49 protein-coding genes and 1 pseudogene (1 of these 50 running past the window's edge) are annotated in these 56,489 nt (G+C 64.6%); 14 read left to right on the forward strand and 36 right to left on the reverse strand.

Annotation, left to right across the window (positions count from 1 at the left end; translation table 11 throughout):
• Positions 1-96: 96 nt before the first annotated feature.
• A complete protein-coding gene (locus tag AB9K35_RS05935; RefSeq protein WP_369924870.1) occupies positions 97-1,086 on the forward strand; it encodes a pyridoxal phosphate-dependent aminotransferase in 990 nt (329 codons plus the stop codon).
• Positions 1,087-1,133: 47 nt separating this feature from the next.
• Here AB9K35_RS05935 and AB9K35_RS05940 read toward each other — a convergent pair whose 3' ends face one another.
• From AB9K35_RS05940 to AB9K35_RS05965, 6 genes are all read right to left on the reverse strand, one after another.
• Positions 1,134-1,535, reverse strand: a complete 402-nt coding sequence (locus AB9K35_RS05940; protein ID WP_222455968.1) for a Rid family hydrolase — start codon at positions 1,533-1,535, stop codon at positions 1,134-1,136.
• A gap of 46 nt (positions 1,536-1,581) precedes the next feature.
• Positions 1,582-2,637 (reverse strand): D-TA family PLP-dependent enzyme, encoded by a 1,056-nt coding sequence (locus AB9K35_RS05945; RefSeq protein ID WP_369924871.1) that lies wholly within the window; start codon positions 2,635-2,637, stop codon positions 1,582-1,584.
• Positions 2,634-4,103, reverse strand: coding sequence for a M81 family metallopeptidase (locus AB9K35_RS05950; protein WP_369924872.1), 1,470 nt, complete (start codon positions 4,101-4,103; stop codon positions 2,634-2,636). The genes AB9K35_RS05945 and AB9K35_RS05950 overlap by 4 nt, the downstream gene beginning before the upstream one ends.
• 91 nt (positions 4,104-4,194) lie before the next feature.
• A complete protein-coding gene (locus tag AB9K35_RS05955) occupies positions 4,195-5,232 on the reverse strand; it encodes a DctP family TRAP transporter solute-binding subunit (protein WP_369924873.1) in 1,038 nt (345 codons plus the stop codon).
• Between the two features lie 34 nt (positions 5,233-5,266).
• Positions 5,267-6,550: a TRAP transporter large permease gene (locus AB9K35_RS05960; RefSeq protein WP_369924874.1), complete on the reverse strand. Its 1,284-nt coding sequence runs from the start codon at positions 6,548-6,550 to the stop codon at positions 5,267-5,269.
• Positions 6,547-7,068 carry a TRAP transporter small permease gene (locus AB9K35_RS05965; RefSeq protein ID WP_369924875.1) on the reverse strand — a complete coding sequence of 174 codons (522 nt, stop codon included), beginning with the start codon at positions 7,066-7,068 and terminating at the stop codon, positions 6,547-6,549. Before AB9K35_RS05965 ends, AB9K35_RS05960 begins: the two co-directional genes overlap by 4 nt.
• Positions 7,069-7,257: 189 nt before the next feature.
• Here AB9K35_RS05965 and AB9K35_RS05970 point away from each other — a divergent pair, with 189 nt between their 5' ends.
• Positions 7,258-8,190, forward strand: coding sequence for a MurR/RpiR family transcriptional regulator (locus tag AB9K35_RS05970; protein ID WP_369924876.1), 933 nt, complete (start codon positions 7,258-7,260; stop codon positions 8,188-8,190).
• A gap of 21 nt (positions 8,191-8,211) precedes the next feature.
• Here the strand turns inward: AB9K35_RS05970 and AB9K35_RS05975 are convergent, their stop codons facing one another.
• Genes AB9K35_RS05975 through AB9K35_RS06000 form a run of 6 tightly spaced genes read right to left on the reverse strand, consistent with a single transcriptional unit; the run spans position 8,212 to position 14,025 of the window.
• Entirely contained in the window at positions 8,212-8,682 is a 471-nt protein-coding gene (locus tag AB9K35_RS05975; RefSeq protein WP_222455975.1) for a hypothetical protein, read from the reverse strand.
• Positions 8,672-9,241, reverse strand: coding sequence for a histidine phosphatase family protein (locus tag AB9K35_RS05980; RefSeq protein WP_369924877.1), 570 nt, complete (start codon positions 9,239-9,241; stop codon positions 8,672-8,674). The genes AB9K35_RS05975 and AB9K35_RS05980 overlap by 11 nt, the downstream gene beginning before the upstream one ends.
• Entirely contained in the window at positions 9,238-10,308 is a 1,071-nt protein-coding gene (locus AB9K35_RS05985; RefSeq protein WP_369924879.1) for an MBL fold metallo-hydrolase, read from the reverse strand. Before AB9K35_RS05985 ends, AB9K35_RS05980 begins: the two co-directional genes overlap by 4 nt.
• 14 nt (positions 10,309-10,322) lie before the next feature.
• Entirely contained in the window at positions 10,323-11,366 is a 1,044-nt protein-coding gene (locus tag AB9K35_RS05990; protein ID WP_369924880.1) for an ABC transporter ATP-binding protein, read from the reverse strand.
• Entirely contained in the window at positions 11,354-13,060 is a 1,707-nt protein-coding gene (locus tag AB9K35_RS05995; RefSeq protein ID WP_369924881.1) for an ABC transporter permease, read from the reverse strand. Before AB9K35_RS05995 ends, AB9K35_RS05990 begins: the two co-directional genes overlap by 13 nt.
• Positions 13,057-14,025, reverse strand: a complete 969-nt coding sequence (locus tag AB9K35_RS06000; RefSeq protein ID WP_369924882.1) for an ABC transporter substrate-binding protein — start codon at positions 14,023-14,025, stop codon at positions 13,057-13,059. The genes AB9K35_RS05995 and AB9K35_RS06000 overlap by 4 nt, the downstream gene beginning before the upstream one ends.
• 165 nt (positions 14,026-14,190) lie before the next feature.
• On the opposite strand from AB9K35_RS06000, the gene AB9K35_RS06005 reads away from it, so the two are divergent.
• On the forward strand, positions 14,191-15,003 hold the full coding sequence (locus tag AB9K35_RS06005; protein WP_369924883.1) for a DeoR/GlpR family DNA-binding transcription regulator: 813 nt from the start codon (positions 14,191-14,193) through the stop codon (positions 15,001-15,003).
• A 225-nt stretch (positions 15,004-15,228) separates the two neighbouring features.
• On the opposite strand, the gene AB9K35_RS06010 is transcribed toward AB9K35_RS06005, so the two are convergent.
• The 7 genes from AB9K35_RS06010 to AB9K35_RS06040 all read right to left on the reverse strand — a co-directional run bounded on the left by AB9K35_RS06010 (position 15,229) and on the right by AB9K35_RS06040 (position 21,034).
• Positions 15,229-16,710 (reverse strand): sodium:solute symporter, encoded by a 1,482-nt coding sequence (locus AB9K35_RS06010; protein ID WP_369924885.1) that lies wholly within the window; start codon positions 16,708-16,710, stop codon positions 15,229-15,231.
• Positions 16,707-16,892 carry a hypothetical protein gene (locus AB9K35_RS06015; RefSeq protein WP_222455983.1) on the reverse strand — a complete coding sequence of 62 codons (186 nt, stop codon included), beginning with the start codon at positions 16,890-16,892 and terminating at the stop codon, positions 16,707-16,709. Before AB9K35_RS06015 ends, AB9K35_RS06010 begins: the two co-directional genes overlap by 4 nt.
• Positions 16,893-17,008: 116 nt before the next feature.
• The gene (locus AB9K35_RS06020) at positions 17,009-17,632 is read right to left on the reverse strand and encodes an isochorismatase family protein (RefSeq protein ID WP_281708275.1); all 624 of its coding nucleotides are present in this window, start codon (positions 17,630-17,632) and stop codon (positions 17,009-17,011) included.
• A 21-nt stretch (positions 17,633-17,653) separates the two neighbouring features.
• On the reverse strand, positions 17,654-18,685 hold the full coding sequence (locus tag AB9K35_RS06025) for a 2,5-dihydroxypyridine 5,6-dioxygenase (protein WP_222455985.1): 1,032 nt from the start codon (positions 18,683-18,685) through the stop codon (positions 17,654-17,656).
• A gap of 26 nt (positions 18,686-18,711) precedes the next feature.
• A complete protein-coding gene (locus AB9K35_RS06030; protein ID WP_369924886.1) occupies positions 18,712-19,494 on the reverse strand; it encodes an alpha/beta fold hydrolase in 783 nt (260 codons plus the stop codon).
• Positions 19,495-19,505: 11 nt separating this feature from the next.
• On the reverse strand, positions 19,506-20,207 hold the full coding sequence (locus AB9K35_RS06035; protein WP_369924913.1) for an Asp/Glu racemase: 702 nt from the start codon (positions 20,205-20,207) through the stop codon (positions 19,506-19,508).
• 362 nt (positions 20,208-20,569) lie between these two features.
• Entirely contained in the window at positions 20,570-21,034 is a 465-nt protein-coding gene (locus tag AB9K35_RS06040) for a MarR family winged helix-turn-helix transcriptional regulator (protein ID WP_222455987.1), read from the reverse strand.
• A gap of 286 nt (positions 21,035-21,320) precedes the next feature.
• Here AB9K35_RS06040 and AB9K35_RS06045 point away from each other — a divergent pair, with 286 nt between their 5' ends.
• The 5 genes from AB9K35_RS06045 to AB9K35_RS06065 all read left to right on the forward strand — a co-directional run bounded on the left by AB9K35_RS06045 (position 21,321) and on the right by AB9K35_RS06065 (position 31,235).
• The gene (locus AB9K35_RS06045; RefSeq protein ID WP_369924887.1) at positions 21,321-21,863 is read left to right on the forward strand and encodes a (2Fe-2S)-binding protein; all 543 of its coding nucleotides are present in this window, start codon (positions 21,321-21,323) and stop codon (positions 21,861-21,863) included.
• Positions 21,860-25,276: a molybdopterin cofactor-binding domain-containing protein gene (locus AB9K35_RS06050; protein ID WP_369924889.1), complete on the forward strand. Its 3,417-nt coding sequence runs from the start codon at positions 21,860-21,862 to the stop codon at positions 25,274-25,276. The genes AB9K35_RS06045 and AB9K35_RS06050 overlap by 4 nt, the downstream gene beginning before the upstream one ends.
• 182 nt (positions 25,277-25,458) lie before the next feature.
• Positions 25,459-26,601 carry an FAD-dependent monooxygenase gene (locus AB9K35_RS06055; protein WP_369924890.1) on the forward strand — a complete coding sequence of 381 codons (1,143 nt, stop codon included), beginning with the start codon at positions 25,459-25,461 and terminating at the stop codon, positions 26,599-26,601.
• 532 nt (positions 26,602-27,133) lie between these two features.
• The gene (locus AB9K35_RS06060) at positions 27,134-28,174 is read left to right on the forward strand and encodes an efflux RND transporter periplasmic adaptor subunit (protein ID WP_369924891.1); all 1,041 of its coding nucleotides are present in this window, start codon (positions 27,134-27,136) and stop codon (positions 28,172-28,174) included.
• Between the two features lie 10 nt (positions 28,175-28,184).
• Complete coding sequence (locus AB9K35_RS06065) at positions 28,185-31,235, forward strand: efflux RND transporter permease subunit (protein ID WP_369924892.1); 3,051 nt, start codon at positions 28,185-28,187, stop codon at positions 31,233-31,235.
• A 176-nt stretch (positions 31,236-31,411) separates the two neighbouring features.
• Here the strand turns inward: AB9K35_RS06065 and guaD are convergent, their stop codons facing one another.
• From guaD to xdhA, 5 genes and pseudogenes are all read right to left on the reverse strand, one after another.
• Positions 31,412-32,716, reverse strand: a complete 1,305-nt coding sequence (gene guaD, locus AB9K35_RS06070; protein ID WP_369924893.1) for a guanine deaminase — start codon at positions 32,714-32,716, stop codon at positions 31,412-31,414.
• Positions 32,717-33,378: 662 nt separating this feature from the next.
• Positions 33,379-33,459: pseudogene (locus tag AB9K35_RS06075) on the reverse strand (hypothetical protein); the annotation flags it as partial.
• Positions 33,460-34,399: 940 nt separating this feature from the next.
• A complete protein-coding gene (xdhC, locus tag AB9K35_RS06080; RefSeq protein WP_369924894.1) occupies positions 34,400-35,293 on the reverse strand; it encodes a xanthine dehydrogenase accessory protein XdhC in 894 nt (297 codons plus the stop codon).
• A gap of 3 nt (positions 35,294-35,296) precedes the next feature.
• Positions 35,297-37,615, reverse strand: coding sequence for a xanthine dehydrogenase molybdopterin binding subunit (gene xdhB, locus AB9K35_RS06085; protein ID WP_369924895.1), 2,319 nt, complete (start codon positions 37,613-37,615; stop codon positions 35,297-35,299).
• Positions 37,616-37,627: 12 nt separating this feature from the next.
• The gene (xdhA, locus tag AB9K35_RS06090; protein ID WP_369924896.1) at positions 37,628-39,091 is read right to left on the reverse strand and encodes a xanthine dehydrogenase small subunit; all 1,464 of its coding nucleotides are present in this window, start codon (positions 39,089-39,091) and stop codon (positions 37,628-37,630) included.
• 219 nt (positions 39,092-39,310) lie between these two features.
• Here xdhA and AB9K35_RS06095 point away from each other — a divergent pair, with 219 nt between their 5' ends.
• On the forward strand, positions 39,311-40,228 hold the full coding sequence (locus AB9K35_RS06095; protein WP_222455998.1) for a LysR family transcriptional regulator: 918 nt from the start codon (positions 39,311-39,313) through the stop codon (positions 40,226-40,228).
• Between the two features lie 49 nt (positions 40,229-40,277).
• Here the strand turns inward: AB9K35_RS06095 and AB9K35_RS06100 are convergent, their stop codons facing one another.
• Both AB9K35_RS06100 and AB9K35_RS06105 read right to left on the reverse strand, forming a co-directional pair.
• Positions 40,278-40,481 (reverse strand): hypothetical protein, encoded by a 204-nt coding sequence (locus AB9K35_RS06100; RefSeq protein ID WP_222455999.1) that lies wholly within the window; start codon positions 40,479-40,481, stop codon positions 40,278-40,280.
• Between the two features lie 262 nt (positions 40,482-40,743).
• Positions 40,744-42,003: a urate hydroxylase PuuD gene (locus tag AB9K35_RS06105; RefSeq protein ID WP_369924897.1), complete on the reverse strand. Its 1,260-nt coding sequence runs from the start codon at positions 42,001-42,003 to the stop codon at positions 40,744-40,746.
• Between the two features lie 105 nt (positions 42,004-42,108).
• Between AB9K35_RS06105 and AB9K35_RS06110 the strand changes: the two genes are divergently transcribed.
• Entirely contained in the window at positions 42,109-43,017 is a 909-nt protein-coding gene (locus AB9K35_RS06110; RefSeq protein WP_222456001.1) for a LysR family transcriptional regulator, read from the forward strand.
• A 78-nt stretch (positions 43,018-43,095) separates the two neighbouring features.
• On the opposite strand, the gene uraH is transcribed toward AB9K35_RS06110, so the two are convergent.
• Positions 43,096-43,452 carry a hydroxyisourate hydrolase gene (uraH, locus tag AB9K35_RS06115; RefSeq protein ID WP_369924898.1) on the reverse strand — a complete coding sequence of 119 codons (357 nt, stop codon included), beginning with the start codon at positions 43,450-43,452 and terminating at the stop codon, positions 43,096-43,098.
• Between the two features lie 151 nt (positions 43,453-43,603).
• On the opposite strand from uraH, the gene puuE reads away from it, so the two are divergent.
• The 3 genes from puuE to AB9K35_RS06130 all read left to right on the forward strand — a co-directional run bounded on the left by puuE (position 43,604) and on the right by AB9K35_RS06130 (position 47,025).
• Positions 43,604-45,019 carry an allantoinase PuuE gene (gene puuE / locus AB9K35_RS06120; RefSeq protein ID WP_369924899.1) on the forward strand — a complete coding sequence of 472 codons (1,416 nt, stop codon included), beginning with the start codon at positions 43,604-43,606 and terminating at the stop codon, positions 45,017-45,019.
• Entirely contained in the window at positions 45,016-45,507 is a 492-nt protein-coding gene (locus AB9K35_RS06125; RefSeq protein WP_369924900.1) for an ureidoglycolate lyase, read from the forward strand. Before puuE ends, AB9K35_RS06125 begins: the two co-directional genes overlap by 4 nt.
• Positions 45,508-45,588: 81 nt before the next feature.
• Entirely contained in the window at positions 45,589-47,025 is a 1,437-nt protein-coding gene (locus AB9K35_RS06130) for a nucleobase:cation symporter-2 family protein (RefSeq protein ID WP_222456005.1), read from the forward strand.
• Between the two features lie 67 nt (positions 47,026-47,092).
• Here the strand turns inward: AB9K35_RS06130 and AB9K35_RS06135 are convergent, their stop codons facing one another.
• The 5 genes from AB9K35_RS06135 to bhcA form a co-directional block, all read right to left on the reverse strand.
• Entirely contained in the window at positions 47,093-47,605 is a 513-nt protein-coding gene (locus AB9K35_RS06135) for an AmiS/UreI family transporter (protein ID WP_369924901.1), read from the reverse strand.
• 95 nt (positions 47,606-47,700) lie between these two features.
• Complete coding sequence (gene bhcD / locus AB9K35_RS06140; protein ID WP_369924902.1) at positions 47,701-48,666, reverse strand: iminosuccinate reductase BhcD; 966 nt, start codon at positions 48,664-48,666, stop codon at positions 47,701-47,703.
• A gap of 129 nt (positions 48,667-48,795) precedes the next feature.
• On the reverse strand, positions 48,796-49,959 hold the full coding sequence (bhcC, locus tag AB9K35_RS06145; protein ID WP_369924903.1) for a 3-hydroxy-D-aspartate aldolase BhcC: 1,164 nt from the start codon (positions 49,957-49,959) through the stop codon (positions 48,796-48,798).
• Positions 49,960-49,975: 16 nt separating this feature from the next.
• Positions 49,976-50,944 (reverse strand): beta-hydroxyaspartate dehydratase BhcB, encoded by a 969-nt coding sequence (bhcB, locus tag AB9K35_RS06150; protein ID WP_369924904.1) that lies wholly within the window; start codon positions 50,942-50,944, stop codon positions 49,976-49,978.
• A complete protein-coding gene (gene bhcA / locus AB9K35_RS06155; RefSeq protein WP_369924905.1) occupies positions 50,944-52,134 on the reverse strand; it encodes an L-aspartate--glyoxylate aminotransferase BhcA in 1,191 nt (396 codons plus the stop codon). The genes bhcB and bhcA overlap by 1 nt, the downstream gene beginning before the upstream one ends.
• Before the next feature lie 198 nt (positions 52,135-52,332).
• On the opposite strand from bhcA, the gene bhcR reads away from it, so the two are divergent.
• Entirely contained in the window at positions 52,333-53,148 is an 816-nt protein-coding gene (gene bhcR, locus AB9K35_RS06160) for an HTH-type transcriptional regulator BhcR (RefSeq protein WP_369924906.1), read from the forward strand.
• A gap of 88 nt (positions 53,149-53,236) precedes the next feature.
• On the opposite strand, the gene AB9K35_RS06165 is transcribed toward bhcR, so the two are convergent.
• The 4 genes from AB9K35_RS06165 to modA form a co-directional block, all read right to left on the reverse strand.
• A complete protein-coding gene (locus tag AB9K35_RS06165; protein ID WP_369924907.1) occupies positions 53,237-54,067 on the reverse strand; it encodes a bifunctional allantoicase/(S)-ureidoglycine aminohydrolase in 831 nt (276 codons plus the stop codon).
• A gap of 118 nt (positions 54,068-54,185) precedes the next feature.
• Entirely contained in the window at positions 54,186-55,271 is a 1,086-nt protein-coding gene (gene modC / locus AB9K35_RS06170) for a molybdenum ABC transporter ATP-binding protein (RefSeq protein WP_369924908.1), read from the reverse strand.
• Positions 55,272-55,964, reverse strand: coding sequence for a molybdate ABC transporter permease subunit (gene modB / locus AB9K35_RS06175; RefSeq protein WP_369924914.1), 693 nt, complete (start codon positions 55,962-55,964; stop codon positions 55,272-55,274).
• An 8-nt stretch (positions 55,965-55,972) separates the two neighbouring features.
• Positions 55,973-56,489, reverse strand: the 3' portion of a protein-coding gene (gene modA / locus AB9K35_RS06180) for a molybdate ABC transporter substrate-binding protein (RefSeq protein ID WP_369924909.1). The gene runs 284 nt beyond the window's last position; only the last 517 of its 801 coding nucleotides appear in the window; its start codon lies off the right edge, out of view — the gene reads right to left on this strand; the stop codon is at positions 55,973-55,975.

Below are 56,489 nucleotides of genomic sequence, written 5' to 3' on the forward strand. Positions count from 1 at the left end.
TAGCCGGTCTCCTCAGCGGTGTGGTCTACGCAAAACCACTGTTGAGACCTGAGACCCGGTTATGGCCACCCGCTGCGCGGTTTGAGGGCTGCGCGCGTGGCCATAACCTCTCAGCGGCCAATCTTCCCGACGTGCTACGGGCTGGACTACGGCCCGGAGGAGATCATCGCGGGCACCGGCGCCAAGGAGATCTTGTTCGATGCCTTCATGGCCAGCCTTGATCCCGGCGACGAGGTGATCATTCCGACGCCTTACTGGACCTCTTACGCCGATATCATCCGCATTGCGGGCGGCGAGCCGGTGCTGGTGCCCTGCGGCGATGACACCGGCTTCCGGCTGACGGCGGAGAAGCTGGAGGCGGCGATCACGCCGCGCACCCGCTGGCTGCTGCTGAATTCGCCCTCGAACCCGGCGGGGGCGGGCTATGGCGCGGCGGATTACCGGCCGCTGCTGGAGGTGCTGCTGCGCCATCCGGAGGTCTGGCTGATGGCGGATGACATGTATGAGCATATCACCTACGGCGGTTTTGAGTTCGTCACCCCGGCGCAGCTGGAGCCGCGGCTGAAGGAGCGGATCCTGACCGTGAACGGCGTCTCCAAGGCCTATGCGATGACCGGCTGGCGGCTGGGCTATGCGGGCGGGCCGCGTGATCTGATCGCGGCGATGAAGGTGGTGCAGTCGCAGTCGACCTCGCATCCCTCGTCGATCAGCCAGGCGGCGGGAGTGGCGGCGCTGACCGGCCCGCAGGATGTGCTGGCGCAGCGGCGGGCCAGTTTCCAGGCGCGGCGCGATCTGGTGGTGGAGGCGCTGAACGGTATGGAGGGTATCAGCTGCCCGGTGCCGGAGGGGGCATTCTATACATTCGCAAACTGTGCAGGCGTGTTGGGCAAGCGCACGCCGGAGGGCAGGGTGCTGGAAACGGACGCGGATTTCTGCGCCTATCTGCTGGAGCAGCACCATGTGGCGGTGGTGCCGGGGCGGGCCTTTGGCATTTCGCCCTATTTCCGGATCTCCTACGCCACATCCGAGGCCGAGCTGCGCCAGGCGCTGGACCGGATCGCAACCGCGGTTGCGGCGCTGGCCTGAGCCGGAGCGGCCCCGCGGCGAGGCAGGGCCGACTGGTCTGCGCGGGATCAATCCAGCGGCTTGTAGACCACGGCGTCGATCTCGACCTTGGCGTCGACCATGATTTGCGAGCGCACGGTGGAGCGCGCCGGGCCGCCGTTGGGGAAATAGCTGGCATAGACCCGGTTGAAGGTCCAGAAGTCGCGCGGATCGTCGAGCCAGACGCCGACCTTGGCGATGTCGTCGAGGGTGCAGTCGGCCAGTGCCAGGGCGGCTTTCAGGTTTTCCATGGTGCGACGGGTCTGGCTTTCGATGCCGCCGGGCTCAATCTCGCCGTTTTCCTTCATCGCGACCTGGCCGGAGATATAGACGAAATCGCCGGCCCGCACGGCGGGGGCGAAGGGCAGGGGCTGGCCGCCTGCGCCGGTGCGATCGTCGCCGTAGCGGATGACTTTCTTTTCGCTGCTCATGTTCAGAGTTCCTTTTGTTATGATGGGTGTGTTCGGGTGGGTGGGGTCACCAGACCTGGCCACGGGCGGCGACCGGGCAGGGGCCAAGGTGCTCGCTGCCGCGGATCAGCTGCACCTCGTCCAGCATGTTGGTGACCACGCAGACGTGGTTCGGGATGATGCGCAGGCGGTCGCCGACCTGCAGGTTGATGGCATTGGCGGTCAGCACGCCGTGCTCCTCGGAGAGGCCCGCGATATGGATGTCTGGGCGGCCCAGCACATGGCCGTGGCCGTCCAGACCCAACAGGTCGGAGGTCAGCACCTTGCTGCCGGCATCGATCACCGCGCGGCCTTCGCTGGGCACCGAAATCACCGTGACCAGCACGCTGAGGGCACAGTCGTCCCAGCTGCAGGTGCCACGGGCCTGGAGCGAGCGGTCGTTGAAGACATAGGTGCCGATGCGGTATTCGGTGGCGATGCCGACCTCTTGCGCCTGCCACATGCCGGGGGAGCCGCCGTTGGAGACGGTCGGCACCTCCAGCCCGGCGGCTTCGATCAAGGATTTGGCCTCAACCAGCCAGCGCTGCACCTCAGCCTCGGCGCCGGCGGGCGGGTAGGTCATCACGCCGCCGAAGGCGAGGCCGGGCTGCTGGCTGATGTATTGCGCCAGGTCGCGGGCGGCGTCGGGCGTTGCAACGCCGCAGCGGGCGGCGCCGGTGTCGCATTCCACCAGCACTGTCAGCGCATTGGGGCTGTCGGCAAAGGCGCGGGACAACCCGTCGACGGTGGCGCTGTTGTCGGCGACCACGGTCAGGCGCACGCGCTCGGCCAATGCGCGCAGGCGGGCCAGTTTGGTGTCGCCGAGGATGTTGAAGGTGATCAGCACGTCATCAATGCCGCCCTCGGCGATCATCGCCTCGGCTTCGCTGACCTTCTGGCAGGTGATGCCAATGGCACCGGCGTCGAGCTGGCGTTTGGCGATCATCGGCAGCTTGTGGGTCTTGATATGCGGGCGCAGCTTCAGCCCGTGCTGGTCGCAATGGGCCTGGAAGCGGTCGATGTTGGCCTCGGCAATGTCGAGATCCACCAGCACGGCGGGGGTGTCGATCTGCGGGAAGGTCATGCGTGTTTTGCCTCCTTGAAGGGTTCCGCGACGATCGGCCAAAGGGGGCGCGTCAGGCGGGTGTAGCGGGTCTCGGCCGGGTTGTTGGGGTAGGGGCCATCCACCGCGGCATAGAGAATATCGGCGGCGACGGGGGCGAAGGCGCCGTGAAAGTGGTTGGTGGATTTCACCGCAACCACCTGTTTTGCCGCGATATCTATGCCGAGGTTGGTGAAGAGATCGGGGGAAAAGGTCTGCGCGCGGTTGGAGTTCAGCACCACTGCGATGCCGTTCACGTCGATCACCGCGCAGTCGCCCAGCGGCACGATGGAGGCGCCGAAGCTTTGCACCGCATCCTTGGCGACGCGCAGGACGGTGACGGTGGCGTCGATGGGATCACCGGCATGGGCCGAGGTCTTGCCGCCGAAGCGCAGGTCCAGCTCCGCGCCTTCGCCGGCGGCGTGGCACAGGCGTACCGCCATCGGGTCCCAGATGGTGCCAAGCGCCATCGAGGTGACGCCCATGTCCAGCGCGGCGCGCAGCAGGATGGTGGAATCGCCGGCCACGCCACCGCCGGGATTGTCCCAGACATCGGCCACCACGACCGGGCCGGTCTCCGCCATGCAGGCCTGTTCCAGCGCCTGTGTCACGGTCAGGAATTCGGGTTTGGTGGTGCCGCGGAAGGAATGCAGCTCCAGCCCCAGTTCGCGCGCGAGCGCATCGCCCGCAGACTGGTTGCCGTCGGTGATGACGATGGTCCTGGCGCCGAGATCGGGGGAATCGCCCGCCATGAAGCCGTGGATGGCGGATATCGACAGCGCGGTGCCGTCTGCCTCCAGCGCGCACATCTTGTCGACGAAGCCGCGCATCGGGTGGCGGCTGGTGGGCAGCACTTCCATCATGCGGACGTCAAACACGGACAGTTTGGGGTCGATCTCGCCACGGGCGGCGCGCAGGGTCAGGTCCACGCAGGCCTCGCCGGTCTCGACGAAATCGGTGTGGGGGAATTCCTTGAACACGGTGATGATGTCCGCGTTTGCCACGCGTTTTTCGCTGAGGTGGCTGTGCGGGTCAAAGGTAACGCCGATGCGCACGTCCGGCCCGGCGATCTGGCGCACGGATTCGATCAGCACGCCTTCGCAATCAATACAACCGTCGGCGATCATGGCGCCGTGCAGCCCCAGCACCACCGCGTCCACCGGCAGGGCGGCGCGCAGCTGCTCCAGCACCTCGTCACGCAGCCGCGCCCAGGTGCGGGCGTTGACCAAGCCGCCGGGCTCGGCCCAGGTGGCGGTGCCCTCGATCAGTTCGACCTCGCCTGCGGCGGCGCGCTTGCGCAGGGCGGGGAAGACGGCGCTGCACAGGGTCGGGGTCTCGGGGTGGTCGCCGGGGGCGGCGTAGAAGCTTTGTGCAAAGTCCGAGAAATCGGTCCGCAGCGGCGAGAACGTGTTGGTTTCAGTGGCAATCGAGGCGCAGAAGACCCGCATGGTTCGGTCCTTTGGTCGGGGGATTCGGGCAGGCGCAAAAGGACGCCTGCCCAAGGTGCTCGGCCCGCAAACGCGCGGGCCGGCGCAGAGGTCAGTCGAGGTAGGCGGAGGCGTTGGCCGCGGCGACCTGTTCCTTGAACTTGGCCAGCAGCTCACCGGCGCGGGCGTCCATGTTCTCGGCCACATGGGCCTCGAACGCGGGCTGGGCGGCAGCGGCCATGGCGGCGCGCTGCTCGGCAGTCAGGGCGGTGACCTTGATCTTGTCCATCAGCCCGCCAAGGCCGCGGTCAGAGGCCTCGATCACGCGGGACAAACCGCGGCTGGCGGTGACGCAGTTCTCGGCGGCGGTGTGCAGGGTGGCCTGCTCGGCCTCGCTCAGACCTTCATAGAAGGCGCGGTTGATCATGAAGGTATAGGGCGAGAACAGGTGGTTGGTCAGGGTCAGGTGTTCCTGCACCTCGGCGAAGTTCGCGAAGGAGATGATCGGAACCGGGTTCATCTGGCCGTCGATCACGCCGGTCTGCAGGCCGGAGTAGACCTCACCCCAGGACAGGGGATAGGCCTCGGCGCCCAGCGACTGCATGATTTTCTGATGCGAGGGCAGGGTCATGGTGCGGATGCGGATGCCCTCGAAATCTTCGAGATTGGCAATCGGGCGCTTGGAGTTGGTGACCGCAAAGAAACCGCCGGTGTCCGGGAAGCCCAGCACCACAACATCACCCAGCTCTGCCTCGATGTCGGCGGCGAGCTCCTTGCCGAAGGGGCCGTCGAGGACCTCATAGGTGGAGGCGTTGCCGTTGAAGGCAAAGGGCAGGTTTAAGACGTCGATGCGCGGGTAGTAGCTGGCCAGCGCGCCGGTGGAGGTCAGCGTGGCCTGGATGATGCCGTCGCGCACCTGCTGCACATGTTCCGCAGCCGAGCCGAGCTGGTTGGAGCCGAAGACCTCAACCGTGACCGAGCCGTTGGTGTCGGCGGTGACGATGTTGGAGAACACGGCGGTGCAGGCGTGGGCGGGGTTTTCAAACGGGTCGGTCTTGTTGTCGTGGCCGAATTTGATGACGCCGCCCGCCGATGCGGTGGTTGCTGTCAGCGTTGCCGCGACGGTCAGGCCCTTGATGAGAGTGTTCATGGTTTCCTCCTTGTTGGATTTGATTTGGTTTTGGTTATTGGGCGAAGCCGAGCATCCGGGGCAGCAGCAGGGCCGCGTCCTCCCAGAAGGCAAAGACAAACAGGATGGCGACCTCGGCCAGCAGGAAGGGCATCAGCTTCATCGAGATGCGCTCGAGCTTTTCGCCGGTGACGGATGACAGCACGAAGAGGCAGGCGCCCACCGGGGGTGTCATCAGCGAGATGTTCAGCGCCAGCACAAAGATGATGCCTGCGTGGATCGGCTCCAGCCCGACCTGTTCGGTCAACGGCACCAGCACCGGCGCGAGGATGATCAGGATGGCGGTGATGTCCATCACCATGCCGACGATCAGCAGCAATCCGATGATGATGGCGACCACCGCATAGCGGTTGTCCGACAGGCCCAGCACGGTTTCCGCGATCAGCTGCGGGATGCGCTCGAAACTCATCCACCAGCCGAGGATGCCGGCAAAGGCGATGATGACAAAGATCACCCCGGTGATGCGCGCGGTGCGAACCAGCATGCCGTAGAAGCCCCGCAGGGTCAGGGTGCGGTAGACGAAGACGCCGATGAAGATGGCGTAGGCGACGGCGATGGAGGCGGCCTCGGTCGGGGTGACGATGCCGCCCAGGATGCCGCCGAGGATGATGATGGGCATGGCGAGCGCGGTGAGGGAGGACAGGAAGGTGTCCCAGATTTCGCGGGGGGTGGCGCCGCGGATGGCCTTGGGCAGGTTCTCGCGCTTGCCGCCGATGGCGATGACGCCCATGCAGACCAGGCAGATCACCAGACCGGGCAGGATGCCTGCCGCGAACAGCCCGGCAATCGACACGCCCATCAGCGAGCCATAGACCACCATCAGGCCCGAGGGCGGGATGGTCGGCCCGATGATCGACCCGGCGGCGGTGACCGCACAGGCGTAGTCGCGTTTGTAGCCTTCCTTGACCATCGCGGGCACCAACGTGCGGCCAAAGGCGGCGGCGTCGGCGGTGGCGGATCCGGTCAGCCCGGCAAAGAACACCGAGGCCAGCATGTTGGTATGCGCCAGCCCACCGCGGAAGCGCCCGACCAACACCTGCGCCAGCTTTACCAGTCGCCCTGTGATGCCGATGTCGTTCATGATCTCGCCCGCCAGGATGAAGAAGGGCATCGCGAGGAAGGGGAAGATGTTCAGCCCGTTGAAGATCTTGCTGGGGCCGATGGCAAGGAAGCTGGTGCCGCCCATGTCGATCAGGCCGACAACGCCGGCGAGGCCGATGGCAAATCCGATCGGCATGCCGAACAGGATGAGGACAACAAATGCGATCGCGGCGATCATGGTGTTTCCTCCTCGAGGCGGTCGTTGAAGGGCGGGTTGTCGATGTGGCTGCCCATGTCGCGCATCAGCACCAGCGCCAGCTGCACCGCGGCCAGCGCGGCAGAGACCGGGATGGCGGCGTAAAAGGGCGCAAGGCTGACGCCGAAGATCATCGCCTGCCGCGGTGCGCCACTGGCGGCAAAGCCGATGCCGAACCACAGCACGTAGAGAAACAGCGCCAGTGCCAGGAGATCCATGCAGATCAGCGCCGCCCGGCGCAGCCCCGTCGGCAACGCCAGCACAAAGGCGGTCAGCCCGATGTGGTCGCGCCGCGCAATGCCGGAGGACACCGCCAGCATTGCCGCCCAGATCATCAGGTAGCGGGCCAGAACCTCGGGCCAGGGCAGCTGCCAGTGGAAATAATAGCGGTCAATCACCCCCAGCCAGACATCCAGCACCAGCGCCAGCATCAGGGCGGCGACGATGGCTTCGACGGTTGAGTTGATTTTGACGCTGTCGGTTTCGGCCCATTTCCGCATCGCTCACCTCCCCTGAGCTTTCTTGTACTTTAAGTACATTTAACTCAGGTTGGCGGCATGAAATCAACATAATTTTGTTACTCAGGTACGTATTTTCGACAAATGCCTGAAAAACCATCTTAGATTTTTGTCGGTTTGACCCGAAAATGTATCTGAGTTACGTTTCTCGGCGTAACCAAGGAGACCGCCGTGACCGACGAAACCATTGCTTTTACCGCTGACGGGCTGCCTCCGAAGAAGGGTATTTCGGGCACAGCGGACGTGATTTCCTCGCTGCGCCGCCATGACGGACAGCTGCCGACGCAGGAGCAGAAGGTGGCCGATTTCGTCAAGGCGCATCTGGAGCAGATCAGCGCCATGACCATCGCCGAGCTGGCGGGGCAGTGCGATGTCAGCACCCCGACGGTGATCCGCTTCTGCCGGACGCTCGGCTGCGACGGGTTTCGCGAGTTCAAGCTGCGGCTGGCGCAGAACCTTGCGGTCAGCCAGCAATATCTGACCGCCAAGCCGCTGCCCGAACAGGTGCGCGGCGATACGGCGATCGATCAGATCCTCGGCGCGCTATATGCCTCGGCCAGCGCCATGCAGCAGCAGATCGATGCAGAGGCGATGGAGCTCGCAAAGGCAGCCCTGCTGGAGACCCGGCATCTGGTTTTCGCGGGCATTGGCGGCGGCTCTTCCAATGTGGCGCAGGAGGCGGCGAACCGGTTCTTCCGGCTGGGAATCCCGGCGGTGTCGACCAGCGACAGCTACATCCTGCAGATGCGCGCGGCGACGCTGAAGGCGGGGGATGTGCTGTTCCTGATCTCGGCCAGCGGCGAGGCGGATGCCATCGTCGGTGCGGCAGAGATTGCCGGCGGCTATGGTGCGACGACCATCTGCATCACCAAGCCGGGCACCCGGCTGGCCCATGCCTGCACGGTGCCGATCCTGCTGGACCTGCCGGAGGACCGGGACATCCACAAGCCCACCGCCTCGCGTTATATCCACATGATCGTGGTCGATGCGCTGGCGATGGCGGTGGCGCAGGCGATGGATGAAACCACCGAGAACCTGCGCCGCATCCGCGCGTCGCTCACCGCTTATCACGGGCGCACGGGGCCGCAGCCGCTGGGCGACTGAGGCCGCGCGCGCTGGAGCTGCTCAGAACGCGCCGGGGGCGCATTGCAGGCAGACCAGCCCTTCGCTGCGCCAGAAATCAACCACGCTGGCGCGGTCGTCAAAGACGATCCAGGGATCGAACCCGTCGAGCCGCATCTGCTGCAGCAGGTCGCGCTTCACGTCCGGGTCGCTCAGCTCGTCGGCATCGCCGGGGCGCAGATAGATACCATCAAAGGGCAGATCGTTCGCCTCCAGCCAGGCCACGGTCTGCGCCACCCAGCCTGCGGGGCGGCCTGAACACAGCACGATCTGCTCGCCGCCGGCCTTTAGCTGCCGCAGCACCCGGGCCACCGGCGCGATCACCGCGGTTTCCGCCATGGCGTCGTGGAAGGCGTCCCAGTGTTTTTCCGGCCCGTGCACCAGCGGGCCGAGCCGCTCGGCGTCGAATTCGGCCAGCGTGCCGTCGATGTCGAAGACGGCGCAGGGGCGGCGGGCGGGGGTGTCAAAGCTCATCAATCTCTTCCTTGTGGGTCAGGGGGGTGCCGCAGGGGAGCGGACGGTAATGGATGGCGCGCGCGTTGGGGGCACGCTGTCCGACGTCCGGCTGGCCGGTCAGCAGGCGGGTCGCGCGGATGACGCCGGAGTGGCAGACGATCACCGGGAGGGCAGGGTCTGCCTGCCGGATGCAATCAGACAGCGCGGCATGGACGCGCCCGATCATCTCAGCCCAGCCCTCGCCGTCGTCTGGCGTGTCCTCGCGCCGGGGCAGTTCGGCCAGGGGGCGGCCTTCGAAGATGCCCCAGTCGCGTTCGCGCAGACCGTCCAGCACGGTTGCAGGACGTCCGGGAAAGCCAAGCGTCGCGGTTTCGCGGGCCCGGGCCATTGGGCTGGTGAACAGGGCCAGTGGCTTGGGCCAGTCGCGGTCCGCGAGGGCGCGGGCCTGCTCGCGGCCTGCCTCCGTCAGCGCCACATCCAGACGCCCGGCGATGAGGCCCGCGCGGTTGGCCGTGGTCTCGCCGTGGCGGATCAGGCAGAAGGCGCGGGCGGGCAGGGCTGGCAGCGGCCCGGTCACAGCGCCACCGTTTCATGCAGGAACACCTGGGCGTCAAAGCCCGGTTCCACCAGGTAGTCCTCGGGCAGGGTGCAGAAAGCGGGGGCAAAGCGTTTGGCGCCGAGGCGGCGGATCATCGCGATCTGGTCCGGCAGCGGCGGATGCACGTTCCAGCGGCAGAAATGCCCGCCCTCGACCGCCTCGATGCCGCGGGCATGGGCGGTCATGTGGCCGGTGAAGATCACATGCGCATCGCGCCCCAACCGGCCGCTTTCGCGCCAGGCGCGCACATAGGCCCAGGCCGCGCCGCCGTCGGCGTTGGGGGTGTCGCAGATCAGAAAGCGGGCCGCGTCCAGCGGGCCGCGCTCCAGGAGCGGCGCGATCTCCTGCGCGCCGGGGGCAACGCCGCCGGAGGCGAGGGCAGCGCGCAGGGCGGCGGCGCATTCGGGGTCCAGCAGCACCGCCTCGGGTCCGAAGCGGCGCATCAGGTGCAGCGCCAGTTCGCCTGCGCGGCCCGAGGGCGGCACCGGCAGCAGGATCTGGCCCTCCAGCCGGTCGATCAGCGCGTCAAGATCGGCCAGCCGCTGCGCCTGCGGCACCGGGTTCAGGTGGTAGGAGCAGTCGATGATCGCGGTCTCGGCGGGCGGCGGCGCGTCAAAGGCGAACCAGGCCGATTCCTCTGACCAGTCGCCGGAATAGAACAGCCCGCCGCCGAGGTCGAAGTGGAACCACACGCCGCCAAGCGCATGGCCGTTGCGCCCGGTGGTGAGGCGCACGCCGTCCAGCAGGATCTCGCCCTGTTCCGGCAACTCCTGCACCCGGGCCGAGGGCGGCAGCGCCTGCGCGGTGCGGCGGGTGGCATAGATCGGCAGGCCGGCCTCCACCGCGTAAGCGGCGCCGCCGATGTGGTCGATATGGTCATGGGTGACAAAGACCGCATCGGCGCCCTCCAGCCAGGCGGGGTCGAAATTGGCGTTGGCCTCGGGCCCGAAGCCGCAGTCCAAGAGCCAGCGGCGGCGACCGGTGTCGAGGCGCATCGCGGCCGGGCCCTTGTCTCCGATGCCGGAGAGAACGGTGATGGTGCTCATGTGGTGTCTCCGGATCAGGCGGCGGCGAAGGCCCAGGGCGGCGTCAGGGTCAGCCCGATCTGGCTGCCGGGGGCGTAGCGGGTCAGGCTCTGGGCGACCAGCGCGTCGCCGGTGGTGGCGACCAGATCCAGCCGGTAGCGGCCGCCGAGATAGGTGGCGCGGGCGACCTGGGCGCGGATGTCGCCGGTTTCCGCAATGGCGAGGTTTTCCGGCCTGAGGCAGGCCAGTGTCGGGCTGGGGCTGTCGGTTTTTACCGGCAGGCGGGTGCCCAGCAGGCTGGCCTCGCAGCTGGTGCCGCTGTGCTGGGGGCCGGACAGCGGCACCACGGTTCCATCGCCGATGAACTCGGCCACAAAGCGGCTGCGGGGACGGGCATAGAGTGCCTCGGGCGTGTCGAGCTGCACGATCCGACCCTCGTTCATCACCGCGATGCGGTCGGCCATCGCCATTGCCTCGGCCTGGTCGTGGGTGACATAGACCATCGTCGCGCTGGTGCGCTGGTGGAAATCGCAGAACACTTCCTGCATCGAGGCGCGCAGGGCGACGTCGAGATTGGCCAGCGGCTCATCCAGCAGCACGGCGGTCGGGTCCGAGACCAGGCAGCGCGCCAGCGCCACCCGCTGCCGCTGGCCGCCCGACAGATCCGAGGGCATGCGGTCGGCGTAAGGTTGCAGCGCGGTGGCTGCCAGCGCGGCGTCGATGCGGGCTTCGCGTTCGGCCCTTGGCAGTTTGCGGATCTCCAGCGGGTAGCCGACGTTGCGGCGCACGGTCATATGCGGCCACAGGGCGTAGGACTGGAACACGAAGCCGATGTTGCGGTCCTCCGGTGCGGCGTGGCGGCCGGTGGCGGCATTGGCCACTTCCTGCGCGCCGATGTGAATGCTGCCTTCGCTCGGCTGCTCGAAGCCGGCGAGCAGCCGCAACAGAGTGGACTTGCCGCAGCCGGAAGGGCCGAGAAGGGCGAGGAACTCGCCGTTTTCCACCGTGGTGGAGACGGATTGCAGCGCAGCGGTCTTGCCGAAATGCTTGGCAAGACCGGTGAGGGTCAGCTCTGCCATGGGACAACTCCTTTGGGCAGGTGGCGGGAGGTCAGCTGGATCACCGCCATCAGGAACATGACGACCAGCACGATGGTCATGGCCACGGCCGAGGCCATAACCGTCTCGCCGCTGTCGTCGAGGTTGAAGATCACCACGCCCAGCGTCTCGGTGCCCGAGGACCACAGGAGCGCCGAGACGGTGAGCTCGTTGAAGGCGGTAAGGAACACCAGGATCGCGCCGGCCGCGGCGGCAGGGGCCGAGAGCGGCAGGACGATGTCGCGCAGCCGCCGCCACAATGGTGCGCCGACGGCGCGGGCGGCCTCGTCCATGGCGGGATCGAGCTGGCGCAGGCTCGACTGCACCGGGCGGAACATCACCGCGAGGAAACGCGCAAGATAGGCAAGGAAGATGATCCAGATGGTGCCGTAGAGCGTGGCCTCCGTGAACGGCAGGTTGATCAGCAGGAGGATCATCGCGATCGCCAGCACCACGCCGGGCAGCGCATAGGGCAGGTCCAGCAGGCTGTCGAACAGCTGCCCCGCGCGGGTCTTGTGCCGTTCCATCAGCCAGGCCAGCGGCAGGCACAGGGCCATCAGCAGCGCCGCTGCTCCGGCCGACAGCAGGAAGGAGTTCACGAAGGCGCGTCGGATGGCAGGCTGGCGGAACAGCGCCTCGTGCCAGCCGTCCAGCGACAGGGTGTCGAGCCGCAGGGGCACACCGTAGGCCGGCACCAGGGAGGTCGCCAGCAGACCCGCCATCGGCAGCACCAGGATGGCGGCGATCACCAGCCACAGCGCGATCTCGACCGGCAGCCGGGCGCGGCCCAAGGGGATCATCAGCGCGCGGCCACCGGAGCCGGTCAGGTGCAACCGCTGGCGGCGCTGGAAGAAGCGCTGCAGCAGGATGCCCGCGATGGCGACGGCGCCGATCAGCATGGCCAGCACTGCAACCTCGGCCAGCACCGCGGTGCCAAGTCCGGCCAGCCGCTGGTAGATCAGCGTCGGCAGGGTGGCATAGCCTGCCGGAATGCCCAGCATCGCCGGGATGCCGAAATTGCCGAGCGCGGTGACAAAGGTGATCGCGATGCCGCCCAGCAGGCTGGGCAGGGTCAGCGGCAGCACCACCTGCCACCAGATCCGCAGCCCGCGGGCGCCGGAAATGCGCGCGGCCTCAACCGCGTCCTGCGGGATCGCGCGCAGCCCGGCGCGCAGGGTCAGAAAGATGATGGAGGTGTGCTGGATGCCGAGCAGCAGGATGATGCCGCCGGGGGAATACAGGGGCTGCGGCGCGCCGAGCGGCGGTGCGAGGCCAAGGGTCTTGAGGAACACCGACGACGGGCCCATCACCTGGGTCCAGGACAGGGCGGTGATCTGCGGCGGGATCATCATCGGGATCATCAGGCAGAACACCAGCGCCGCCTTGCGCCGCAGGTCGGTGAGCGCCACCAGAAAGGCAAAGACGCCGCCGATCAGCACGGAAATCAAGGTTCCCAGCCCCGCCGTCACCAGCGAATGCCACAGCGCCGAGCGGGTGGCGGGCTTGGCCAGAACCTCGGCCAGAAATCCGGGATTGAGGCCGCCGCCAGCGGTCAGCCCCTCGTGGAACAGCCGGGCGACCGGCGCCAGGGTGACCAGGATGGCCAGCCCCAGAACCAGCGTCAGCAGCCGGCCCTCGGACCGGCTGCTGCTGGGATATGCGATCGCGCGTGTCATTCGGCGCCGAAGAGCTCTGCGAATTTCGCCTTGTTCGCGTCGGCGTCCTGCAGCGCCTGCGCCGGGTCAAAGGCCATCAGCTTGATCGCTTCGCGGGCCGGGAAGCCCTCGGGCACGCCCATGCCGTTGCGGGCCGGGATGTAACCCATGTCCAGCACCAGCTGCTGGCCCTGCTGCGACAGCACGAAATCGACGAATTTCTGTGCCGCATCCACGTTCTTGGCGGTCTCGAGGATCGCCACCGGTTCTGTGACATAGGAGACGCCTTCCTCGGGGAAGACGAATTCCACCGGCGAGCCGTCAGCCTTGTTGCGGATGGCGAGGAAGTCGACGACCACGCCATAGGGCTTCTCGCCGGAGGCGACCGCCTTGAAGGTGCCACCGTTGCCGCCCTGGGCGCGGGCCTCGTTGGTGGCGAGATCGCCGTAGTAGTCCCAGCCCAGCTTGTCGTCGCCGGTCAGGGTCGCGAGGTGGATCAGTGCTGCGCCGGAGTAGAGCGGCGAGGGCATTGCCAGCTGGCCCTTCAGCGACGGATCGGCCAGATCGCCCCAGGAGGTCGGCTGGCTGGCGGCGCCGGTGTTGTAGACGATGCCGGTGGTGATCAGCTTGGTCGAGTGATAGTAGCCATCGGCGCTATAGAGCGCCGGGTCATAGGCCTGTGCCTCGGGCGACTGGTAGGCCTTGAGGTGGCCGGCCTGCGCCATGCCTTCCAGCGTCACGGTGTCTGCGATCAGCAGCACGTCGGGCTGCGGGTTGCCGGCCTCGATCTCGGCAGTGAGCCGGGCCATCAGCTTGGTGGTGCCGTCGCGCACCCAGTCGACCTCGATGCCCGGGTGGGCGGCCATGAAGGCGTCGACGGTTTTTTGCGCGTCGGCGTTGGGCTGCGAGGTATAAAGAGTCAAAGTGTCGGCCAGGGGCGCCGTAGCGACCAGAGCCAGCGTGGCGGCAGACAGAAGGGTTTTCATCGGAAATCTCCGGTTTTGGCTTTCGTACGAAAGTGTGCGTGCCGCCGTTATTCCCCGAGTCTGAAAAGGTTTTGTGACAGTTTCCCAACAATATTATTATCTTGCCCGCCTGGACTATGGCCTGCTACCCGAGGGGGCGGCAGGTTTATTTTCAAAGGAAAGCGGATGCGCAAGGAGGACATGACCCGGCGACGCGATGCCATCATCGCGCTGTTGTGCGAGGCGGAAGAACTGTCTGCAGCCGCGCTTGCGGCGCGATTGGGCGTTTCGGTGCAGACGATCCGCAGTGATCTGCGTCAGTTGGATGAGGCTGCATTGGTGCAGCGGCGCAACGGGGGGGTGCGGCTGCGCCAGCCCTCGGAAAATATCGGGTATGCGCCCAGGGCCAGCTTGGCGCGGGCAGAAAAGCAGCAGATCGCCATGGCGGTGCGCGACCTTGTCCCCAATGGTGCCCGGATCGCGCTTGGCACCGGCACCACGGTGGAAACCTGTGCGCGCATGCTGGCGGCCAGCCGTGCAGATTTGTTCATCGCCACCAACAGCATACATGCCGCGATTGCCTTGCAGGCAGCGGAGGGGGCTGAAGTGGTGCTTTCCGGTGGCACGCTGCGTCTTCGTGATCTTGACGTGATCGGCGCGGCATCGGTGACGTTTTTCAGCAGCTTCCTTGTCGATCTCGCGGTCTTCAGTTGTGGAGGGCTATCACCCTGCGGTGCGGTTCTGGACTACAACACCGAGGAAGTCGCGGCCCGCTCAGCCATCGCCGCCTGCGCGCGGCGCACGGTTTTGGTCATGGATGCCAGCAAGCTCGGCAAGGCATTGCCGTGTCGCAAAGGCATGGTGTGGGAGTATGACGTTGTCGTGACCGGGGCGGACCTGCCTGAAGAGGTTCAGCAGCAGTGCCGGGCGTCGGGGTGCGAAGTGATCCGCGTGGGACCAGACCGAGCGGCGACAAACAGCGATGCGGAGCATGTATGATTGTTCGGTTGGAATGAGGTCTGTTCCTCGTGACTATTGGAGAGTGCGTGCCATCAGGCCTCTACAGCGCAGAATTACAATTATGTTAAATATTTTAACGGCAGCCCAGCGGTTATGCGGTTCACTTTCTCAGAAGCGTTAGGAAGATTTCCCTTTCCCTGATGCGAAGCATCCCCAGCACCTATGATGCCGGGGATGCAGATCGACTTTGACGAACGGCTTGGCTCAACCAGCCTTCACCGGTGCTGCCGGAACGGCGGTCGACCTTGACGAAACAAAGCCTTCGGTCACCTCGTCACTGGGGCGCGTCAGAAGGCTGACACCGACGAACAGCAGCGTCGACACCGGCAGGCCCAGAATGCCCGCGTTGTAGCCGAACAGCTTGTTGCCGGTCAGATACATCACGATCACGAACAGCCCGCCACCCGCAATCGAGACCAGCGCACCGGCGGCCGTGCCGCGCTTCCAGAAGAAGGCGCCGACAATGGCGGGCACGGTCACCACCAGCCCGGCCGAGGCGGCAACCGACAGGATCGAAATCAGGCTCAGCTCCAGCGCGGCAAAACCGAGGGCAAGAACGGAGATCACCGGGATCACCAGCTTGCCGATCCACAGCTGGCGGTGATCGGACTGGTCGCCGCTGACATTGCCGTAAACATCGCGCGCCAGCATCGATGACAGCGTCAGCAGGATTGAATCGATGGTGGACACGGCCGCGGCCAGAATACCGACCATCACGATCACCCCCAGCACCGGCGGCACGAAATCAGACGCCAGCAGCACCGAGGTCGCGAGATCCGCGCGCTCCAGTTCCGGGAAGGCGACGAAGGCCGAGAACCCCCAGATTACCGACACCAGCGTGTAGATCAGGCCAAAGCACAGGAAGATCAGCAGCATCCGGCGCAGCGCGGCCTTGGATTCCGGCATGAACAGGCGCTGGCTGACCTGCGGGTTGGAGATCGAGAAGAAGAACCACGGAATGGTCAGCCCGATGAAGGTCTGCAGGCTGAACAATCCCGGACCCGGCACCGTCAGCATCTCGGGTTTGCGTTCGGCGACGGTTTCGAACATGCCGGTGAAGCCGCCCAGTTCGCTGACGACCAGGATGGCCACGATGGAGGAGGCAACGATCATCACCAGCGCCTGCAGGCTGTCGGTCCACATGACCGAACGGATGCCCGCCACGTAGGAGAAGAAGATCGCCAGCGCGGTTGCAATCAGCAGCCCGGTGCCAAAGGAAATCGCGCCGTCCGACATGCCGGACACCAGATAGCCCACACCAGAGAGCTGCACTGCGGAATACGGGATCAGGAAGATGCAGCTGACGATTGCCGCCGCGATCGCAACCCAGCGGCTGCCGTAGCGCGCGCCCAGCATCTCCGACGGGGTGACGAACCCGTATTTCTTGCCCGCCGCCCAGAAGCGCGGACCGAAGATGGCGACCAGCGACACGCCGGCGAAATAGACGATCTCGAACCCCAGCGCGCCGACGCCGCCCTTGTAGGTGAGCCCGGCCAGCCCGACCATCATGAAGGCGGAATAGGTGGTGGCCGAATAGCTGAGTGCCGAGACCACGCCGCCCATGCTGCGGCCGCCCAGAAAGTAATCCGACATTGTCGTGGATTTGCCCGCCCGCGACAGGATAGCGACGATGATGGAGATCACCACATAGGCGGCGATGCCGTACCAGATGAAAGACTGGCTCATTCCTCGTCCTCCGTGAAAGAGGCGGTGGCCAGCGCGTTCAGCACGATGATGGCCACCCCCGCAAGGGTCCAGAAAAGAAAGGCACCGGTCCAGCTCGGCGTGTCGCCAAGCAGGCCGTAAGGCACGGCGTAACAGGCCAGAATGACCAGCCCCACCAGCCACAGGGATACTGTACGTAGCATTGATCTGCGCTCCCGTTGGATCGTTGAGTTATGTTAGAGGATGCTTTGCTGCACCGCTTGTTGTTTGGGTCTGCCGCATCCGGCCTGCGGGCGCTGACGCCCGCAGATGACACGGCTCAGGCCAGGCTGTCGAGCCAGTCCTCGATATCGGCGGCGTCGGTGACGTCCGCGTATTTCTGGTTCATGTCGTAAAGGTTCGCGTCATGTGGTGCTTGCGCCCTGTCTGCGCAGCAGTCCCGCGGTACCAGAACGTTGAAGCCGGATTGCACCGCATCGACCACGGTGGCGCGCACACAGCCAGAAGTGGTCGCGCCGGTGACGATCACCGTATCCACCCCTGCTCCGGTTAGTAGGCCCGCCAGATTGGTGCCGTGAAAAGCAGAAGCGCCGTGTTTGACAATCACCGGATCTGCCGCCGCGATACCCGTGGCGGCGTCGATTTCCACCAGGCGGCTGCCCGCGGCAAGGGCCGCCATTCCGGCGGCCTTTTTCAGCCAGGGCAGCGCTTCACGCTCCCAAGGCTGAAAGGCGATGGTGGTATAGATCACCGGCAGACCCATGGCGCGTGCCTTGTCCGTCAGCCGTCGGGTCGCGGCAATCTGCGCGGACATGTCAGCGGCGGTCGGGTATTGCGTGTCAGTGAACCCGTAGGAGAAATCCACCACCACGATGGCGGGCCGGGTGCCGCGCGGCACCCTCTGGCCAAAGCCCGCATCCGAATAGACCTGTTCCTGAGACATGCTGCCCCCTCCCCCGCGGCCTCAGCCGCGCTCCATCTGCATTTCCTTCACCACCAGATCGCCGTCGATCACGATCGGCTCGTCATCCAGGAACAGCGAACAGCCGCGCATCGGGATGTCGAGGTGGCAGGCGGTGTCGTTCGGTCCGCCCAGCTCGTTGTTGGGGCCGGTCGAGAACATCACGTTGCCGTAAAAGCTGCGCGGCTCCATCCCCATGCCGCCGGGGAATTCGCCCGGGGTCATACCGTGCCATTTGGCATTGGGGTTCATGCCCCATCCGACATGACTCATCCCCATGCCGCGCGGATCATTGAAGGCCTGCATGTAGGACTTCACCAGTTCCGCATCCAGCCCGCCGCGGATGTCGGTGATCCAGCCCTTCTCGATGGTGTAGGTGATCGGGTCGCGCACATACATGTTCTGCGGCAGCAGCACGTCGCCCGGCGCCACCACGATGGTGCCGTCCACGCCGTCATCGTCGCCGCCGGTAAAGACAAAGCCCGAGGGCCAGTGGTCCCAGCGGCCCGGCGTGTCGGTGCAGGCATATTCGGCCACGGTCTCATAGGTATTGAGCTTGTAGGTCACGTCGGTGCCATGCGGCGAGGTGATCCGCATCACCTTTGCGCGCGACAGGTAGTCCGCACCGATCTCTACCTTCTCGCGCAGTTCCTGGCTGGGCAGCATCCGCGCCAGCAGCTCCGGCGGCTCCACCGCAGTCAGCACGCGGGTTCCGGCCGCCTGGATCGCCATCTGCTCGGGGCTGAACAGCAGGAAGATGCAGTCGATCAGCATGTCGCAATTCTTCAGCGCCTCCACCGCATCGGGCATGGCTGCCAAACCGGTCTCGCCCACCGCCCAGGCCCCGGCGACCGGCGGCGCGGGCAGGCGCATGTGGTACATGTTGGCGCCGAGGATCCTTCCTGCCGCCATGAAGGCATCGGCATAATCCAAGCGCTCGTTGCCCTGTGTCAGCACGACCAGGCGCTCGTCCTTCTGCACGCCGGACATTTTCAGCTGATGTACGCAGATTTCGGTAAAGCTCTGATGGTCCATCACGTTTCTCCCTGAAGTCGTGTTTGTTATGCGGTGAAGTCGAGAACGGCGGCGAGGAACCCTTCGAGATCGTCCCAAGGGATCATGTGGCCTGCGCCGGGTACGATGCGCTGTTCGATCTTCGGGTTCAGCTCTGCCACCTCGGCCTGGTCATCTGCATCCACAACCGTCGCGCCCCCGGCGATCACCAGCCGTGCGGGCTTGCCGATCTTGGGGATGTCCTGGTGGATGTCGTCGGTGTGGAAGCCGTCAAAGGCGGTGCGGATCGCGCCCCAGTGACAGGTGTGCAGCCATTCGGCGCGCAAGGCCAGTTGCTCCTCGGTCCAGGTCGGGCAATAGGCGCGCATATCCTCCGCCGAGCAGCCCTGTGCCGCCATCACGATGCTGTCGCCATACCACGGCCATTTCGACGGGTAGGCGCGGCGCATCGGGCCGCTCATCGGCGGGTCGACCAGGATATACCCGGCAAAAGGCGCCGCATCGCGGGCGTTGGCGCGGATCGCGATCCGAGCGCCCATCGAATGGCCCATGACCACGGGGTTGTTCATCTGCCGCGCCAGCGCGATTGCGTCATCGGCCAGCGCATCCAGCGTGTAGTCGAGGTCTCCGGTTTCCGACAGCCCACGCCCGCGCACGTCCAGCACGTGAACGTCGAACCGTTCTGCCAGCCGCTCGGCGACAAAGCCCCAGGTGATCGCGGGGGAAGTAATGCCCGGAATGACGAGGAGTTCCGGCGCGCCCTCGGGGCCCGCATAGCGGATCAGGTGCTGGCGGATGCCATTTGCGTGGACGTTGTATCCGAGTGCCATGTGCGCCTCCCTCAATACGCGCCGGACAGCAGGGTGCCGCCGCCGGGAACGCGGGTGTCGAGCTTCAGCGCCTTCAGCATCTGCCATGTGGTGGCGATGGCCGCGGTCAGCACCGGCTTGCCCACTTGTGCCTCGACGGTGGACACCGCCGGCAGCGAGGGCATCTGCACGCAGGCCGACAGCACCACGGCATCAACATCGCTGGTGTCCATTTCGGACACGATGCCGGGCAGGTTCATCGGGTCATGCGCCGCCACGGCGAGGTTGTCGGAAATCTCCAGTGCGCGCCAAGTCACCACCTCGATGCCCTCGTTGCGGATGTATTCCACCACCATTTCGGTCAGTGGCTTCATATAGGGGGCGACCACCGCGATTTTCTTGGCGCCGATGGCCTGGACGCCTTCGACCAACGCACCGGCAGAGGTCACCACCGGGGCGGCGGCGTCATTCGACTTGGTCACGCCGTGCAGGCGTTCCTGCGACACGCGGTGATAGCCGTGGCCCATCGACATGATCGCCACCAGGCAGGCGTAGCCCATCACGTCGACCTTGGCGTCCGACAGTTCCAGCGCACAGCGGTCGCTGTCGGCATCCATCTTTGCCAGTTCTTCCTTGGTCACATGCTTCATCCGCATCCGCGAGGAGTGGAAGGTGAACCGCTCCGGCGCGATGGCCTCCCGCGCCCGCAGCAGCGCCGGGATTTCGGTCTCCATCGTGATGTTGGAACTGGGGACGATCTGGCCGATCCGATAGGGTTTCATGTCCTGCACCTGTTTGTGTACGAATTATTTCATGTGTAGGATTTTGTTCGTACAGAAACAAGTTTAAAAAATGCAACTTTTGCAAACTTGCATTATTTCAATGGTTTAGTTGTTGCATGGGTGAGTAGAGGACGCGAAATACGCTTGAAAGCTACGCTGACACATCTGATTATTGGACGCGCATTGCGTCCTAAACCTGCCGCGCGAATGCAGGCGCGAATCGCGACAGGGCTCAGGGTCGAACCCCGGCCGAATTACCGAATCTCGCAGATGCTATTTGTGACTTCAGCCGCACGCCAGCCGTGCGCGGAGGGTCAGCAGAGCTTTGCCAGCAGCCGCAAGAACGTTTCGCTCTCGCGTTTGGTCAATGGCGCCAGTGTCGCTTCCGAGATGCCCATCACCACTGGCAGCGCCTCCTGGATGAGGGCGCGGCCCTTCTCAGTCGAGCGCAGCATGTAGCGGCGCTTGTCTTCAGTATCGCGTTCAGTGGTCACCAGCCCCTGGGCTTGCAGCCGCGAGACCACGCCCTTGGTGGTCGCCGCGTCCATTGCAACCAGACGACCCAGCGCGTTCTGCGAAATTGGGCCCGTCACCTGCACCAGGCGGAACAGCATCGAAAACTGGGTCGCTGTCAGCCCGCCGATCATCCGCTCCGTGAAAATCGTCTGGTGCCGCTGATAGGCCTTGCGCAGCAAGAAGCCCACCTGCTCGTCCAGCACGTATTCCGTCGCGGTCTGCGCTGTTTTACCGGAGGTCTCTTCGTGGTGGCGCGGCGGCATTTGCAGGCACTCCAATGTTATCTGTCTGCTTCACCGTTTACATGGCTGCGCCACGGAGGCAACCTTGCGACAAGGGTCTGGGCTTTGTTCGGAGAGATTTCTTCGCGTTTTCAGACTGTTTGCGTGCCCACATTTTAGACATTCCCTTAACGTGGCGGGCCAATGCCGGGAAAATGCAGTGGTCGACCATTGCGCTACGCCGAAAAACTTGTTTGTATACACCCAAAAATACCAAGGGCGCAGCGGTCCACAGGACATGCTGCACACGACAAGGGAGGCTCTCTGCATGGCGGAGACGGCAAAAACACTGCATCTGCAGGTCAATGGCACGGGGCACGACCTGTCGGTCGACCCGCACCGCACGCTGCTTGACATCCTGCGCAGCGAATTGGGCCTGAAGGGGCCGAAATACGGCTGCGGCATGGCCCAGTGCGGCGCCTGTACGGTTCTGGTGGACGATGCCCCGGCGCGGGCCTGCGTCATGCGCGCGGGGCAGGTCAGAGGTCGCGAAGTTACGACATTGGAGGGGCTCGCGGATCGTGAAACCGGCGCCCTGCACCCGGTTCAGGCGGGCTTCGTGGCTGAGGAAGGCGCGCAATGCGGCTACTGTCTGAACGGCATGGTGATGAGTGCAGTGGCGCTGCTGAGGCAGGAGCCGCAGCCGGATGCGGCGCGCATCCGGGCAGCATTGACCCATAACCTTTGTCGCTGCGGTACCCATAAGGAAATCATCGCGTCGGTGCAGCACGCGGCGCGGCTGATGGCCGCCGCCAAGGCACAGCCCGCCACTGCGCCCGTACCCAAGACCGCAAAGGCGCACCCCGCATGACCGACCTCCCCTTTGGCAGCCTGTCGATCCACCGCGAGACGGAGGCCGGGCGCGAAATCTTCGTCACCTTCGACAGCAGTGGCGTGCTGACCGCCTTTAACGGGCACGTGGATCTGGGTACTGGCATCCAGACCGCCCTGGCTCAGATCGTCGCCGAAGAGGCCGGACTGCCGCTCAGCCGCGTGCAGGTCGTCCTCGGGGACACCAACCGCACCCCCGACCAGGGGCCGACCATCGCCTCGGAAACCATCCAGGTGACCGCTGTTCCCCTGCGCGCGGCTGCTGCCCAACTGCGCCAGGAGCTTACCCGGCGCGGTGCCCGGCGGCTGAACGCACCAAATGACGGTGTGGCGCTGAGCGAAGGCCGGATCCTCTGGAAGGACACCGCCGTCCCCTACGAGGCTTTGCTCGAAGGCCGTGAAGAGTCACTGCCGCTCGATCTGTCCACCCCGGTGAAATCGCCTGCGGATTACTCCATTGTCGGCCAGAAGACCCCGCGGCAGGATCTGCCTGCCAAGGTCACGGGACAGCATACCTACATCCACGACGTTGATGTGCCCGGCATGATCCATGGCCATGTGATCCGCCCGCCCTATACCGGGCGCGACAGCGGCCCCTTCATCGGCACCAGCCTGATCGGCTGGGACGAGACCGGCGTGCAGCACATGCCCGGTTTCATTGCGGTGGTGCGGCAGGGTGATTTTCTCGGCGTTGCTGCAGAGCGCGCCGATCAGGCGCAGGCCATCGCCGAGGCGCTGCCGGTGCAGTGGCGTCAGCCACCCGCGGCGCCAGACCTAAGCGACCTGCGACATGCGATCCGCAACCAGCCCTCGACCCCGCGCGCGCTGGACCGGACCGGCCATTTCGACCGCGGCATGGCCGAGTCCGAAACCACCCTGTCACGCACCTATGTCTGGCCCTATCATCTGCACGGCTCCATCGGGCCGTCTTGCGCGGTGGCCGACTGGAACGGCGGCGCGCCGGTGGTCTGGTCCGGTAGCCAGAACCCCCACATGCTGCGCGGCGACCTTGCGACGCTGACCGGCCTTGCGCCCGAAGACATCGAGATCCGGCGCTATCAGGCGGCGGGTTGTTACGGGCGCAACTGCGCCGATGACGTCTGTGGCGATGCACTGCTGATGGCGCGCGCTCTGGGCCGTCCGGTGCGGGTGCAGCTGACCCGGTCGCAGGAACACCTGTGGGAGCCGAAGGGCGCCGCCCAGCTGATGGACATTTCCGGCGGCCTGAAGGACGGGGCGCTGCACGCCTACAGCCTCGACACCTGGTATCCCTCGAACCGTGGGCCCAACCTTGCGCTGCTGCTGACCGGCGCCGTCTCGCCGGAACCGCGCCCCTCGGACATGGGTGACCGCACCACGGTGCCGCCCTACCGTATCCCGCACAAGCGCATCACCGTGCATGACATGGCGCCAATCGTGCGCGCCGCCTGGATGCGCGGCGTCTCAGCCCTGCCCAACACTTTCGCCCACGAAAGCTTCATCGACGAAATGGCGCATGAGGCAGGCACGGATCCGGTTGCCTTCCGCCTGCAGCACATTGACGATCCCCGCGCCGCCGAGCTGATCCGGCGCACCGCCGAGGCCGCAGGCTGGGACGCCCGCGAGAAACCCCGTCTGCGCCGTGAGGGGCGGATGGCCTATGGCACCGGCTTTGCCTATGCCACCTATGTCCACGGCCCCTTTCCCGGCACTGCGGCCGCGGCTGCAGCCTGGATTTGCGACGTTGCCGTCGACATGGAGACCGGCGAGGTTACCCTTACCCGCGTCTTTGTTGGTCAGGACCAGGGTCTGGTCATCAACCCAGACGGGGTGCGCCATCAGATTCATGGCAACGTCAACCAGACCGCAGGCCGGGTGCTGAAGGAAGAGGTCAGCTTTGACGAGATCACGGTGACGCCGCAAAGCTGGGCCACCTATCCGATCAGCACCTTCCCGGAGGTACCCGAGATCGAAACCATGCTGATGGAACGCCCGGATGAACCGGCACTGGGCGTGGGCGAGAGCGCCGCGGTGCCCTCTGCCGCCGCCATCGCCAACGCGATCTTCGACGCCACCGGCGTGCGCATGCGCGAGGCGCCCTTTACCCCGGAGCGGATGCGCGACGCGTTGGGGATTGCTCCGCACGATATGGGGACCTCCGCCTTGCCCGCCCCTGCCCCGGCGCGAAAACGGCGCAAACCGCGAATGCTGGCGATGGCTGCGGCCCTTGGCGGCGCGCTGACCGCGGGCGCGGTTGCCCTTCCGATGGCCCGCGCGATCCCCGCAGGGGCCGCCCCCGGCGCGGCCAGCTTCTCGGCAGAGCTGCTGGAGCGCGGTGCGCAGGTTTTTGCCGCCGGCAACTGCGCCACCTGCCACACTGCAGACGGCGGTCTGCCAAATGCCGGCGGCCGCCCGGTGGAAACGCCTTTTGGCACCATCTATACAACCAACCTGACCCCGGATTCGGACACCGGTCTTGGAGGGTGGAGCTTCACTGCCTTTGACCGCGCCATGCGCCAGGGGATCAGCCGCGACGGTCACAACCTCTACCCGGCCTTTCCCTATACATCCTTCGCCAAGATGAGCGGCGAGGACATGTACGCGCTCTATGGCTATCTGCAGACCCTGCCGCCGGTGCAGGCAGAGGCGCCTAGAGCGCAGATGGTCTTCCCGGCAAACCTTCGCGCCAGCAATGCGGTCTGGAATGCGCTCTTCCACCGCCCGGAGGCACTTGCCGCCGATCCCGCCCAGTCCGAAGAATGGAACCGCGGCCGCTACCTGGTAGAGAGCGTCGGCCATTGCAGCGCCTGCCACACGCCGCGCAACGCGCTGGGGGCAGAAAAGACCGGCCCGGCAGCGCTGTCCGGCGCGATGATCAAAGGATGGTTTGCACCGGCGTTGGCAGGAGAGGCCGCAGGCGCGCGCGGCTGGGACGCCGACAGTCTCTATAGCTACCTGCGCGAAGGCGTCGCGCCGGGGCGCGCCGCGGCGTCGGGACCGATGGCCGATGTGGTCGAAAGCCTCGCCTCGGTGCCGGATGGCGATATCCGCGCCATTGCGATCTATCTGGCGTCTCAGATCAGCGGCATTGCGGCAACCGCCCCTGCCCCGGTGCTGCCTGCCGCGCCGGACGCCACTCACCGCCTGTTTGAAAGCGCCTGCGCTACCTGCCACGAACCGGCGCTGTCCGGTACCGTGACGGCGGCGCATGTGCCGCTAGGCCAGTCCGCGGCGGTGCGCGCACCCTCGCCCGAAACGATGAAGACCGTAATCCGCGACGGGTTGACGGCACCGATGAGCCACGATCTGCGCGACATGCCGGCCTTCGGCGGCGAGCTGAGCGAAACACAGATCGAATCACTCACCTCCTATGTCCGCGCCCGTTATGCACCGGACCTGCCGCAGTGGGATTGACGCCCGTTGCAATCTTTGTATGCGTAAGAACAAATATTCCTTCCCCTGCAACCGCCCTGTTTCACACGAAAACAGGGCGGTTTGCATTGAAACTTGCATTTTTCCCATTGCTTTAATCTGGACCGGCGGCAGAATATTTGTTAGCACACAAACAATATAATTTGTGACAGAGAGGAACTGACATGCACTCGATCGAACAGGTGGACATCGCCGTTATCGGCGCGGGTCTCGGCGGCGCTGCGGCGATGGCGCTGCTGGATGAAGCGGGCTTCTCGGTACACACGTTCGAGCAGGCGCCGGAGTTCACCCGCCTTGGCGCGGGTATCCACATTGGCCCCAACGTAATGAAAGTGTTCCGCAAAATCGGGCTGGAGGACCGGCTGGCCTCCATCGGCTCGCACCCGGATTACTGGTACTCTCGCGACGGGCTGACCGGCGAGTATCTGTCCCGCATCGAGTTGGGCGATTTTGCCAAGAAGGAATATGGCGCGCCCTATATTACTATTCACCGGGGCGACCTGCATGCGGAACAGATCGCCGCATTGCCACAGCACCGGCTCCACTTTGACCATCGGCTGACCGACATCACGGAACGCGATGACGACGTGCTACTCACCTTCGCCAATGGCAAGCAGGTTTCGGCGAAACTGGTGATCGGCGCGGACGGCATCAACTCCGTGATCCGCGAGAAACTGCTCGGTGTCGAAAAACCCCGGTTCTCCGGCTGGGTCGGGCACCGGGCGCTGGTCAACATGGACAAGCTGCGCGCCTCCGGCCTGGATTTTGAACCCTGCGTCAAATGGTGGTGGGAGCAGTCGCGCCACATCATGGCCTATGCAACCAAGGGCAACGGGTCGGAGTACTACTACGTCACCGGCGTGCCGGTGGACGGCTGGGAGCATGACACCGGTTTTGTTGACAGCTCGCGCGACGAGATGGAGGCGATCTTCGGCGGCTCGCACCCCATGGTCAACGCGCTGATCGACGCCACCGAGGAAGTCACCAAATGGCCGTTCTGGAACCGCGACCCGCTCAACCTCTGGAGCCAGGGGCGTCTTTGCCTTTTGGGCGATGCCTGCCACCCGATGCGTCCGCATATGGCCCAGGGCGCCTGCATGGCGATCGAGGACGCCGCTGTGCTGACCCGCAGCCTGGTGGAAACCGGAACCACGGATTACGCCACCGCCTTCCGCATCTATGAGAACACCCGGCGCGAGCGGGCAACCAAGGTGCAGACCATCTCAAACGCAAATACCTGGCTGAAAGAGCCGGAAGATCCGGCTTGGGTCTATGCGCACGACCCTTTGAGCGTGCAGCTCGGCTAGGTCCGCACCCTTCCTTCCAAACAAGCGGCCGCCCTTCCGGGTGGCCGTTTTTGGTATGAACTATAGCCACTGAGAAACTTGGCCAAGAGTGCAAAACTTGGCCGCGGGCTAGCGTCGCTCAAGGCTGACGTCGGGTCCGCCATTGACGATCAATTGCGGACAATGCCCAATTTCGGCATACGACCTGAGCCTCGTAAAACATGACGTCGCCGAAATACATGCAACACCACCGCCAAATTCCAGTCGAGATCCCATGCTGCATCTCGGAATTGTGATCTTGTTCACAGGATTTTCTTTTTACATGGATTAAGCACCATGCGGTCAGTGCTGGAGCCGTCTGCCAGCCGGGGGAAGATTTCGCCAAGCATACGTGAAACCGTGCTCCCCATGGCATCATGTCTTGATGATGCCGACAGTTTAGCCCCCTGCCCCGTCCCGAAGCGGGTTATGGGGATCGGCCTGATGCATGATACGCGGCCTCGAACCAAATAGTTTGCGCGTGACGTACCCGCGCCCGGAAAGAGAGACATAGATGCCTTGGAAGAATAGTTTAACCCTGATCTTGGGAGTGTTTCTTCTCTCATCCGCAGCCCTGGCCCAGGAGCCCGTCAAGCCTGTCAAACTGATGACAGCCACGTCTCAAGCTCTTTTGCTGGAACGGCAATTCTTCGGCCAAGTCGCCGCCAAACAGACAGTGGACCTGGCCTTTCAGGTCAGCGGGCAGATACTGAAGTACCCGGTATCCGAGGGAGGAACGGTGGCCAAGGGTGACCTGATCGCCGAGCTGGATCTTGAGCCGTTTGAACTGCAACTGGAACAGGCTCGCTTGCGCAAGGAGCAGGCTGACCGGACCGTGGCGCGTCTGGAAAAACTGACCGGGACCGTCAGCCAGGTATCGATCGACGACGCCGAAACCGAAGCAGGTCTTGCCCGGGTGGCGTTGCGCGATGCCGAATACGCCCTGGAGCACGCCACATTGAACGCCCCGTTTGACGGCCTTGTCTCGCGCCGGGAGGTGGAACAATTCACCACGATCAGCGCCGGCACCCCGGTGGTGCGTCTCCATGACATGTCGGAACTGCACATTAAGGTCGACGTGCCGGAGATCCTGTTTCAGCAGGCCGATAAAAGCGACGTCGTGACGATTTCCGCGCAGTTTCCCGGCCAGTCGACCGAATACCCCCTGGAAATGCTGGAATACGATGCCGAGGCCAGTAGCATCGGCCAAACCTACCGGGTGACCCTGCGTCTTGATCCACCCGCCGACCGTCAGATCCTGCCCGGCGCGTCAGCAACCGTCAACGTGCGGGTCGACACAGGGAGTGCGGCAATCCGGGTACCGGCCACCGCCCTTGTGGCAGACACGGATGGTCGCACGGGCGTCATGGTGTTTTCTCCGACCGGAGCCTCTGAAGGTACCGTCACCTGGACCCCGGTCCAGGTTGAGGCAACACAGAACGGTGATTTCCGGATCACTGACGGTCTCAGCGGCGGCGAGGAAATCGTGCTGACCGGGGGCGGCGCGCTGAAGGATGGCCAGTCGGTCAGCCGCTTCACCGGCTTTGGAAACTGAGGGCAGACTGATGGACATTGCACGCGGGTCGATCAATCGGCCGCTCTACACTTGGATCATCATGCTGACCGCGTTGTTGGGGGGGATCTGGGGCTTTCTCAACCTTGGGCGGCTCGAAGATCCGGCCTTCACCATCAAGTCCGCCGTCATCTCGACCCAGTATCCCGGTGCCAGCAGCGAACAGGTGGCCCTGGAAGTCTCTGAACCGCTGGAATCCGCGATTCAGAAGATGGGACAGGTAAAGCGCATCACTTCGGTCAACCGCCCGGGGCACTCCCTGATCGAAGTCGAAATGCAGGACACCTACGACGGCACCGAACTGCCCGCGATCTGGACCGAGCTGCGTGCGGAAATCCGCGATGCGGCCAGGCAGCTGCCAGAGGGTGTCAGCCAGCCTTTTGTCAACGATGGTTTCGGCGATGTCTTTGGCCTGTTCTATGCCGTGACCGCCGAAGGTTACACGGACGCCGAGAAACACGAGCTGGCCACGTTTCTGCGACGCGAACTGCTGACCGTAGACGGGGTGGCGGATGTTGAGATCGCAGGCCTGCCGCAAGAGGCCATTTTCGTCGAACCCAGAATGGCGATTGCCGTGAACCAGAACATTCCGATCGACGCGATCGGCAATGCCCTTGCAACCGCCAATTCGGTTCGCTCCGCAGGTCGACTGGATGCAGGCCCGTCGGACACAAGGCTGAACGCACCCGAAGGTTCAGACTCCGTCAGCGCAATCCAGGGTCTGGCGATCGGCTGGCAAGGCGAGGTCATCAACGTTGTCGACATGGCAGATGTTCATCGTGGCCGCATCGACGATCCCGACCTGATCATTCGCTATGACGGTGTCGAAGCCTTCACGCTTGGCATTGCGGGCCTTTCCTCGGAAAACATCGTGGAAGTTGGCAAGAAGGTCGATGCCAAGCTGGCGGAACTGGACGGACAGATCCCCTACGGTGTTGATCTGAAACCAATCTATCAACAACACGTGGTTGTCGAGCAGGCCTCCAACGATTTCCTTGTGAATTTGGCGATGTCGGTGACCATCGTGGTGGTGGTGCTGGCGCTGTTCATGGGCTGGCGCGCCGCCGTGGTGGTGGGCAGCACATTGCTGCTGACGGTTGTGGGTACCCTGCTCTTCATGAATCTCTTCTCGATCGAGATGGAGCGGATTTCGCTGGGTGCGCTGATCATTGCCATGGGCATGCTGGTCGACAATGCCATTGTGGTTGCCGAAGGGATGCAGATCGCGATGTCGCGCGGCCGAAACTCCCGCGAAGCGGCTCACGAGGCAGCAGCCAAAACGCAAATCCCGCTGCTGGGCGCGACCGTCATCGGCATCATGGCCTTTGCCGGGATCGGTCTCAGCCCCGATGCCTCGGGCGAGTTCCTGTTCTCGCTGTTTGCCGTCATCGCGATTTCCCTGCTGCTCAGCTGGCTGCTGGCGCTGACCGCGACGCCGCTGCTGGGGCATTACTTCTTCAAACAAGGGGCGGAGGGCGGCATGGACGCCTATGGCGGGCTGCTGTTTCGCGCCTATGGGGCCGTACTGCGCGCATCGTTGAAGCTGCGCTGGCTGGTGGTTGCCGGGCTTGCGGGCATCACCGTGGTCTGTTTCATCGGCTTTGGCCAGGTCCGGCAGCAGTTCTTCCCGGACTCCAACACGCCGCTGTTCTTCGTCCACTACAAGTTGCCGCAAGGGACATCGATCCAGACAACCAGCGCGCATTTGAAAGTCTTTGAAGATTGGCTGGCCGAGCGGGACGATGTGGTCTCGGTCGCCTCCTTCGCGGGCCAGGGCGCCACGCGCTTCATGTTGACCTATTCGGCCGAGAAACCCAATCCCAGCTATGGTCATTTGATCATTCGCACCGAGACCCTGGACGCGATCCCGCCACTTCAGGCGGAGCTGGAAGCCTTTGGTCAGGCGCAGTTCCCCGAGGGCGAATTCCGCACCAAGCGGCTTGTCTTCGGTCCGGGCGGCGGTGACCCGATCCAGGTACGGTTTTCCGGTCCGGATCCCAAGGTGTTGCGCGAACTGGGTCGTGAAGCCATCGAACGGCTTGAAGCCGCCTCTCCCAATATCCTGATGCCGCGACATGACTGGCGCGAGCAGGAGGTCGCGCTGAAGCCGATCTACGCGACCGACCGCGCGCAGACCGCCGGTGTCACCCGGGAAAACATCGCGGATGCGCTGCAGTTTTCGACCGACGGCTTACAGATGGGCGTCTTCCGTGAGCGTGACCGGCAGATCCCGATCGTGGTACGTCGCGCGCCTGAACAGACCTACAACATCTACGATCAAGTCGTGTTCTCCGCGTCGTCGGGCAGCACTGTCCCGCTGGAACAGATGATCGACGGAATTGACGTGGTGGTCGAAAATACCCTCGTCCACCGCCGCGACCGGGTCCCAACCCTGACGGTCGGGGCCGACATTCCACCGGATATGACCGCCGCAACGGTCTTTGCCGAGGTGAAGGGCGCCATCGAGGCAATGGAGATCCCGCCGGGCTACATGATGGAATGGGGCGGTGAACACGAAAGCTCTGGCGATGCAAACGAAAGCCTTGGCAAACAGTTGCCGGTCACGCTGTTGATCATGGTTCTGATTTCGGTGTTGCTGTTCAACGCCCTGCGCCAGCCGATTATCATCTGGCTGTTGGTGCCGATGTCGGTGAACGGCGTGGTCATTGGTCTTTTGGGCACCGGCTTTCCCTTCACCTTCACAGCGCTTCTTGGCCTGCTCAGCCTGTCAGGCATGCTGATCAAGAACGGCATCGTACTGGTCGAGGAGATCGACCTGGTGCGTGAAACCGGCAAGCCGCTGCGGGAGGCCATTGTCGAGGCGTCGGTCTCGCGCTTGCGCCCCGTTATGCTGGCCGCAGTGACCACCATTCTTGGCATGGCGCCGCTGCTGACGGATGCTTTCTTTGTCTCCATGGCCATCACGATCATGGGCGGCCTCGCCTTTGCCACCGTGCTGACCCTAGTCGCTGCGCCGGTGTTCTACCTGATCTTCTTTGCGCGGGATGAAAAGCGCGAAGCGCGAGCAGTGGCCACTGCGTGATCTCTTGTCTGCAGCCCGTAGAGCAAGGAATGCAGACAAGATCCTAAACTGATGACTGCCGCCTGCTGGTCTGCGCAGGTGGCAGTTGCGTTGGTGTGAAGCCAGCAAGGAATACCTGTACTCAGGCAAGCATGGCAGCCGCTTGTTACAGCGGCTGCCGGTTGCGTTTTCGGTGATCAAGAAACCGGCTTCATGGGTTTCCCTGCCACGTAGGTCTGTGCGATGGCGCGGTCGTCGCCGAGCATTTGCAGAACGAACAGCTCCTCGGACAGGGTCTCGGCGCGCTGCATGCGCAGGTCCATCGCCGGGGTGGCGCGAGCGTCCAGCACCACGATGTCGGCTTCGGTCCCGGCTTCCAGCGTGCCGATCTTGTCCTCCAGCCCCAAGGCCTGGGCGTTGCCGCGGGTGATCCAGTGGAAGGCGCGCAAAGGGTGCAGTTTCTGGTTCTGCAATTGCAGGATCTTGTAGCCCTCGTTCAGGGTCTGCAGCATCGAATAGCTGGTGCCGGCGCCGATGTCGGTGGCGATGGCATTGGTGATGCCACGGTCGCGCAGGCCCGCATCATCGAACAGCCCGCTGCCCAGGAACAGGTTCGAGGTCGGACAGAACACCGGCTTGGCGCCGGTCTCCGCCAGCGCATCGATCTCGCGCGGCTGCAGGTGGATCGAATGGCCCAAGAGCATCTTTTCGGTCAGCAGGCCGTTCGACTGGTAGACATCCAGATAGTCGCGCGCCTGCGGGTAAAGCTCTGCCGTGTAGGCGATTTCGTCATGGTTTTCAGACAGATGGGTCTGCACGTAGCACTCGGGGTGTTCCTGCACCAGCGCGCCCGCCATCTCGAGCTGCGCCGGGGTCGAGGTGATCGCGAAGCGCGGCGTGATCGCATACATCCCGCGGCCCCGGCCGTGGTATCGGGCGATCAGCGCCTTGCTGTCGTCATAGCCGCTGACCGGTGTGTCCAGCAGGCCGTCGGGGGCGTTGCGGTCCATCATCACCTTGCCGCCGATCATCCGCATGTCGCGCGCGGCGGCGGCGTCGAAATAGGCCTCGGCCGAGGCCTTGTGGACCGAGCAGTAGGCCACCGCGGTGGTGGTGCCATGGGCCGTCAGCAGGTCCATGAAGTGCCCGGCCATCTCGGCGCTGTGCGCGCCATCGGCAAAGCGGGTTTCTTCCGGGAAGGTGTAATTGTTGAGCCAGTCCAGGAGCTGCGAACCCCAGCTGGCGGTGACCTGCACCTGCGGGAAATGCAGGTGGGTGTCGATGAAGCCGGCCATCAGGATATGGGGGCGGTGGTCGATCACCTCGGCCTGCGGGGCCTGCCGGGCCAGCTCGCCATAGCTGCCCTTGGCCAGGATCATGCCGTCTGCAACCAGCAGCGCGCCGTCCTCGATGTAGTCATAGGCGCCGGTGTCCTCGGGGTCCTGCGGTTCGGCGGAAAAATCCAGCACTCGCCCGCGTAGCAGCGTCTGTTTTGGTGTCATGTCCTTGATGTCCTTGGGTTTCGGGTCGGGGGCGCGGGGCCCCCGACCCTGTGTCATGAGGGGTTATTCGCCCGCCGGAAGATGCGGCGCGCGGGGCTGTGTGTCGTCCTGCGTGCGCTCTTCCGCCTTGTGGAAGATCGGGTAGATGAACAGGAAACCCGCCGCGATCAGGTAGCCGAGCGCGATGCCGCTGAACTCGGGCCAGTGCAGGCTGGCGGAGTGGATCACGCCGACCAGCGACATCAGCGCCGCCGCCAGGGCAAAGCCGCCCGCGTTGCGGAAGTCGCCGTCGATGACGCTGGCGACGATGGCGCCCCAGATCAGCCCGGTCAGGATCGCGCCCTGGCTGAGCGCCAGATGGCCTTCGTAATGCGCCCCCTGCTGCAACAGCGCTGCGGTCAGCTCAGGATCGCCCAGCTGTGCCATGCCGGTGGCGCCCAATGCGCCCAGGGCTCCGGCCAGCGCGCCCCATTTGATCACCAGGAAGGCCGAGACATGCGGCATCATCGCGATGGTGACGGCGGCGATGTGGTCGGTCTTCACCGAATGCGCGGTATTGGTCACGAGGCTGAGGGCGACGAACACCAGCACCGGCGCGGCGGCGGCCACGGGGATCAGGTTGTTGAGGAAGGCCAAGAGGCCAAAGAAGGCGGCAAAGGGGATCACCAGGCCGACGCCGATGATGTAGCCGGAACGCGCGCCCATGCGCTTGTAGGCCGGGTGGCCGATATAGGCTGTGGTCGGGAAGGGCGAGCCGAAGACCGCGCCGATCATGGTGCCGACGCCGTCGGTCACCTGGCAGAGGCCGACCGGGTAATGGTCGCCTGCCGCTTCAGCGCTTTCGACGTTGTTCATCGTCTCGATGAAGTTGTAGATCTGCACCGGCACCAGCACCAGGAACAGCTCAGGGTTGGCGAACAGATGCTGGATGCCCGCGATCAGGTCGCCGAAGTAGGGGATCGGCAGGTAGACGCCAACGCCGTCGAAGGAGACCGAGGCCTCGCCCATGCCAAGCGCCACTACGGTGCCGACGATCAGCGCCAGAAGGCCAGCCGGGATGTTGAACGGCAGCCGGTGGCGGCCGACCAGACCCCAGAGGATGATGATCATCGAGGCAAAGCCGATGAAGGGGTTCTCGAAGATCGTGGCCAGCGGCACGGTGCCGATGAACACCAGCGCAATACCGCAGAGCGTGCCGAGCATGCCCGCGCGCGGGGTCACTCGCTTGAGCCAGGGGCCGACGATGGCGCCCATCGCGGCGACGATGCCGCCCATGAAGCCCGCGCCGATGCCCACCTGCCAGGCCAGCATGGCGTCATTGGTGGACCAGTAGATCGGGCCGATCACGCCGAACAGATAGACGAACATCACCGGGGTCGAGATGCCGTAGGGCAACGCGGTCACGTCGCGGCCCTGTTTCTCGGCCACGTGCTTGGCCATCCAGGTGTAGACCGCGATGCCCGCCAGAATGGCCACCGCCGCGCCCGGCACGATGCGGCCAAAGACAATGTCCGCAGGCATCTGGAACACGAACTGGCAGATGCCCGAGAGCACGATCAGGTTGATCAGGTTGTCGGTGAACAAGGCCCAGAATGCACTGAAGTCATTCCGCGCAAAGAAATTGTAGCTGTAGCTCCGCCCTGTGGTCATGGCGGCCTCCTCCTGTCAAAGAGGACGCAGTCCTTAGCGGCTGATTTCCTCAGCCGTGTCTCCCCCTGCGTCCGGTTGGCTGCCCGATTTGGGCAGGTCAATGCTCCGTGATGGAGCGGACGCGGCAGGTTCATAGGTCAGATCAGCGATCACCTCTGCAGCCACGAAGGCCGCGATGACGCTGGGCCGCTTGTCGCGGCTACCGCTTGCCCCGATGGGGCAGATGAGACGGTCAGTTGCCAGACCGTCGCAATGGTCCCGGCACCAGCGGCGGAATTTCTCCCGCTTGGTGGCCGATCCGATCAGCCCGACATAGCCCGCATCGCCGCGCTGCAGGGCAGCGGAGGCAAGCAGGAAGTCGAGCGCGTGATCGTGGGTGAGGACGACAAAGGCGCTGCCCGTAGGGGCGGTGGCGATGTCGATCTCGGGAATGGCGCTTTGGCGGATCTCCACATCCGCGTTGCACAGGGCCAGCTCCTCGGCACGCTGGTCGATCAGGATGCAGCGCACCGGCAGGTGCTGGAACAGATCCGCCAGCGCGCGGCCAACGTGGCCTGCGCCCATCACGTAGACATGCGGCAGGGCGGCCTGCGCCGCCTGTTCCTCGGCGAGGGCGCTGTCGCGGTCAGCCTGGCGCATCTGCGCCAGCCTCATTTCCACCCGTCCGCCGCAGCACTGGCCGATTTCCGGCCCCAATGGCACGTCCAGCGTGTCGCTGATGACATGTGTCTGCAGCATCCGCCGGGCGTGGTCGATGGCGATGTATTCCAGCTGGCCGCCGCCGATGGTGCCCCACAGGCCCTCCGCCGCCACATACATGCTGGTGCCGGCCTCGCGCGGGGAAGACCCCCGCACGCGGCTGAGGCGCACCTGCACCACATGTTTGTGGCTGGACAGGAAGTCGTGAAGGGTGGCGCGGCGGTGCATGGCTCAGCCCTGCCCCTTGAGGGATTCGATCGCCATCAGCACGCGTTCGGGCGTGGCGGGCGCATCGAGGCGGGGGCAATGCTTGTAATCCGCGGTGCTGGCCACCGCCATCGACAGCGCCTCGAACACCGAGATCCCCAGCATGAAGGGCGGCTCGCCCACGGCCTTGGACCGCTTGATGGTGCGCTCCTTGTTGACGGACCATTCGGCCAGCCGGGTGTTGAAGATGCGCGGCCGGTCGGAGGCCAGCGGGATCTTGTAGGTCGACGGCGCGTGGGTGCGCAGGCGGCCCTCCTTGTCCCACCACAGTTCCTCGGTGGTGAGCCAGCCCATGCCCTGGATGAAGGCGCCCTCGACCTGGCCCTTGTCCAGGATCGGGTTCAGCGAGCGGCCCACGTCATGCAGGATGTCGGTGCGCTCGACCCGGTATTCGCCGGTGAGCGTGTCCACCGACACCTCTGAGCAGGCGGCGCCATAGGCGTAGTAGAAGAACGGCCGACCCTTGCCCGCGGCGCGGTCCCAGTGGATTTTCGGGGTCTTGTAGAAGCCCGCCGCCGACAGGTGGACGCGGGCCATGTAGGCTTCCTTCACCAGCGCGTCGAAGGTGACGACCTCGCCACCGATGCGCACACGGTTGGGCAGGAATTCGACCTCGGCCTCCGGCACGCCGTATTTCTCGGCTGCGAATGTGGTCAGCCGGGCGACGATCTGTTCTGCCGCGTCGAGGGCGGCCATGCCGTTCAGGTCCGAGCCGGACGAAGCCGCGGTGGCGGAGGTGTTCGGCACTTTCTCGGTCGTGGTCTTGGTGATCTTGATGCGCTCGAAATCAACCTGGAAGGCATCGGCCACCACCTGCGCCACCTTGGTGTTGAGGCCCTGCCCCATCTCGGTGCCGCCGTGGTTCAGGTGGATCGAACCGTCGTTGTAGACGTGGATCAGCGCCCCCGCCTGATTGTACCAGGTCGCGGTGAAGGAGATGCCGAATTTCACCGGGGTCAGGGCGATGCCCTTCTTGATGATCTTCGAATCCTTGTTGAAGGCGATGATCTCTTCGCGGCGCTTGCGGTACTCGGCGCTTTCCTCCAGCTCGCCGACCAGACGGTCGAGGATGTTGTCCTCCACCTTCTGGTGGTAGGGGGTGAGGTCGCGGCCTTCCTCGCCGTAGAAATTCGCCTTGCGCACATCCAGAGGATCCTTGCCGAGGGCATAGGCAATCTCTTCGATCATCCGCTCGGCGACGATCACGCCTTGGGGGCCGCCAAAACCGCGGAACGCGGTGTTGGAGACGGTATTCGTCTTCATCGGGCGGCTTTTCAGCAGCACGTTGGGGTAGAAATAGGCGTTGTCGGCGTGGAACAGCGCGCGGTCGGTCACTGGCCCGGACAGGTCGGAGGAATAGCCACAACGCGCGGCAAAGCCGCCCTCGACCGCCTGGATGCGGCCTTCGTCATCAAAGGCGACATCGTAATCCACCACGAAATCGTGGCGCTTGCCGGTGGCGGTCATGTCCTGATCGCGGTCGGGACGGATCTTGACCGGGCGGTTCAGTTTCTTCGCGGCGATTGCGGCCACCGCGCAGAACAGGTTCATCTGGCTTTCCTTGCCGCCGAAGCCGCCGCCCATGCGGCGCACGTTGACGGTCACGGCGTTGTTGGGCACACCCAGGACATGCGCCACCATGTGCTGCGCCTCGCTGGGGTGCTGGGTGGAGCAGTTGACGATCACATCCTCGTCCTCGCCGGGGAGGGCAAAGGCAATGTGGCCTTCCAGATACATGTGGTCCTGGCCGCCGATACTCATCCGGGCCTGGATACGGTGGGCAGCGGCCTTCCGGCCGACCTCGACGTCGCCGCGCTCCAGCTTCAGCGGGTCGGTGACCATCGGATAGCCTGCCTCCTGCGCCTCGACCGGGTCCAGCGCGTGCGGCAGCACTTCGTAATCGACGTTCGCCAGTTCGGCGGCACGGCGGGCAGCGTCGCGGGTTTCGGCGATCACCGCGAACAGCGGCTGGCCGTGGAATTCGACCTTCTCAGTCGGGAACACCGGCTCATCCTGCTTGCCGGTGGGGCTGATGTCGTTGACGCCGGGCACATCCTCGGCGGTCAGCACATCCACCACACCGGGGGCGGCGCGCACGGCAGACAGGTCGATGCCCTTGATCCGGGCGTGGGCCACGGTCGAGACGCCCAGGTAAGCGTGCAACGTGCCGACGGGTTCGGCGATGTCGTCGGTGTATTCGGCGCGGCCGGTGACGTGCTTGATGGCGCTGTCGTGCTGGCGGTCCTGATGCACGGCGCCGCTGATGGTCTGATGGTCTTTCATCGCAATTTCTCCTCAGGCGACGGCCAGCCGGACGGCGCCGGGCTTGTCCGCATCGTTTTCCAGGTAGAAGCGGCGCAGCAGGTTGCTGGCAGTCAGGCTGCGGTACTCGGCCGAGGCGCGCCAGTCGCTGAGCGGGGTGAAATCCTGCTTCACGGCTTCGGCGGCGGCGTCGAACGCGGCTTCGCCCCAGGGCTGGCCGACCAGCGCCGCCTCGGCGCCCGCGGCGCGTTTCGGGGTGGCCGCCATGCCGCCAAAGGCAATGCGTGCGGCGGTGATGGTGCCATCGGCAACCGTCACGCTGATCCCTGCCGCGACCGAGGAAATATCCTCGTCCCGGCGCTTGGAGATCTTGTAGGCGGCGTCAATCTGGCCCTTCGCCGGGCGCGGGATGCGGATCGAGGCGACGAAATCGCCCGGTTCGCGGTCCTGCTTGCCGTAGTCGATGAAGAAATCTTCCAGCGGCAGCGTGCGCGCGCCGTCTTTCTTCTGCAGCGTCACCTCGGCCCCCAGCGCGATCAGCACCGGCGGGGTGTCCCCGATGGGCGAGCCGTTGGCGATGTTGCCGCCGATGGTGCCCATGTTGCGCACCTGCCAGCCGGCGATGCGGTCCCAGTATTCAACCAGGTGCGGGAAGGCCTCGCGGATGGCGGCCTCGCTTTCGGTGTAGGTGACACCGGCGCCGATGGTCAGTGCCTCGTCAGTCAGGTCGATTGCCTTCAGCTCCTCAAGGTGGGAGACGAAGACCACCGGCGAGATCGGCTTCATGAACTTGGTGACCCACAGGCCCACGTCGGTGGAGCCTGCGACGATGGTGGCCTTGGGGTTTTCGGCCAGAACCTCGGCCAGATCCGTCACGTCCAGCGGCAGGATGGCGCGGTCGTCCTCGGGGCCGGTGACGACGCGGGTCCTGGGCTGGATCGCCTCCAGCTGTGCTGTCAGCGCCGCACGCTCGGTGTTGAGGTAGTCGTTGGCGGGCGTGCCATACTGGTTCACCGCAAGTGCGGCCTTCACGATCGGCTCGTAGCCGGTGCAGCGGCAGAGGTTGCCCTGCACGGCGGTTTCGACCTGTGCCTCAGTCGGCTGCGGGGTCTGCATCCACAGCGCGTAAAGCGACATCACGAAGCCGGGTGTGCAGAAGCCGCACTGGCTGCCGTGGTAATCGACCATCGCCTGCTGCACCGGGTGCAGTCGGCCCTTGGGGCCGGAGAGGTGTTCGACCGTGATCACGTGGCAGCCGTTCAGCGAGGCGAGGAAGCGGATGCAGGCATTGACCGTTTCAAACCGCAGCGCGCCGTCCTGCAGACGGCCCACCAGCACGGTGCAGGCACCGCAATCGCCTTCGGCACAGCCTTCCTTGGTGCCGGTCAGTCGCTGCTCCAGCCGTAGGAAATCCAACAGGGTCGTGGTCGCCTTCACGTCCTTGACCGCAACCTCCCGCCCGTTCAGCACTAGGCGAATGTCGTTTTGATGTTCCATCTGGCCTCCAAAGTCGTCGCTAGACAGCATGATCTGCGTTGCTGCATTTTTACACTTTCCGACTGCCACGGTTAACGGCTGCATTCGCGAAAGGCTTTCAACACCCTGTTGAAAATGTTTAGGCTAAAGCCTGTCGGAACAGGCTGTATCAGCGGCGGTGTCCGCGCAATGCGGATTTCCCGTACCGCCGTCAAAAAGCCCCGCAAAGGACTGTTATCTATGTCGTATCTCGAATCTCTGCGCGTTTTTGTCCGGGTCGTCGAACTGGGCAGCATCACCTCTGGCGGGCGGGATCTGCGGCTGACGCCCGCGGTCGCGAGCAAGCGCATCAAGGAGTTGGAAAAACATCTGGGCGTGCGCCTGTTCAATCGTACCACACGATCGCTGACCCCGACAGAGGTGGGGCAGCTGTTTTACGGCGAGGCCAAGAAGGTGCTCGAATCAATCGAGGAGGCCGAGACGGTGGTGGCGCATTTCTCCGAGGCGCCGCGCGGGGTGATCCGGGTGACCGCGCCCTTGGGCGTGGGACGCCGCATCATCGCGCCCTTGGTGCCCGGATTCGCCGAGGCCTACCCCGCCACCGAGATCCGCATGCGGATGTCCGACCGCAAGGTGGACATCCTGGCGGATGGGTTGGATGTGGCGTTCTTCATCGGCACGCCGCATGATTCCACGTTGAAGATGCGCAAGATCGCCGATTGCAGCCGTGTGCTGTGTGCCGCGCCGAGCTATCTTGACCGCCACGGCACGCCGCAGACGCCCGAGGATCTGTTGAGCGGTCACAACTGCCTGCTGCTGCGCTATCCGCGCTCTCCGGAATATTTCTGGACGCTGATGACTGCGGACGGCCCGCGCAAGCTGGAGGTCGCAGGCCGTTTTGATGCCGACGACAGCGATGTGCTGACCGCCTGGGCGCTGGACGGGCACGGGATCGTCAACAAGCCGCGGTTCGACGTGGCGCAGCACCTGCGCAGCGGCGCGTTGGTGGAGATCCTGCCCGACACCCCGCCGGAGCCGACGGTGTTCGGTTGTCTCTATCCGCATCGTAAATTGCAGGATCCCAAGATCCGGCTGTTCGTGGATTACGCGGTCAAGCACGGCATGGCCGCGTTCCGTCGGATCGAGGCTGGCACCTAGACCCCATCACGGCCGTCCGCGCTGGCGGGTGCAGCCCGTGCTGAACGCATCAGCAGCGGCCCGGGTTTTCCTTGCAATAGATCACGTTGGCGGCGGCCCCGACAGCTGCGCCTGCGGCGACATTGCCGTCAAGAATGGCCGCCCCGGCGGCACCAGCACCTGCGCCATAGACCAGCTGCTCGCCGGTGGTATCGCCGCAAGCGGCAAGGGTGGCGCAGAGGGCGAACCCGATTGCGATTGTCTTTGTGTACATTTGCGACCTCCTTCGTCTGCCCCGGTCCCGGCGAGGCCGCTGCCGCGGGCATGGCCATCTGGCAGGAGCAGGGCGTGGCGACCCGCGCCGTCCGGAGCGTGAGGCAACCGAGGCAACGGCGCGCTTCCTTTTGAAACACTAGCATATTTTGCCGAAGATTGCTTGTGTCGGGCTGCTGACCAGAAACGGCGCGCTCGGCGGACGCACAAAGAAAACCCCGCCGTGCAGGCGGGGTTCTGAATTGGCGTGTTCTGCGGTTGCGTCAGTTCGCGGCAAGCGCAAACGGCAGATCCTTGGAGGCGCTGGCGTACCAGCGGCGGATCAGCGCGCGCTCGTCCTCCTCCATGTGGGTCACGTTTGCGGGGGGCATGGCCACGGTGGCACCGGCCTGGAGGTAGATCTCCTTGGCGTATTTCGCCACGTCGGCCGGGGTTTCCAGCAGCACGTTCTTGGGCGCGCGGCGGATGCCGTCGTAATAGGGCTCGCGCGCGTGGCACATGGCGCAGCGGCCGGGCACGACGTTCATCACGTCCTCGAAATGCTGGTTGCTGGCAAAGACCTGTTCGCTCCGGGTCAGCTCCCGCGCCTCGGACTCTTCGTAGCTGTCCTGCTGCAGCGGCGCCTGGCTGAGGGCCATGATGCCGATGAACAGGATCGCGGTTACCGGCCAGGTCCAGGTCGGGTTGGAGGTGCCCGCGTGGTTGCTGTTGAAGTAGTGGCGGATGGTCACGCCCATCAGGAACACCAGCGCCGCGATCAGCCAGTTGTACTCGGTGGCGAAGGCCAGCGGGTAGTGGTTGGACAGCATCAGGAACACCACCGGCAGCGTCAGGTAGTTGTTGTGGGTCGAGCGCAGCTTGGCGATCTTGCCGTACTTGGCATCCGGGGTGCGGCCTTCCTGCAGGTCCTTCACCACGATACGCTGGTTCGGCATGATGATGAAAAACACGTTTGCCGTCATGATGGTAGCCGTAAAAGCACCCAGGTGCAGCATCACCGCGCGGCCGGTAAAGATCTGGTTGTAGCCCCAGCCCATGGCGACCAGCAGCACGAACAGCAGCACCATCAGCACCGTCGGCTTTTCCCCCAGGGGCGATTTGCACAGGAAATCATAGACCAGCCAGCCGATGCTGAGCGATGCGCCGGAGATGAGGATACCCTGCCACAGGGCGAGATCCGCCTTGCTGGAATCGATCAGGTACAGCTCGCCGCCGGCCCAATAGACGATCATCAGAAGCCCTGCCCCCGACAGCCATGTGGCGTAGCTTTCCCATTTGAACCAGGTCAGGTGCTCCGGCATGTTTTCCGGCGCAACCAGGTATTTCTGGATGTGATAGAAACCGCCGCCGTGGACCTGCCATTCCTCGCCATGCGCGCCGACCGGCAGGTGCGGAACCTTCCGCAAGCCGAGATCCAGCGCGACAAAGTAGAAAGACGACCCGATCCAGGCAATGGCGGTGATGACGTGAAGCCAGCGGACCGCAAAGCCCAGCCAGTCCCACATGATCACAAGCTCTTCCATTGTTCTCTCCTCATAAGCTTTGGCAAGGACACTAGAGCATGCCGCTATTTTCATGTATTAGGTAAAAAGTCCAAGCTGTTTCAAAATAACTCGAAGAATATCCGCATGGCTTATCTCGACAACATCCGCACCTTTGTCCGGGTCTATGAACTTGGCAACATGTCGGCCGCTGCGCGCGACATGCGGATCTCGGCAGCGGTGGCGTCCTCGCGGATTTCGCAGCTGGAGGAGCACCTGAACGTGCGTCTGTTCCAGCGCACAACGCGGCTTTTGAACCCGACCGAGCAGGGCAACCTGTTCTACCGCGGTGCGGTCAAGATCCTGGAGGCGGTGGACGAGGCAGAGGCCGACATCAGCAGCGTCACCCAGACGCCGCGTGGCACGCTGTATGTGGCCGCCCCCCTGGGGCTGGGGCGGCGGCTGATTGCGCCGGCGGTGCCGAAGTTCAAGGAAGCCTATCCGCTGATTTCGATCCGGTTGCGGCTGTCGGACCGCAAGCTGGATTTGGCGGCCGAGGGGCTGGATGCCTCTTTTTTCCTCGGCGTGCCCGAAGATTCAAACCTGCGCATCCGCAAGATCGCCGATTGCCCGCGGGTGCTGTGTGCCTCGCCGGAGTATATCCGCAAGCGCGGCCAGCCGAAAAACAGCGACGAGCTGAAGACGGATGCGCATGACTGTCTCAATCTGCGCTATCCCGGCGCGCCGGAGTTCCAGTGGCCGCTGCGCAGCGGGGACGGGGTCAAGCGGGTGACGGTGACGGGCCCGTTCGAATCGGACCATGGCGATGTGCTGACAAGCTGGGCGCTGGAGGGGCACGGGATCATCCTGAAGCCGGTCTTCGAGATCTCCGAGCACCTGGCCTCGGGCCGGCTGGTGCCGGTACTGGAGCAGGAGCCGCCGGTGCCGATCCAGATGGCCTGCCTTTACGTCCACCGCCGCCACCAGGACCCGAAGGTCCGTTTGTTCATGGACTTCATGGTGGATCACATCCAGGCATCGCTGCCGCAGGAATAAAAAGCCCGCCCCGGTTGCCCAGGGCGGGAACCGCCGGCCAGAGCCAAGCGGGAGGAGAGCGATGTTGGAAGAGTTGGTTCAGCTGCCGCGGTAGGTGGAATAGCCGTAGGGCGACAGCAGCAGCGGCACGTGATAGTGGCTGTCCGCCTCGCTGATGCCAAAGCGCAGCGGCACTTCGTCAAGGAACAGCGGATCGGCCCCGGCCTGGCCGGTGGCGCGCAGGTAATCGCCTGCATGGAACACCAGCTCATAGGTGCCGGTGGCGAATTCGGCGGCGGGCAGGATCTGCTCGTCGGTGCGGCCGTCGTCATTGGTGGTCAGGCTGCGCAGATGGGTGCGCTCAGTGCCTTCGATCCGGTAGAGATCGATTTTCAGCCCTTCTGCCGGGCAGCCGCGGGCGGTGTCCAGAACATGGGTGGTCAGAAATCCGGCCATGCCAGCCTCCTTAGTCATGAAGTTTGGTCAAATATGCGCCGTCCGGGGCGGACCATACAGAAGGAAAGGCCAAAAAGTTCTTTCAAAAATTTACTGAAAGCCCGGAGCGATTATTTTGTTCTATAACTAGGAAAAAGACAGGAGACCTGACGTGACGCGATACCCTCGTGATTTGCGCGGTTACGGTGCATCCGCACCCGATCCGCAGTGGCCCAACGGGGCCAAGGCCGCCGTGCAATTTGTCCTCAACTACGAAGAAGGCGGTGAAAACTGTGTTCTGCACGGGGACGCCGCATCCGAGGCGTTTTTGTCCGACATCCCCGGTGCGGCCCAATGGCCGGGCCAGCGCCACTGGAACATGGAATCGATCTATGAATACGGCAGCCGTGCCGGATTCTGGCGGCTGCACCGGCTGTTCACCGGCGCGGGCATCCCGGTGACCATCTACGGTGTTGCCACCGCCCTTGCGCGCTCACCCGAGCAGGTGCAGGCGATGAAGGACGCCGATTGGGAGATTGCCTCGCACGGTCTGAAATGGGTCGAGCACAAGGACATGCCCGAGGAAGAGGAGCGCGCTGCCATCGCCGAGGCCGTGCGCCTGCACACCGAGGTCGTGGGTGAGCGCCCGCGCGGCTGGTACACCGGCCGCTGCAGCGCCAACACCGTGCGCCTTGTCGCCGAAGAGGGCGGGTTTGACTACATCTCGGACACTTACGACGACGATCTGCCCTACTGGCTGGACGTGAACGGGCGCGATCAGCTGATCATCCCCTACACGCTGGAAGCCAATGACATGCGCTTTGCCAATTCGCCGGGCTGGATCACGGGCGAGCATTTCTTCCAGTACCTGAAGGATGCGTTCGACGTGATCTATGCCGAGGGCGAGGCCGGAGCGCCGAAGATGATGACCATCGGCCTGCACTGCCGCCTGGTGGGGCGTCCGGGCAAGATCGCCGGGCTGAAGCGCTTCATCGACTATATCCAGGGGTTCGAGGGCGTCTGGTGCCCGCGCCGCATCGACATTGCCGAGCATTGGGCGGCGATCCATCCGCCGCAGACGCGCTTGCGCCCCAGCCGGATGGCACGGGACGAATTCGTGGCGAAGTTCGGCTCGATCTTCGAGCATTCGCCCTGGATCGCCGACCGTGCCTTTGATCTGGAGCTGGGTCCCGCGCATGACTGCGCCGCAGGTGTCCACAACGCGCTGTGCCGGATCTTCCGCACCGCCAGCGAGGAAGAACGCCTGGGCGTGCTGACCGCGCACCCGGATCTGGCGGGCAAGCTGGCCGCCGCAGGCCGTCTGACCGCCGAGAGCACCGCGGAACAGTCCAGCGCCGGCCTGGATATGCTGACGGATGAGGAGCGCGAGACTTTCACCCGGCTCAACACCGAATATGTGGAGAAGCACGGCTTTCCCTTCATCATCGCGGTGCGCGACCACACCAAGGCCTCGATCATGGAGGCCTTCGATCGCCGCATCGGCAACGACCGCGCGACCGAGTTCGACGAGGCCTGCCGCCAGGTGGAGCGTATCGCCCAGTTCCGCCTGCAGGACCTGCTGCCATGAGCCGTGAGCTGATCGCAGCGCCGCTGACAGCGGCGGCGTTTGCGCCTTTTGGCGATGTGATCGAGGTCACCGGCGCGCCGGACAAGATCATCAACCAGGGCATGTGCGGTCGTCACCACGACCGCGCAACGCTCGACTTTGGCCCCGGCGGGCGGGCGGGCATCAGCCTGTTCGACGCCAAGGCCCGGCAGCTGCCCTATACGCTCGACATGGTGGAGCGGCACCCGGAAGGCAGCCAGGCCTTCGTGCCGGTCAGCGGCGTGCCGATGCTGGTGGTGGTGGCCGAGGACGCGGATGGCGTCCCGGTCAATCCGCAGGCCTTCATCAGCCAGCCGGGCCAGTCGATCAACCTGCGCCGGGGCACCTGGCACGGGGTTCTGGCCCCGCTGGGTGCCCCCGGCCAATACATCGTCGTCGACCGCATCGGCGATACCCCGAACCTGGAGGAACACTGGTTCGAGGACCCCTTTACGGTGGTTTCAGGCTGAGGTCCTCGGCCTGACCACACAAACCGAAGCCGCCATAAAAACAAGAAGCGGCAAGATCCCCATGACCGACAGGAGACCCCCATGGCCGATACTTCCATCGGGACGCCAGAACAGCTGCGCGATCCCAATTACACCCCCCCTTTGCACAAGGCGATTCCGCTGGGAATCCAGCACGTGCTCGCTATGTTCGTCTCGAACGTGACACCGGCGATCATCGTGGCGGGCGCGGCCGGTTTCGGCTTTGGCTCCAACTCGCCGGATTTTCCGGAACTGCTCTACCTGATCCAGATGTCGATGCTGTTCGCCGGTATCGCCACCCTGTTGCAGACCCTCACCCTGGGGCCGATCGGCTCGGCGCTGCCGATTGTTCAGGGCACGTCGTTTGCTTTCCTGCCAATCATGATCCCGCTGGTTGCGGGCAAGGGCGTTGATGGTCTCGCCGCCCTGTTCACCGGCGTCATCGTCGGCGGTATCTTCCACGGCCTTCTGGGGACGGTGATCGGCAAGATCCGCTTTGCCCTGCCGCCGCTGGTCACTGGCCTCGTGGTCACCATGATCGGTCTGGCACTGGTCAAGGTCGGCATCCAGTACGCCGCAGGCGGTGTGCCTGCGATCGGCACGCCGGAATATGGCTCTCTGCTGAACTGGTCCGCCGCGCTGGTGGTGATCGTGGTCACCCTGGGGCTCAAGTTCTTCACCAAGGGGATGCTGTCGGTCTCGGCGGTGCTGCTGGGGCTGATCGTGGGCTATGTCTACGCGCTGATGGTCGGCATGCTGAGCTTCGAGGCGATCTCCGGCTCCTGGGAGCGCGCCGCCGCCTTTGCCCTGCCGCAGCCGTTCAAATACGGGGTCGAGTTCTCTGCAGCCGCCATCATCGGTTTCTGCCTGATGAGCTTTGTCTCGGCGGTGGAGACCGTGGGCGATGTGTCCGGCGTGACCAAGGGGGGCGCGGGCCGCGAAGCCACCGAGGAGGAAATCGCAGGCGCCACCTATGCCGATGGTGTCGGCACCGCCTTTGCGGGTCTGTTCGGCGCTTTCCCCAACACCTCGTTCAGCCAGAACGTGGGCCTGATCGCCATGACCGGCGTGATGAGCCGCCACGTGGTGACCTGCGGCGCGATCTTCCTGATCATCTGCGGGCTGGTTCCGAAGGTGGGCGCGGTGATCCGCACGGTGCCGATCGAGGTGCTGGGCGGCGGCGTGATCGTGATGTTCGGCATGGTGGTCGCGGCAGGTGTCTCGATGCTGTCGGACGTGGACTGGAACCGCCGCAACATGGTGATCTTCGCCATTGCGCTCTCCATCGGCCTCGGCCTGCAGCTGGAGCCCGGCGCGCTGCAGCATATGCCGGATACAGCGCGCATCCTGCTGACCAGCGGTCTGCTGCCGGCGGCGCTGATTGCCATCGTGCTGAACCTGCTGCTGCCGCAGGATCTGGCGGGTGAAGCCACCGAGGAAGTCTCGGGCGGGCTGAGTGGGCATGGCCGCGGATCGCTGCCGCAGGAAGACCGCGCCTGAGCCAGGCCGGCAAGCAACCAAAAACAGAAAGCCGGCCCGTGCTTGGGCCGGCTTTTTCCGTGGGAGGTTACAGGGCAATCCCGTGCAGCACCGCCAGACCCGGCAGCCAGCCGGTGAAGACGCCGCAGAACAGCGTTGCGGTACTGGTCAGCCGGGCGCTGCCGCGGCGCAGGGCGAGGTTCAGGAAATACAGGAACCACAGCCCGGCCCAGGCCGCCCAGCAGGCCGCGAGCCACAGATCGAAGATCCCGTCCGCCTGCGCCAGCACCCGCAGGGCCATCGGCGCCGCGGTCAGCGCCACGAGACCGCTGAACCAGCCCAGCCCCTCGCCGCTGGAGCCGGTTGCCCGGTTGTAGGCGACCCACAGGTAGGTGGTGCCGAACAGCAGCGTCATGCCCGCATCCAGCAGATCGGCAGGCTGGCCCGCCGCCAGCGCGGTCAGCAGCACGATGGCAAAGAACACCAGCGCCGCCACCGCATTGATCAGGATGATTTCCCGGTCCTGGATACGGCCCGTCTGCCAGATGCCGTTCAGGCACAGCACCACGCCCACCACCAGCAGGCTCAGTCCAAGATACATGTTTGGCGTCTCCCAAGAAAAAGCAGGAGAGAGGTACACCTCTCTCCTGCCGATCCGCTACGCGGATAATTGCAGAAAATGTTTCTGGCTGGGGCTTAGAAATCGACCTCGATGGCGATGCCCTTTTCCACCGCGACCTCAACGACAGAGGCCGCGACGGCCAGATCCTGAAGCCCGACGCCGGTGCCGTCGAACAGGGTGATCTGGTCGTCAGAAGTGCGGCCCGGGTTGGTGCCGTTGATGACCGCGCCGATCTGGGCAACGTCTGCCTCCTGGATCAGACCTTGCGCCACCGCGTGCTGCGCCTCGCCGATGGAGACCGACTGGGCGACCTCGTCGGTGAAGACGTCGGCCTTAACCAGCAGCTGCGGGTCGACTTCCTGTTTGCCTTTGGTGTCGGTGCCCATGCAGGCGATGTGCGTGCCGGGGCTGACCTGATCGGCCTTCAGGATCGCATCGAAGGACGAGGTGATCGAGATGATCACATCCGCTTCGCGCATGCCGTCCAGCTCAACCGCCTCGAACGGCACGCCAGCCTCGTCGGCCACCTCCTGCAGGTTCGGCAGCATCTCAGGATGCAGGTTCCAGCCGATCACTTTTTCAAACTCGCGCTGCTCCAGCGCGGCGCGCAGCTGGAACTTGGCCTGATGGCCCGCACCGATCATGCCGATCACCTTGGCGTCCTTGCGGGCCAGATGCTTGATCGAGACAGAGGACGCCGCCGCCGTGCGCAGCGCGGTCAAGAGATTGCCGCCCACCATCGCCTTCACCTTGCCGGTGTCGGGATCGAACAGGAAGACAGTGGACTGGTGGTTGATCAGTCCGCGCTTTTCCAGGTTGTTCGGCCAGTATCCCCCGGCCTTCAGGCCCAGCGTCAGGCCCGCGCGGTCAAAGCCGCCCTTGAAGCCGTAGAGCGCCTCTTCGTGGCCGATTGCCTCGCGCACAACGGGGAAGTTGTAGGCGTCGCCCGCGGCCATCGCCGCAAAGACTTTTTCGACCGCATCGAAGGACGCATCGCGGGTCACCAGGTCGGCAATCGCTTTTTCCGGAACGATATACATGTCTGTTTCTCCTCAGCAGTTGGCGCAGCCCTTGGACGGGGTGCCGCCAGGCTGGAAATCGTTGTTGCACGACCCCAAAAAAGCCGGCGGAGGGCGGCTTGCGCACCTCCGCCAGTCTGGGGATCGTTCTTAGTAGGCCTTGCCGCGGGCCGAGACGGGCCAGACGCATTCGACCTTGCCGTTCCGCACGCCAACGTACCAGTCATGCACGTTGGCGGTGGGGTCGCAGTGGCCGGGCACCAGGCGCAGCTTGTCGCCGACTTTCAGCGCACCGGTCGGGTCGGATACCACGCCATGCTCGTCTGAGCATTTGATGTATGCCACGTCGTCGCGGCCGAAGATGAAGGGCAGGCCGCTGTCCACGGATTGCGCCTTGAGGCCGGCATCGACGATGGCCTTGTCGGCCTTGGCGTGGCTCATCACCTGGGTCAGCAGGAAGAAGGCGTTTTCCCACTCGCCCTGGTCGATGCGGTTGCCGTCCTTGTCCAGGATGCGACCGTAATCCGCATCCATGAAGGCGTAGGAGCCGCACTGCAACTCGTTGTAAACGCCCGAGTTCGACTCGAAATAGTAGGAGCCGGTGCCGCCGCCAGACACCAGCTCGCACTCGATGCCTTCCTTCTTCAAGCCTTCGACCGCATCGGCAACCTGCGCGATGGCGATGTCCAGCTTGGCCTTGCGGTCCTCGTAGCTGTGCATGTGCTGCATGGCGCCCTGATAGGCCTGGATGCCGGAGAACTTGAGGTTCTCTGCCGCGTTCACGGCCTTGGCGATTTCAACAACCGCCTCAGTCGTGGTTACGCCGCAGCGGCCCGCGCCGCAGTCGATCTCGACAAAGACTTCCAGCTCGGTGCCGTGCTTTTGCGCCGCTGCCGACAGGTCGGCCACGTTGTCGATGTCATCAACGCAGACGATGGTACGCGCGCCCAGCTTGGGCAGGCGGGCCAGTCGGTCGATCTTCAGCGGGTCGCGGACCTGGTTGGACACCAGGATGTCCTTGATGCCGCCACGGGCAAAAACCTCGGCCTCGGAGACCTTCTGGCAGCAGACGCCAACCGCGCCGCCGAGCTTTTCCTGCAGCTTGGCCACATCCACTGACTTGTGCATCTTGCCGTGCACCCGGTGGCGCATGCCGTGCGCCTTGGCGTAGTCGCCCATCTTCTTGATGTTGCGCTCCAGCGCGTCCAGGTCCAGCACAAGCGCGGGTGTCTGGATGTCGGCCTCGTCCATGCCCGGGACCGCCGGGACGTCATAGCCGACTTCGAGTTGATCAAAATTTGTCTGTGCGTTCATTGTTTTGTTCCCCAGTTTAGCTGTTCATCCAGGGCAGTTTGTCGAGGTCGACATTGCCGCCGGTGACGATCAGGCCCACGCGTTTGCCCGCGAAGGCGTCCTTGTTTTTCAGAATGATGGCGAGTGGGACCGCGGAGGACGGCTCCATCACGATCCGCAGGTGCTTCCAGATCAGCTTCATCGCCTCGATGATCTCCGCGTCCGAGGCGGTGTGGATCTCGCTGACGTGGTTGCTGACGAAATGCCAGGTCAGATCCTTCAGCGGAACCAGCAGCCCGTCGGCCACGGTCTTAGGCGCATCATCGGCGATGATGTAGCCCGCCTTGAAGCTACGGTAGGCGTCGTCGGCCTGCTCCGGTTCAGCCGCGATCACCTGGGTTTCCGGCGCCAGGTTGGACAGCGTCAGGCAGGTGCCGGAGATCATGCCGCCGCCGCCGATCGGGGCCACCACCATGTCGAGCCCGTCGGTCTGCTCGACGAATTCCTTGGCGCAGGTGCCCTGCCCCGCGATGACGCGGTGGTCATTGTAGGGATGCACGAAATCGCCGCCGGTCTCGGCCTGCACCTTGGCAAAGGTCTCCTCCCGAGAGGAGGTAGAGGGCTCGCACTCGGTGATCACCCCGCCGTAACGGCGCACGGTGTCCTTCTTGGCCTGCGGCGCGGTGCGCGGCATGACCACGTTGCAAGGAATGCCGCGCAGCATCGCGGCGTAGGACAGGCAGGACGCATGGTTGCCCGAGGAATGCGTCGCGACGCCCTTCTTCGCCTGTTCCTCATCCAGTCCGAACACCGCGTTGGTGGCGCCGCGCACCTTGAAGGCGCCCGGCTCCTGGAAGTTCTCGCATTTGAAGAACAGCTCCGCGCCGGTCAGCTCATTCAGAAAGGCAGAGGTGCGCACCGGCGTGCGCCGGATGTGCGGCTGAATGCGCTCATGCGCGGCCAGCATGTCCTCGTAGGTCGGGATATACATAGCGGTATCCTTCATCAGGCGGCAGCCTTGGCGCTGGAGGCGGTGTTGCCGCGGTAGTAGTCCTGCGCTGCCGCCACGCCAGAGCCCAGCGGGATGTTCAGGCCAAGGTCGGCCATCACCATTTCGGCGGTTGCGATGCCCGACAGGGCCATCACGTCGGTCAGGCTGCCCAGATGGCCGATGCGGAACACCTTGCCCGCAACCTCACCCAGGCCCGTGCCGAAGGCGACGCCGTATTTCTCGGCCGCGAGGCTGACGAACTTGTTGGCGTCAAAGCCTTCAGGCGTGCGGATTGCGCTGACGCTGTCTGAGTAGACGTCCGGCGACACCGCGCACAGCTCCAGCCCCCAGGCGCGGACTGCGGCGCGGACGCCCTCAGCAATCCGGTGGTGGCGGGCAAAGACATTCTCCAGCCCTTCGTCCAACAGCATACCACAAGCCATGTTCAGACCGTTCAGCAGGCCGACGGAAGGCGTGTAGGGGTAGGCGCTGTTGGCGTAGCCTGCGGCCATGTCCTTGATATCAAAGAAGGTGCGCGGCAGGGTCGCGGTCTTGGCGGCCTCCATTGCCCGTGGCGAGAAGCCGACGATGGCGAGGCCCGGCGGCAGCATGAAGCCCTTTTGCGAGCCGGTGACGGCAATGTCGACACCCCATTCGTCCATGCGGAAATCCATCGAGGCGATCGAGGACACGCCGTCGACAAACAGCAGCGCCGGGTGACCGGCTGCATCCAACGCACGGCGGACGGCGGCGATGTCGGACTTCACGCCGGTTGCGGTCTCGTTGTGGGTCGCCAGAACCACCTTGATCTCGTGCGATGTGTCGGCGGTCAGGATTTCCTCGTAGCGGTCCGCCGGGATGCCCTGCCCCCACGGGGTTTCAACAACCTGCACGTCCAGCCCGTGACGCTGGCACATGTCGATCCAGCGGTGGCTGAACATGCCGTTGCGCGCCGCCAGAACCTTGTCACCGGCGTTCAGCGTGTTGGTGATCGCGGTTTCCCAGCCGCCGGTGCCGGTGGACGGGAAGACGAAGATCTCGGCGGTTTCGCTTTTCAGAACCTTCTTCACTCCGGCCAGTGCCGGATGCAGGATCTGGCCGAACAGCGGCGAGCGGTGGTCCAGCGTCGGCATGTCCACTGCCTTGCGCAGCGCTTCGGGCATGTTGGTGGGACCGGGAATGAAAACCGGGTTTTGAAAGCTCATGTCGTGCCCTCCTGTGGCGATTTCCTGCACCTTAATATGGGGCGGCGCGGAGGGAAATTTTTTTGAAAAAAGCTTTCATAAATGTAGAAAAGTCAGAATTTTCGCATGAATTCAAGTGCTTTAGTTTTTTCACTGTACAGAATGCGTTTTCATAATTATCCATAAGCTGCTGTTGGAATTGCCTTGGGAGGCTTGAAAATGTCGCAGGCACCGCGTCGCAAGGGGCGCCCCAAAGCGTTCAACGCCAGCAGCCAGCCTGCCACCATCCAGTCGCTGGACCGGGCGTTGGACGTGCTGGATGCGCTGGCCGGGGCCAGTGGCATGACGCTGACCGAGCTTGCCACCGCGCTGGACCAGTCGGCGGCCACCATGTACCGGGTGCTGTCCACGCTGGAGGCGCGCCAGATCGTCGAGATGGAGCCGCAGACGCAGACCTGGCATATCGGCGCGATGGCCTTTCGCCTCGGCTCTGCCTTCCTGCGTCGTTCTGGCGTGATCGAACGCGCCCGACCGGTAATGCGCGAGCTGATGGAGGCGACTGGTGAGACCTCCAACCTCGGCATCGAACGCGGCGGTGACGTGATGTTCGTGAGCCAGGTGGAAACCCATGAATCGATCCGCGCCTTCTTTCCGCCGGGAACCACGTCGCCGATGCACGCCTCGGGCATCGGCAAGGCATTGCTGAGCTGTTACGGCGACCACCAGCTGGCCCGGTTCCTGCGAGGCCGCACGCTGGAGCGTTTTACCGCGAAAACCTTGACCTCGGCGGATGCTTTGCGCGCGGATCTGGAACAGATCCGCAGTCGTGGTTGGTCCTTCGACGACGAGGAAAAAGCGCCGGGAATGCGCTGCGTTGCAGCGCCTGTCCTGGGCATGCAGGGCGAGGTGCTGGCGGGGATTTCGGTTTCCGGCCCGACCGCGCGGATGCCTGACGGCGGCATCAGCGGAATTGGCACCCTGGTCAAGGAGGCCGCGGCCAAGCTGTCGCACGGGCTGGGTGCCCCGGCGGGCTGACGGCAGTCTTACGGCCCAGAATGCAAAGAACGCCCCGGAACCATCAAGGGTCCAAGGCGCTAATTCTTGGATTGTCAGAACTACCGCATCAGCGCTGCGGTGCCAGCGGCATGTGGCGGTTCACATCCTTGTAGAGCAGGTAACGGAACTTGCCCGGTCCGCCGGCATAGCAGGCCTGCGGGCAGAAGGCGCGCAGCCACATGTAATCGCCGGCCTCGACCTCGACCCAGTCTTGGTTCAGACGGTAGACCGCCTTGCCCTCCAGCACGTACAGCCCGTGTTCCATCACATGAGTCTCGGCAAAGGGGATCACCGCGCCGGGTTCAAAGGTGACGATGGTCACATGCATGTCGTGGCGCAGGTCGTTGGGATCGACAAAGCGTGTGGTGGCCCATTTGCCCTCGGTGCCCGGCATCGGGGTCGGGTCGACATGGTTTTCGTTGGTGACAAAGGCGTCGGGCGCGTCAAGCCCCGCAACCGCCTGATAAGCCTTGCGGATCCAGTGGAACCGCACCGGCGCATCGCTGTTGTTGCGCAGGCTCCAGTCGGCGGCGGGGGGCAAGTAGGCATAGCCGCCTTCTTCCATCTCATGGACTGCGCCGTCGATGGTGAGCGTCATCGCGCCCTGCACCACGAACAGCACCGCCTCGGTGTCGGCTTCGGTCTCCGGCCGGTCACTGCCGCCACCGGGCAGCACCTCGGCGATGTACTGCGAGAAGGTCTCGGCGAAGCCGGACAAGGGGCGCGACAGCACCCAGAAACGGGACTTCTCCCAGAATGGCAGCAGGCTGGTGACGATGTCGCTCATCGTGCCCTTCGGGATCACCGCGTAGGCGTCGGTAAACATGGCGCGGTCGGTCAGCAACTGTGTCTGCGGCGGCAGCCCGCCTTCTGGTGCGTAGTAGGATCGTTTGGTCATCGGCTGCCTTTCCTGCTGAAGTGCTGCCCTATTGATACCCGCCGACTGCGCGCAACCGAACTTGTTTCCGTATCAAGGATACCTGAAGGATTGTTTTGCTATTTTTGAAGGTGGGTCTTCACTGGCCCCGCCCGATGTCCACCGGAGCAATGGATACGGTCTTGAGCACCGCGTGGCAATCGACACCGGGGGCCAGGTCCAGGGCAGCGGCCGAGCGCCGCGTCACACGGGCGAGCACCCTGCCCGCCGGCGTTCGCAAGGAGACCATCGCCCCCGGCCCGCTGCCGGTGCGAATGTGCTCGACCTGACCAGGAAGGATATTGAGCGCTGACAGTCCCTCGGGACGCTGGCGCGACAGGATCACCTCATGCGCGGCGATGCGCACGCGGACGGTGGTGCCGGGCGTGCGGTCAATACGCGGCAGAAAAAGCGCCACCCCGCCCGCGTCGAGCTCGGTCAGACCATCGCTGTGGTGGCAGTGCACGCGCGCTTTCAAAAGCGCGCCGGCAGAGCGGACACCGGTCGGCATGACCTCGGGGTCGGCCAGAACATCGGCGGCGGCGCCCTGATGTCGGACCCGGCCATCCTGCATGACGACAACGGTCGTTGCCAGTCGGGCAACCTCGGCTGCCGAATGGCTCACATAAAGGATCGGTATGCCGATCTCATCACGCAGCCGCTCGAAATACGGCAGGATCTCCGCCTTGCGTGCCTCGTCGAGGGCTGCCAGAGGCTCATCCGCGAGCAGCATCCGCGGCGCTGACAGCAAGGCCCGGCCAATGGCCACCCGCTGTTTTTCGCCGCCAGACAGCAGACCCGGCCGCCGGTGAAGCAGCGATCCTATTCCCAAAAGCTCCACCACCCGGTGCAGGCTTTCAGGCTTGCTGCCCCGGGGCGCGAATTTCTGTCCATAAAGCAGGTTCTGCCGGACAGTCAGATGCGGAAACAATCGGGCGTCCTGGAACACGTAGCCCATCCGGCGCTTGTGTGGGGGCAGCCAATGGCGTTGATCGGTATCGCCCAGCACCTCGCCATCCACCATGATGCGTGCGCGATCGGGGCACAGCAGCCCCGCAACCGCCTGCACAACGGTGGTTTTTCCGGTTCCTGAGCGGCCGAAAAGGACCGTGACCCCCAATGGCGCTTCAAAACGTACGTCCAGAGAAAAATCGGGCAGACGGTGTTTGAGCTCGACTGACAGCATTCAGCGTCCTCCGACCCGTGCCGCGACCCGCCGCGCCAGCCATTCAGACAGCAGCAAGGCGGCCAGCGCAATCGCGACCGAGATCAGCGTCAATCGCAAGGCCGCGCTTTCGCCGCCGGGCACCTGCAGGAAGGCGTATATCGCGGAAGGCAACGTCTGGGTCTGGCCCGGAATGTTGGAGACAAATGTGATCGTGGCACCAAATTCGCCCATCGCCTTGGCAAACCCCAGGACCGCCCCGGCCAGCACCCCGGGCAGGATGAGCGGCAGGGTCACCGTGATGAACACCCAGGGGCGCGATGCCCCCAGCGTTGCCGCGGCTTCCTCCAGCTTGGGGTCGACCGCCTCGATCGACAGGCGGATGGCGCGGACCATCAGGGGAAATCCCATGATCGCCGCCGCCAGCGCCGCACCGGTCCAGCGAAAGGCAAACACCACGCCGAATTGCTGAAGGGCTGCCCCGACGGGTGCCTTGGGCGCGAAGACCATCAACAGCAGATAGCCCGTCACCACCGGCGGCAGGACAAGGGGCAGGTGCACCAAGCCGTTCAGAAGCTGCTTGCCGCGAAACTGGCGTCGGGCGAGGGCATGTGCGATGAGCAGGGCCAGTGGTAAGGCCGCAAGGGTTGCCCAGAATGACACCCGCAGCGACAGCTGTACCGCCTGCCATTCCTGCGGGCCGAGCCATGCAATGACACCGCTCACTTGCGGACCGCTCTGAAACCGTGGCGCAGGAAAATGGCCTGGCTCTCCGGCCCGCTCAGGAACTTGATGAAGGCCTCTGCCGCCTGCTGCTGGCCCGCGGTCACGGCAGCGATGGGGTAGACGATGGGCGGATGGCTGTCAGCGGCAAAGGTGGCAACGACGGACACCGTCGGCTCTGCCCGCGCGTCCGTGGCATAAACCACACCCAGCGGGGCCGCGCCCGTGGACACCAGTGCCAGGGCTGCGCGCACGTTGGCGGCTTGCGCCACCTTGGGCGCCACAGCGTCCCATTGCTTGAGCGTGCTCAGCGCCGCCTTGCCGTAGATCCCGGCAGGAACCGCATCGACCAAAGCCATGGCCAGATGCCGATCGCCCAGCACCTCGGCGAGATCGGTTTGAGCAAGGTCCAGCGGCGGGGCGTCGGCGCCATGCGCGATCAGAACCAGGTCGTTGGCGAGGAGGTCGCTGCGACTGCGAGACGCGACAAGACCGTCCGTTTCCAAGACATCCATC

It is taken from the genome of Leisingera sp. XS_AS12, assembly GCF_041224635.1.
Lineage (GTDB): Bacteria > Pseudomonadota > Alphaproteobacteria > Rhodobacterales > Rhodobacteraceae > Leisingera.

What these genes read in the sequence shown, in the direction of transcription:
- AB9K35_RS05940 (WP_222455968.1), bottom strand. Translation starts at nt 1,535, where the DNA reads ATGAGCAGCGAAAAGAAAGTCATCCGCTACGGCGACGATCGCACCGGC.
- AB9K35_RS05945 (WP_369924871.1), bottom strand. Translation starts at nt 2,637, where the DNA reads ATGACCTTCCCGCAGATCGACACCCCCGCCGTGCTGGTGGATCTCGAC.
- AB9K35_RS05950 (WP_369924872.1), bottom strand. Translation starts at nt 4,103, where the DNA reads ATGCGGGTCTTCTGCGCCTCGATTGCCACTGAAACCAACACGTTCTCG.
- AB9K35_RS05955 (WP_369924873.1), bottom strand. Translation starts at nt 5,232, where the DNA reads ATGAACACTCTCATCAAGGGCCTGACCGTCGCGGCAACGCTGACAGCA.
- AB9K35_RS05960 (WP_369924874.1), bottom strand. Translation starts at nt 6,550, where the DNA reads ATGATCGCCGCGATCGCATTTGTTGTCCTCATCCTGTTCGGCATGCCG.
- AB9K35_RS05965 (WP_369924875.1), bottom strand. Translation starts at nt 7,068, where the DNA reads ATGCGGAAATGGGCCGAAACCGACAGCGTCAAAATCAACTCAACCGTC.
- AB9K35_RS05975 (WP_222455975.1), bottom strand. Translation starts at nt 8,682, where the DNA reads ATGAGCTTTGACACCCCCGCCCGCCGCCCCTGCGCCGTCTTCGACATC.
- AB9K35_RS05985 (WP_369924879.1), bottom strand. Translation starts at nt 10,308, where the DNA reads ATGAGCACCATCACCGTTCTCTCCGGCATCGGAGACAAGGGCCCGGCC.
- AB9K35_RS05990 (WP_369924880.1), bottom strand. Translation starts at nt 11,366, where the DNA reads ATGGCAGAGCTGACCCTCACCGGTCTTGCCAAGCATTTCGGCAAGACC.
- AB9K35_RS05995 (WP_369924881.1), bottom strand. Translation starts at nt 13,060, where the DNA reads ATGACACGCGCGATCGCATATCCCAGCAGCAGCCGGTCCGAGGGCCGG.
- AB9K35_RS06000 (WP_369924882.1), bottom strand. Translation starts at nt 14,025, where the DNA reads ATGAAAACCCTTCTGTCTGCCGCCACGCTGGCTCTGGTCGCTACGGCG.
- AB9K35_RS06005 (WP_369924883.1), top strand. Translation starts at nt 14,191, where the DNA reads ATGCGCAAGGAGGACATGACCCGGCGACGCGATGCCATCATCGCGCTG.
- AB9K35_RS06010 (WP_369924885.1), bottom strand. Translation starts at nt 16,710, where the DNA reads ATGAGCCAGTCTTTCATCTGGTACGGCATCGCCGCCTATGTGGTGATC.
- AB9K35_RS06015 (WP_222455983.1), bottom strand. Translation starts at nt 16,892, where the DNA reads ATGCTACGTACAGTATCCCTGTGGCTGGTGGGGCTGGTCATTCTGGCC.
- AB9K35_RS06020 (WP_281708275.1), bottom strand. Translation starts at nt 17,632, where the DNA reads ATGTCTCAGGAACAGGTCTATTCGGATGCGGGCTTTGGCCAGAGGGTG.
- AB9K35_RS06025 (WP_222455985.1), bottom strand. Translation starts at nt 18,685, where the DNA reads ATGGACCATCAGAGCTTTACCGAAATCTGCGTACATCAGCTGAAAATG.
- AB9K35_RS06030 (WP_369924886.1), bottom strand. Translation starts at nt 19,494, where the DNA reads ATGGCACTCGGATACAACGTCCACGCAAATGGCATCCGCCAGCACCTG.
- AB9K35_RS06035 (WP_369924913.1), bottom strand. Translation starts at nt 20,207, where the DNA reads ATGGAGACCGAAATCCCGGCGCTGCTGCGGGCGCGGGAGGCCATCGCG.
- AB9K35_RS06040 (WP_222455987.1), bottom strand. Translation starts at nt 21,034, where the DNA reads ATGCCGCCGCGCCACCACGAAGAGACCTCCGGTAAAACAGCGCAGACC.
- AB9K35_RS06045 (WP_369924887.1), top strand. Translation starts at nt 21,321, where the DNA reads ATGGCGGAGACGGCAAAAACACTGCATCTGCAGGTCAATGGCACGGGG.
- AB9K35_RS06050 (WP_369924889.1), top strand. Translation starts at nt 21,860, where the DNA reads ATGACCGACCTCCCCTTTGGCAGCCTGTCGATCCACCGCGAGACGGAG.
- AB9K35_RS06055 (WP_369924890.1), top strand. Translation starts at nt 25,459, where the DNA reads ATGCACTCGATCGAACAGGTGGACATCGCCGTTATCGGCGCGGGTCTC.
- AB9K35_RS06060 (WP_369924891.1), top strand. Translation starts at nt 27,134, where the DNA reads ATGCCTTGGAAGAATAGTTTAACCCTGATCTTGGGAGTGTTTCTTCTC.
- AB9K35_RS06065 (WP_369924892.1), top strand. Translation starts at nt 28,185, where the DNA reads ATGGACATTGCACGCGGGTCGATCAATCGGCCGCTCTACACTTGGATC.
- guaD (WP_369924893.1), bottom strand. Translation starts at nt 32,716, where the DNA reads ATGACACCAAAACAGACGCTGCTACGCGGGCGAGTGCTGGATTTTTCC.
- xdhC (WP_369924894.1), bottom strand. Translation starts at nt 35,293, where the DNA reads ATGCACCGCCGCGCCACCCTTCACGACTTCCTGTCCAGCCACAAACAT.
- xdhB (WP_369924895.1), bottom strand. Translation starts at nt 37,615, where the DNA reads ATGAAAGACCATCAGACCATCAGCGGCGCCGTGCATCAGGACCGCCAG.
- xdhA (WP_369924896.1), bottom strand. Translation starts at nt 39,091, where the DNA reads ATGGAACATCAAAACGACATTCGCCTAGTGCTGAACGGGCGGGAGGTT.
- AB9K35_RS06095 (WP_222455998.1), top strand. Translation starts at nt 39,311, where the DNA reads ATGTCGTATCTCGAATCTCTGCGCGTTTTTGTCCGGGTCGTCGAACTG.
- AB9K35_RS06100 (WP_222455999.1), bottom strand. Translation starts at nt 40,481, where the DNA reads ATGTACACAAAGACAATCGCAATCGGGTTCGCCCTCTGCGCCACCCTT.
- AB9K35_RS06105 (WP_369924897.1), bottom strand. Translation starts at nt 42,003, where the DNA reads ATGGAAGAGCTTGTGATCATGTGGGACTGGCTGGGCTTTGCGGTCCGC.
- AB9K35_RS06110 (WP_222456001.1), top strand. Translation starts at nt 42,109, where the DNA reads ATGGCTTATCTCGACAACATCCGCACCTTTGTCCGGGTCTATGAACTT.
- uraH (WP_369924898.1), bottom strand. Translation starts at nt 43,452, where the DNA reads ATGGCCGGATTTCTGACCACCCATGTTCTGGACACCGCCCGCGGCTGC.
- AB9K35_RS06125 (WP_369924900.1), top strand. Translation starts at nt 45,016, where the DNA reads ATGAGCCGTGAGCTGATCGCAGCGCCGCTGACAGCGGCGGCGTTTGCG.
- AB9K35_RS06130 (WP_222456005.1), top strand. Translation starts at nt 45,589, where the DNA reads ATGGCCGATACTTCCATCGGGACGCCAGAACAGCTGCGCGATCCCAAT.
- AB9K35_RS06135 (WP_369924901.1), bottom strand. Translation starts at nt 47,605, where the DNA reads ATGTATCTTGGACTGAGCCTGCTGGTGGTGGGCGTGGTGCTGTGCCTG.
- bhcD (WP_369924902.1), bottom strand. Translation starts at nt 48,666, where the DNA reads ATGTATATCGTTCCGGAAAAAGCGATTGCCGACCTGGTGACCCGCGAT.
- bhcC (WP_369924903.1), bottom strand. Translation starts at nt 49,959, where the DNA reads ATGAACGCACAGACAAATTTTGATCAACTCGAAGTCGGCTATGACGTC.
- bhcB (WP_369924904.1), bottom strand. Translation starts at nt 50,944, where the DNA reads ATGAAGGATACCGCTATGTATATCCCGACCTACGAGGACATGCTGGCC.
- bhcA (WP_369924905.1), bottom strand. Translation starts at nt 52,134, where the DNA reads ATGAGCTTTCAAAACCCGGTTTTCATTCCCGGTCCCACCAACATGCCC.
- bhcR (WP_369924906.1), top strand. Translation starts at nt 52,333, where the DNA reads ATGTCGCAGGCACCGCGTCGCAAGGGGCGCCCCAAAGCGTTCAACGCC.
- AB9K35_RS06165 (WP_369924907.1), bottom strand. Translation starts at nt 54,067, where the DNA reads ATGACCAAACGATCCTACTACGCACCAGAAGGCGGGCTGCCGCCGCAG.
- modC (WP_369924908.1), bottom strand. Translation starts at nt 55,271, where the DNA reads ATGCTGTCAGTCGAGCTCAAACACCGTCTGCCCGATTTTTCTCTGGAC.